The sequence below is a fragment of the Bradyrhizobium brasilense genome (assembly GCF_029714345.1).
Classification (GTDB): Bacteria; Pseudomonadota; Alphaproteobacteria; order Rhizobiales; family Xanthobacteraceae; genus Bradyrhizobium; species Bradyrhizobium australafricanum.
Genome location: NZ_CP121669.1, coordinates 1085256 through 1141719 on the forward strand (window position 1 = coordinate 1085256; position 56464 = coordinate 1141719).

The 56464-nt window shown below is 64.9% G+C and carries 53 protein-coding genes and 1 tRNA gene (2 of these 54 only partly in view); 38 read left to right on the forward strand and 16 right to left on the reverse strand.

Annotated elements, in window-relative coordinates; translation table 11 throughout:
• The 13 genes from QA635_RS04875 to phoB form a co-directional block, all read left to right on the forward strand.
• A protein-coding gene (locus QA635_RS04875; protein ID WP_283067389.1) for an OmpA family protein crosses the window boundary here: on the forward strand, positions 1–1155 show its 3' portion. 240 nt of this gene lie to the left of the window's left edge; only the last 1155 of its 1395 coding nucleotides appear in the window; the start codon falls outside the window, past its left edge; the stop codon is at positions 1153–1155.
• 2 nt (positions 1156–1157) lie between these two features.
• On the forward strand, positions 1158–1454 hold the full coding sequence (locus QA635_RS04880) for a hypothetical protein (RefSeq protein ID WP_028340517.1): 297 nt from the start codon (positions 1158–1160) through the stop codon (positions 1452–1454).
• A 109-nt stretch (positions 1455–1563) separates the two neighbouring features.
• Positions 1564–2154: a TetR/AcrR family transcriptional regulator gene (locus QA635_RS04885; RefSeq protein WP_283067393.1), complete on the forward strand. Its 591-nt coding sequence runs from the start codon at positions 1564–1566 to the stop codon at positions 2152–2154.
• Positions 2151–3059 (forward strand): haloalkane dehalogenase, encoded by a 909-nt coding sequence (locus tag QA635_RS04890; protein WP_283067395.1) that lies wholly within the window; start codon positions 2151–2153, stop codon positions 3057–3059. Before QA635_RS04885 ends, QA635_RS04890 begins: the two co-directional genes overlap by 4 nt.
• A gap of 18 nt (positions 3060–3077) precedes the next feature.
• The gene (locus QA635_RS04895; RefSeq protein ID WP_283067397.1) at positions 3078–3308 is read left to right on the forward strand and encodes an Rdx family protein; all 231 of its coding nucleotides are present in this window, start codon (positions 3078–3080) and stop codon (positions 3306–3308) included.
• A gap of 327 nt (positions 3309–3635) precedes the next feature.
• Positions 3636–4691, forward strand: coding sequence for a putative bifunctional lysylphosphatidylglycerol flippase/synthetase (locus tag QA635_RS04900; RefSeq protein ID WP_026192163.1), 1056 nt, complete (start codon positions 3636–3638; stop codon positions 4689–4691).
• A gap of 84 nt (positions 4692–4775) precedes the next feature.
• Positions 4776–6089, forward strand: a complete 1314-nt coding sequence (locus tag QA635_RS04905) for an ATP-binding protein (protein WP_092079263.1) — start codon at positions 4776–4778, stop codon at positions 6087–6089.
• Between the two features lie 135 nt (positions 6090–6224).
• Positions 6225–7235, forward strand: a complete 1011-nt coding sequence (gene pstS, locus QA635_RS04910; protein WP_092078490.1) for a phosphate ABC transporter substrate-binding protein PstS — start codon at positions 6225–6227, stop codon at positions 7233–7235.
• A gap of 229 nt (positions 7236–7464) precedes the next feature.
• Positions 7465–8454 (forward strand): phosphate ABC transporter permease subunit PstC, encoded by a 990-nt coding sequence (gene pstC / locus QA635_RS04915; RefSeq protein ID WP_283067401.1) that lies wholly within the window; start codon positions 7465–7467, stop codon positions 8452–8454.
• Between the two features lie 4 nt (positions 8455–8458).
• Positions 8459–9304, forward strand: coding sequence for a phosphate ABC transporter permease PstA (pstA, locus tag QA635_RS04920; RefSeq protein WP_050386784.1), 846 nt, complete (start codon positions 8459–8461; stop codon positions 9302–9304).
• Complete coding sequence (gene pstB, locus QA635_RS04925) at positions 9301–10119, forward strand: phosphate ABC transporter ATP-binding protein PstB (RefSeq protein WP_074131128.1); 819 nt, start codon at positions 9301–9303, stop codon at positions 10117–10119. The genes pstA and pstB overlap by 4 nt, the downstream gene beginning before the upstream one ends.
• Before the next feature lie 105 nt (positions 10120–10224).
• A complete protein-coding gene (gene phoU / locus QA635_RS04930; RefSeq protein ID WP_016844066.1) occupies positions 10225–10941 on the forward strand; it encodes a phosphate signaling complex protein PhoU in 717 nt (238 codons plus the stop codon).
• A gap of 145 nt (positions 10942–11086) precedes the next feature.
• A complete protein-coding gene (phoB, locus tag QA635_RS04935) occupies positions 11087–11797 on the forward strand; it encodes a phosphate regulon transcriptional regulator PhoB (protein ID WP_016844067.1) in 711 nt (236 codons plus the stop codon).
• Positions 11798–12038: 241 nt separating this feature from the next.
• Here phoB and QA635_RS04940 read toward each other — a convergent pair whose 3' ends face one another.
• Positions 12039–12551 carry a GcrA family cell cycle regulator gene (locus QA635_RS04940; RefSeq protein WP_283067402.1) on the reverse strand — a complete coding sequence of 171 codons (513 nt, stop codon included), beginning with the start codon at positions 12549–12551 and terminating at the stop codon, positions 12039–12041.
• A 488-nt stretch (positions 12552–13039) separates the two neighbouring features.
• On the opposite strand from QA635_RS04940, the gene QA635_RS04945 reads away from it, so the two are divergent.
• From QA635_RS04945 to QA635_RS04955, 3 genes are all read left to right on the forward strand, one after another.
• Positions 13040–14248, forward strand: a complete 1209-nt coding sequence (locus QA635_RS04945) for an aspartate aminotransferase family protein (protein WP_283067403.1) — start codon at positions 13040–13042, stop codon at positions 14246–14248.
• A complete protein-coding gene (argF, locus tag QA635_RS04950; RefSeq protein ID WP_283067405.1) occupies positions 14248–15174 on the forward strand; it encodes an ornithine carbamoyltransferase in 927 nt (308 codons plus the stop codon). The genes QA635_RS04945 and argF overlap by 1 nt, the downstream gene beginning before the upstream one ends.
• 212 nt (positions 15175–15386) lie before the next feature.
• Complete coding sequence (locus tag QA635_RS04955) at positions 15387–16388, forward strand: Hsp33 family molecular chaperone (RefSeq protein WP_253606424.1); 1002 nt, start codon at positions 15387–15389, stop codon at positions 16386–16388.
• A 111-nt stretch (positions 16389–16499) separates the two neighbouring features.
• Here QA635_RS04955 and apaG read toward each other — a convergent pair whose 3' ends face one another.
• Positions 16500–16898, reverse strand: a complete 399-nt coding sequence (gene apaG, locus QA635_RS04960) for a Co2+/Mg2+ efflux protein ApaG (protein WP_028333747.1) — start codon at positions 16896–16898, stop codon at positions 16500–16502.
• Between the two features lie 273 nt (positions 16899–17171).
• On the opposite strand from apaG, the gene QA635_RS04965 reads away from it, so the two are divergent.
• The 12 genes from QA635_RS04965 to QA635_RS05020 all read left to right on the forward strand — a co-directional run bounded on the left by QA635_RS04965 (position 17172) and on the right by QA635_RS05020 (position 32036).
• Positions 17172–18431: an OpgC domain-containing protein gene (locus tag QA635_RS04965; RefSeq protein WP_229158695.1), complete on the forward strand. Its 1260-nt coding sequence runs from the start codon at positions 17172–17174 to the stop codon at positions 18429–18431.
• Positions 18428–19210, forward strand: coding sequence for an SGNH/GDSL hydrolase family protein (locus QA635_RS04970; protein WP_152977610.1), 783 nt, complete (start codon positions 18428–18430; stop codon positions 19208–19210). The genes QA635_RS04965 and QA635_RS04970 overlap by 4 nt, the downstream gene beginning before the upstream one ends.
• A gap of 13 nt (positions 19211–19223) precedes the next feature.
• Positions 19224–20222 (forward strand): SGNH/GDSL hydrolase family protein, encoded by a 999-nt coding sequence (locus tag QA635_RS04975; protein WP_283067413.1) that lies wholly within the window; start codon positions 19224–19226, stop codon positions 20220–20222.
• Positions 20223–20602: 380 nt separating this feature from the next.
• Positions 20603–22105 (forward strand): glycerol kinase GlpK, encoded by a 1503-nt coding sequence (gene glpK, locus QA635_RS04980; RefSeq protein ID WP_283067415.1) that lies wholly within the window; start codon positions 20603–20605, stop codon positions 22103–22105.
• 178 nt (positions 22106–22283) lie between these two features.
• Positions 22284–24728 (forward strand): penicillin acylase family protein, encoded by a 2445-nt coding sequence (locus tag QA635_RS04985; protein WP_283067417.1) that lies wholly within the window; start codon positions 22284–22286, stop codon positions 24726–24728.
• A gap of 609 nt (positions 24729–25337) precedes the next feature.
• Complete coding sequence (locus tag QA635_RS04990) at positions 25338–25595, forward strand: hypothetical protein (protein WP_143029458.1); 258 nt, start codon at positions 25338–25340, stop codon at positions 25593–25595.
• Between the two features lie 210 nt (positions 25596–25805).
• Positions 25806–26399, forward strand: coding sequence for a GNAT family N-acetyltransferase (locus QA635_RS04995; protein WP_092079261.1), 594 nt, complete (start codon positions 25806–25808; stop codon positions 26397–26399).
• Positions 26400–26553: 154 nt separating this feature from the next.
• The gene (locus tag QA635_RS05000) at positions 26554–27180 is read left to right on the forward strand and encodes a glutathione S-transferase family protein (RefSeq protein ID WP_283067421.1); all 627 of its coding nucleotides are present in this window, start codon (positions 26554–26556) and stop codon (positions 27178–27180) included.
• A gap of 583 nt (positions 27181–27763) precedes the next feature.
• Positions 27764–29179 (forward strand): threonine synthase, encoded by a 1416-nt coding sequence (gene thrC / locus QA635_RS05005; protein WP_283067424.1) that lies wholly within the window; start codon positions 27764–27766, stop codon positions 29177–29179.
• The gene (locus QA635_RS05010) at positions 29179–30468 is read left to right on the forward strand and encodes a M16 family metallopeptidase (RefSeq protein ID WP_225647801.1); all 1290 of its coding nucleotides are present in this window, start codon (positions 29179–29181) and stop codon (positions 30466–30468) included. Before thrC ends, QA635_RS05010 begins: the two co-directional genes overlap by 1 nt.
• A gap of 213 nt (positions 30469–30681) precedes the next feature.
• Complete coding sequence (locus QA635_RS05015) at positions 30682–31269, forward strand: GNAT family N-acetyltransferase (RefSeq protein WP_283067427.1); 588 nt, start codon at positions 30682–30684, stop codon at positions 31267–31269.
• 116 nt (positions 31270–31385) lie between these two features.
• A complete protein-coding gene (locus QA635_RS05020) occupies positions 31386–32036 on the forward strand; it encodes a hypothetical protein (protein WP_057019442.1) in 651 nt (216 codons plus the stop codon).
• 128 nt (positions 32037–32164) lie between these two features.
• On the opposite strand, the gene QA635_RS05025 is transcribed toward QA635_RS05020, so the two are convergent.
• From QA635_RS05025 to QA635_RS05045, 5 genes are all read right to left on the reverse strand, one after another.
• The gene (locus QA635_RS05025) at positions 32165–32650 is read right to left on the reverse strand and encodes a F0F1 ATP synthase subunit B family protein (protein WP_057019441.1); all 486 of its coding nucleotides are present in this window, start codon (positions 32648–32650) and stop codon (positions 32165–32167) included.
• A gap of 3 nt (positions 32651–32653) precedes the next feature.
• Positions 32654–33220: a F0F1 ATP synthase subunit B gene (locus QA635_RS05030; RefSeq protein ID WP_076830944.1), complete on the reverse strand. Its 567-nt coding sequence runs from the start codon at positions 33218–33220 to the stop codon at positions 32654–32656.
• A 112-nt stretch (positions 33221–33332) separates the two neighbouring features.
• Entirely contained in the window at positions 33333–33563 is a 231-nt protein-coding gene (locus QA635_RS05035) for a F0F1 ATP synthase subunit C (RefSeq protein ID WP_016847054.1), read from the reverse strand.
• Positions 33564–33618: 55 nt separating this feature from the next.
• Positions 33619–34368 carry a F0F1 ATP synthase subunit A gene (locus tag QA635_RS05040; RefSeq protein WP_016847053.1) on the reverse strand — a complete coding sequence of 250 codons (750 nt, stop codon included), beginning with the start codon at positions 34366–34368 and terminating at the stop codon, positions 33619–33621.
• 72 nt (positions 34369–34440) lie between these two features.
• Entirely contained in the window at positions 34441–34812 is a 372-nt protein-coding gene (locus QA635_RS05045) for an AtpZ/AtpI family protein (RefSeq protein WP_028338953.1), read from the reverse strand.
• A 274-nt stretch (positions 34813–35086) separates the two neighbouring features.
• Here QA635_RS05045 and QA635_RS05050 point away from each other — a divergent pair, with 274 nt between their 5' ends.
• From QA635_RS05050 to QA635_RS05060, 3 genes are all read left to right on the forward strand, one after another.
• Positions 35087–35710: a 2-hydroxychromene-2-carboxylate isomerase gene (locus QA635_RS05050; protein ID WP_283067445.1), complete on the forward strand. Its 624-nt coding sequence runs from the start codon at positions 35087–35089 to the stop codon at positions 35708–35710.
• A 30-nt stretch (positions 35711–35740) separates the two neighbouring features.
• On the forward strand, positions 35741–36265 hold the full coding sequence (locus QA635_RS05055) for a hypothetical protein (protein ID WP_283067447.1): 525 nt from the start codon (positions 35741–35743) through the stop codon (positions 36263–36265).
• A gap of 162 nt (positions 36266–36427) precedes the next feature.
• Entirely contained in the window at positions 36428–36901 is a 474-nt protein-coding gene (locus tag QA635_RS05060) for a secondary thiamine-phosphate synthase enzyme YjbQ (protein ID WP_283067449.1), read from the forward strand.
• Positions 36902–36993: 92 nt separating this feature from the next.
• Here the strand turns inward: QA635_RS05060 and QA635_RS05065 are convergent, their stop codons facing one another.
• The gene (locus QA635_RS05065; protein ID WP_283067451.1) at positions 36994–38658 is read right to left on the reverse strand and encodes an MFS transporter; all 1665 of its coding nucleotides are present in this window, start codon (positions 38656–38658) and stop codon (positions 36994–36996) included.
• Positions 38659–38972: 314 nt separating this feature from the next.
• Here QA635_RS05065 and QA635_RS05070 point away from each other — a divergent pair, with 314 nt between their 5' ends.
• Both QA635_RS05070 and QA635_RS05075 read left to right on the forward strand, forming a co-directional pair.
• Positions 38973–39647 carry a response regulator gene (locus QA635_RS05070; protein WP_283067453.1) on the forward strand — a complete coding sequence of 225 codons (675 nt, stop codon included), beginning with the start codon at positions 38973–38975 and terminating at the stop codon, positions 39645–39647.
• 77 nt (positions 39648–39724) lie between these two features.
• Entirely contained in the window at positions 39725–41017 is a 1293-nt protein-coding gene (locus QA635_RS05075) for a YncE family protein (protein WP_283067455.1), read from the forward strand.
• Between the two features lie 185 nt (positions 41018–41202).
• Here QA635_RS05075 and QA635_RS05080 read toward each other — a convergent pair whose 3' ends face one another.
• The 6 genes from QA635_RS05080 to QA635_RS05105 form a co-directional block, all read right to left on the reverse strand.
• Positions 41203–44712 carry a PAS domain-containing hybrid sensor histidine kinase/response regulator gene (locus QA635_RS05080; protein WP_283067457.1) on the reverse strand — a complete coding sequence of 1170 codons (3510 nt, stop codon included), beginning with the start codon at positions 44710–44712 and terminating at the stop codon, positions 41203–41205.
• Positions 44713–44828: 116 nt separating this feature from the next.
• Positions 44829–46058, reverse strand: a complete 1230-nt coding sequence (gene hemA, locus QA635_RS05085; RefSeq protein ID WP_283067459.1) for a 5-aminolevulinate synthase — start codon at positions 46056–46058, stop codon at positions 44829–44831.
• Between the two features lie 184 nt (positions 46059–46242).
• On the reverse strand, positions 46243–47307 hold the full coding sequence (locus QA635_RS05090; protein WP_092080191.1) for an MBL fold metallo-hydrolase: 1065 nt from the start codon (positions 47305–47307) through the stop codon (positions 46243–46245).
• Positions 47308–47616: 309 nt separating this feature from the next.
• Entirely contained in the window at positions 47617–49761 is a 2145-nt protein-coding gene (locus QA635_RS05095) for a methyl-accepting chemotaxis protein (RefSeq protein ID WP_283067463.1), read from the reverse strand.
• Positions 49762–50012: 251 nt separating this feature from the next.
• Complete coding sequence (locus tag QA635_RS05100) at positions 50013–50756, reverse strand: outer membrane protein (RefSeq protein WP_283067465.1); 744 nt, start codon at positions 50754–50756, stop codon at positions 50013–50015.
• A gap of 329 nt (positions 50757–51085) precedes the next feature.
• A complete protein-coding gene (locus QA635_RS05105; protein WP_283067467.1) occupies positions 51086–51406 on the reverse strand; it encodes a hypothetical protein in 321 nt (106 codons plus the stop codon).
• 303 nt (positions 51407–51709) lie between these two features.
• On the opposite strand from QA635_RS05105, the gene QA635_RS05110 reads away from it, so the two are divergent.
• Positions 51710–51835: a hypothetical protein gene (locus QA635_RS05110; protein ID WP_256438803.1), complete on the forward strand. Its 126-nt coding sequence runs from the start codon at positions 51710–51712 to the stop codon at positions 51833–51835.
• 157 nt (positions 51836–51992) lie between these two features.
• On the opposite strand, the gene QA635_RS05115 is transcribed toward QA635_RS05110, so the two are convergent.
• Positions 51993–53183, reverse strand: a complete 1191-nt coding sequence (locus QA635_RS05115) for a hypothetical protein (protein WP_283067471.1) — start codon at positions 53181–53183, stop codon at positions 51993–51995.
• A 195-nt stretch (positions 53184–53378) separates the two neighbouring features.
• Positions 53379–53453: transfer RNA gene (locus QA635_RS05120), tRNA-Thr, on the reverse strand.
• A gap of 313 nt (positions 53454–53766) precedes the next feature.
• Here QA635_RS05120 and QA635_RS05125 point away from each other — a divergent pair.
• The 4 genes from QA635_RS05125 to QA635_RS05140 form a co-directional block, all read left to right on the forward strand.
• A complete protein-coding gene (locus tag QA635_RS05125) occupies positions 53767–53979 on the forward strand; it encodes a hypothetical protein (RefSeq protein ID WP_283067473.1) in 213 nt (70 codons plus the stop codon).
• Between the two features lie 41 nt (positions 53980–54020).
• The gene (locus tag QA635_RS05130; RefSeq protein WP_283067475.1) at positions 54021–55718 is read left to right on the forward strand and encodes an FAD-dependent oxidoreductase; all 1698 of its coding nucleotides are present in this window, start codon (positions 54021–54023) and stop codon (positions 55716–55718) included.
• A gap of 169 nt (positions 55719–55887) precedes the next feature.
• Positions 55888–56196, forward strand: coding sequence for a UBP-type zinc finger domain-containing protein (locus QA635_RS05135; RefSeq protein ID WP_283067477.1), 309 nt, complete (start codon positions 55888–55890; stop codon positions 56194–56196).
• A gap of 177 nt (positions 56197–56373) precedes the next feature.
• Positions 56374–56464, forward strand: the 5' portion of a protein-coding gene (locus QA635_RS05140; RefSeq protein ID WP_283067479.1) for a hypothetical protein. It continues 410 nt past the right edge of the window; only the first 91 of its 501 coding nucleotides appear in the window; the start codon lies at positions 56374–56376; the stop codon falls past the right edge of the window.

The window sequence follows — 56464 nt, forward strand, 5'->3', positions numbered from 1 at the left end:
GTCGAAGCCGTGCCCGGCGTGCGGCTGGTCAACGACGAGACCCGCCTTGTTCCCGAAGCCAAGCCCTTTGTCTGGTCCGCCGAACGCGACGTGGTGCGGGTCACGCTCGGCGGCAATGCGCCGCTGCCGTCAAGCAAGGGCAAGTTGACCGAGGCCGCGAAGGCCAGTCTCGGCGGCGTCGAGGTGGTGGATCAGATGGTGCTCGCCCGCGGCGCGCCTCTGCGGTTCGACGCGGCGGCGCTGCTGTTGCTCGACCAGATCGGCAAGCTGAAGGAAGGCAAGATCACGCTCACCGACAGCAAGGTTGCCCTCGCCGGCATGGCGCGCGAGCTCGGCGGACGCGAAGCGGTCGCCGCGGCGCTGAAGAACCTGCCGGAAGGCTATTCGATCGCCGCCAACGACATCAAGGCGCCGCCTTACGTGTTCCAGGCCTACAAGGACCCGGTCGCGGTGACGCTGACGCTGACCGGCTACGTGCCCGACAACAACGTGCACGCCGCGCTGGTCGGCGCCGCCGGCCGCAAGTTCTTCAGCGAGAAGGTGGTCGACAATCTCAAGGCCAGCATCGGCGCGCCGTCGGGTTTCGCGGCCGCGGTGGGGCCCGCGCTCGGCGCACTGTCGCGGCTGTCGACCGGAACGCTGGTGGTATCGGACCGCGAGGTGAAGCTGTCGGGCGATGCGCTCTACGATGCCGCCGCCGGCCAGATCCGCGACGGGCTCGGCAAGGATTTTCCGCAGGGCTGGCAGTACAAGGCCGAGGTCACGGTCAAGCCGGCGGCTGCCCCGGTCGATCCCACGGTGTGCCAGCAGCTGTTTTCCGAAATTCTCTCGAAGGGCAAGATCCGCTTCGAGTCCGGCAAGGCCGACATCGTGCCGGATTCCGCCGGCCTGCTCGACCGCCTGATCGAGACCGCGTTGCGCTGCCCCAATGCGACGATCGAGATCGCCGGCCATACCGACAGCGACGGCGAGGAGGCCGCCAACCAGGCGCTGTCGGAGCGGCGCGCGCAAGCCGTGGTGGATTACCTCGTGCGCGCCGGGCTGCCCGCCAGCCGCTTCACGCCGATCGGCTACGGCAGCACACAGCCGCTGGCCGGCAACGAGAATGAAGACGGCAAGGCGCAGAACCGCCGCATCGAATTCGTGGTGAAGTAGCGATGACCGTGCTCGCGACATTCTTCTGGGGTTGGCTGCTCGGCGCGGCGCTACTCGGCTTCTGCATGGGCTGGATCGCGGTGGTGCATCGGGCGCAGGGCGTCTCGAAGGTCTGGATGCGCTGGCTGGCACTGCTCGCCGCCGCGCTGGTGGCGGCGTCGTTCGCGCGGATCGTGCCCGGCCGGTTCGGCTACTGGCTCGATCTCTTCCTGGTCATGTTCGCGCTCTATCTCGTCGGCTGCGCGATCGGCTCCTGGCTGCGCGACTGGGTGGTTTCGCGCAGCAAGCCCGCGAGCTGACCTCAATCCCCTGATCCGACAGGCCTGAGCGGCGTCGCCAAGCGCAAGGGCGAGCCGCATTCATTTTAGCGCTTGACATTAATACGTACGTACGTATTAAATTGCGGCCATGCCAAAACCCTCACTCCGCGATGCCATCCTCGACGCCGGCCTGAAGGAAATGTTCCGGACCGGCTATCACGGCACCAGCGTGCGCGACGTCACCGCCGCCGCCGGCGCGCCGCAGGGCTCCTTCACCAACCATTTCCGCTCCAAGGAGTTGTTCGCGTCCGAGGTGCTCGACCGCTACTTCCTCTATGTCCGTGGCCTGGTCGCGGAAGCCCTCGGCGACACGACGCTGACCCCGCGCGAAAGGCTGAGAAGCTATCTCGATCTGATCACCGGCAAAGTCGCGCATGACGGTTTCACCCGCGGTTGCCTGATCGGCGATTTCAGCCTCGAGGCGTCGGGCTCGAGCGAGATGCTGCGCGAACAGCTCGACGACATCTTCCGGGAATGGCGCGCCCCGTTTGCGGCCTGCATCGCCGAGGCTCAGGCCACCGGCGAGATCGCCTCCGACTTCGATCCCGATCAACTGGCCGATTTCCTGCTCGCATCCTGGCAGGGCGCGATGCTGCGCATGAAGGTCGAACGCAGCGAAGCGGCGCTGACGCGTTTCAAGACGATCGCATTCCAAACCGTGTTCAAGGAGTTGCCATGACCATATCCGCCGATATCAGCCTGCATCATCGCGCCGTGCTCGGGAGCACGATGGCCTATCGCAAGACCGGCCGCAGCGGCGCGCCGCACGTGCTGTTCCTGCACGGCAATCCGACGTCATCCTACATCTGGCGCAACATCATGCCGCTGGTCGCCCCCGTCGGGCACTGCATCGCGCCCGACCTGATCGGCTACGGCCAGTCCGGCAAACCCGACATCGGCTATCGCTTTTTCGACCAGGCGGACTATCTCGACGCGCTGATCGACGAGCTCGGCATCGCCTCGGCCTATCTCGTCGCCCAGGATTGGGGCACGGCGCTCGCCTTCCACCTCGCGGCACGCCGTCCGCAACTGGTGCGCGGGCTCGCCTTCATGGAGTTCATCCGCCCGATGCGCGATTGGTCGGACTTCCACCAGCACGACGCCGCGCGGGAGACGTTCCGGAAATTCCGCACGCCGGGCGAGGGCGAAGCGATGATCCTCGACAACAATGCGTTCGTCGAACGCGTGCTGCCCGGCTCGATCCTGCGCACGCTCGGCGAGGAGGAGATGGCCGCCTACCGCGCGCCGTTTGCGACGCGAGAGAGCCGCAAGCCGACCTTGATGCTGCCGCGCGAACTGCCGATCGCGGGCGAGCCGGCCGATGTCGCCGAGGCGCTCACGGTGGCGCATGCGGCGCTCGCGGCATCGACCTATCCGAAGCTGCTGTTCGCGGGAACGCCCGGGGCGCTGGTGTCACCAGCCTTTGCCGCCGAATTCGCCAAGACGCTCACGCATTGCGCGGTCATTCAACTCGGTGCGGGCGCGCACTATCTGCAGGAGGATCATCCGGAGGCGATCGGCCGTTCTGTGGCCGGCTGGATTGCCGGCGTCGAGGCCGCCTCCGCGCAGCGCCATGCCGCATGAGGGCACGGAGCGCGTGACATGAGGAATGTCTCCATCACCTATTGCCGGCCGTGCGGCTATGAGAAGCGTGCCAAAGAGGCCGCGGCGCTGTTGCGCGAGCGCCTTGGCGTCGATGCGACGCTGATCCCCGGCAAGGGTGGCATCTTCGAGGTCAAGCTCGGCGACGCGGTTGTCGCCCGGCGCGCCAAGGGACATTTTCCCGATGCCGCCGAGATCGTCGCCGCGGTCACGGCCGCGCGGGATTGCTGATCGGCGGAGCGCCTCCCGGCGGTACGGAAGATCATTCTCTATTCGGCCGTGCCGGTGCTTCACCGTAGTTTTCCGGATGGCCTTGCGGACCGTTCGGCGGGCTAACTGCCGCACGCGCATGTCAAGTCTTGTCGAAGGCGGCGGGAAACGCGCATATTTGTGCACCCGCTGTCATGAATCATCCGTAATATCTTGAAGATGCGCGTTTTATTGTCTTTTGACGAATTCCACTCCGGTTTAAAACGCGCTACACGGGCCAGGGCACAGCGAAGCGCCGGCGGAGTTCGCCCGGGAGCCGTCGTCGCGGGATCGCAATTCGAGGTCTAGATGCTGGAAGCAATACGCAGGGCGATGGCGTTTCTGCGCCAGAAGCAAATCCTGCATCGGCTGGGTGTTGTCATCAGCATCGCCGTCATCGGCATCGCCTGCTACGTCCTGTATCACATGCTGCGCGGCATCGACACCAACGAGGTGCTCGAGGCCATCAAGAGCACCGAGCCGCGGCAGATTGCCCTGGCGGGACTGTTCGTCGCGGCGGGCTACTTCACGTTGACCTTCTACGATCTGTTCGCGGTGCGCGCGATCGGCCACGCCCATGTGCCCTATCGCATCAACGCGCTCGCGGCCTTCACCTCCTATTCGATCGGCCACAATGTCGGCGCCAGCGTCTTCACCGGCGGCGCGGTGCGCTACCGGATCTATTCGGCGTGGGGGCTGAACGCGATCGACGTCGCCAAGATCTGCTTTCTCGCCGGGCTCACCTTCTGGCTCGGCAATGCCGCGGTGCTCGGGCTCGGCATCGCCTACCACCCCGAGGCCGCCGCCAACATCGACCAACTGCCGCCCTGGCTGAACCGGGCGCTGGCATTCGCGATCATCACCGCGCTGGTCGCCTATGTGGTCTGGGTCTGGACCCAGCCGCGGGTGGTCGGCCGCGGCCCCTGGACGGTGACCCTGCCGGGCGGCCCGCTGACGCTGCTGCAGATCGCGATCGGCATCCTCGACCTTGGCTTCTGCGCGCTGGCGATGTACGTGCTGGTGCCGGACGAGCCAAATCTCGGCTTCGTCGTGGTCGCCGTCATCTTCGTGTCGGCGACCCTGCTCGGCTTCGCCAGCCACTCCCCCGGCGGCCTCGGGGTGTTCGACGCCGCCATGCTGGTCGGCCTCTGGCAGATGGACCGCGAGGACCTGCTCGGCGGTATGCTGCTGTTCCGGCTCCTCTACTATATTGCGCCTTTCGTCATATCTGTAATCTTGCTGACGTTTCGGGAGGTTATCGTCGGCGCCCGACTCAAACGGCTGCCGCAGGCTGATTCGGGTCCCCGCGCCGAGCCGCACCATGAGGCGGTTCTGGTTCGCAAGCGCGGTGACTCCGGGGTCTGATGAAGCGGCCCGATGCCTCCCGAGGGAAGGTCGCTATGACCGCGCCTGGGCGAGACATGAACCGACGGGATGAAAGCCGCCGCGATGGCAATTGACGATTCGCATTCCTCCATCTTCTCGCCCTGGCCCGACCGGTTGCGCCATTCCGCGCTGATCCTGCTTGCCGCAGCGCTGGCCTTGAGCGTGGTGGTCGCGCTCGGCGAATTGTCGCTGGTGCGCGCCTGCGCCGTGTTCGTCTGCATCGCGGCCGCGGCGCTGGTGCCGTGGCGGCTGCATGATGCCGGAACCTCGCGCGAGGATGTCCGCGGCGTCAATCCGGTCGAGGCCGCCGCGGTCAGCGCGGTCGTCGCCGGCATGCCGGATCCGGCCGTGCTGCTCGATCGCGCCGGCCGCGTCATCCATCTCAACGCCGCCGCGGCGCAGCTTGCGCCCGCGCTGCGCAAGAACGAACTGGCGCAATTTGCCCTGCGCTCGCCGGAGATCATTACCGCGCTGCGCGAGGCGATCGCGACCACCGAGCCGCGCCGCGCCACCTACACCGACCACGTTCCGGTCGATCGCTGGATGGAATTGGTGATCACGCCGGTGCCGGTGCCGACCCAGTTCGGCGGCACCGAGAAGTGCATGCTGATGACCTTCCACGACCTGACGCCACTGCGCCGGGTCGAGGAGATGCGCGCCGATTTCGTCGCCAATGCCAGCCACGAGCTGCGCACGCCGCTCGCCGCCTTGTCCGGCTTCATCGACACGCTGCAGGGGCCGGCGCGTGAGGACGCGCGGGCGCGCGAGCGCTTCCTCGGCATCATGCACACCCAGGCGACGCGCATGGCGCGGCTGATCGACGATTTGCTGTCGCTGTCGCGGGTCGAGCTGTCGGCCCATGTGCGGCCCGAGGCCTCGATCGACATCGTGCCGATCATCCGCCAGGTGGCCGACGGGCTCGAGGCACTCGCCAGCGAGCGCCAGGTCGAGATCGAGGTCGACCTGCCTCAGGCCCCGGTCATGATCGCCGGCGATCGCGAGGAACTGCTCCGCCTGTTCGAGAACCTGATCGAGAATGCCCTCAAATACGGCGCCTCCGGGGGCCGCGTCATAGTGTCGCTGAATCAGGCCGTTTCGGGCGCATCGGGCGAGGGGACCCCCGAAATCCGTGTCATGGTACGGGATTTCGGCCCCGGCATCGCCCCGGAGCACCTGCCGCGGCTGACCGAGCGCTTCTACCGGGTCGACGTCGGCGACAGCCGCAACCAGGGCGGAACGGGCCTCGGATTATCGTTGGTGAAACATATTCTTAACCGTCATCGCGGGCGTCTTTTGATCGAGAGCGTGCCGAAGAATGGCGCTACTTTTACCGCCTGTTTTCCTCGGCCGAAGACCCCGTTACCAACCCAAAGCTAAGCGTTTTCAAAAGCTTAGCGTTGTCATCCAACTGTCATCCAACCTTCGTAAAAGCAGCACCGACCGCTCCTAGATGGACCGGCGTGAGCGCGATCGGGCGCATTCGGCGCTTCGCTCACAGGATGGAGACCACCCATGAATTTCATCAAAGCAATCGTCGCAGCCGGCATGATCGCCGCTTCGACGTCGGCCTTCGCTGCCGATATTACCGGCGCGGGCGCGACGTTTCCGTTCCCGATCTATTCGAAGTGGGCTGACGCCTACAAGAAGGAGACCGGCAACGGTCTGAACTACCAGTCGATCGGCTCCGGCGCCGGCATCAAGCAGATCCAGGCCAAGACCGTGACCTTCGGCGCCACCGACGCGCCGCTCAAGCACGAGCAGCTCGAGAAGGACGGCCTCGTCCAGTGGCCGATGGTGATGGGCGCGATCGTCCCGGTCGTGAACCTCGAAGGCATCAAGCCGGGCGACCTGATCCTGTCGGGCGAAGTGCTCGGCGACATCTATCTCGGCAAGATCACCAAGTGGAATGACGCGGCGATCGCCAAGCTCAATCCGAAGCTGACCCTGCCGGGCGATGCGATCACCGTCGTGCGCCGTTCGGACGGTTCGGGCACCACCTTCAACTTCACCGACTATCTCTCCAAGTCGAACGCCGACTGGAAGTCCAAGGTCGGTTCCGGCACCGCGGTCGAATGGCCGGTCGGCGTCGGCGCCAAGGGCAACGAAGGCGTTGCCGGCAACATCAGCCAGACCAAGAACGCGATCGGCTATGTCGAGTATGCCTACGCCAAGCAGAACAAGCTGACCTACACCGGGCTGGTCAACAAGGCCGGCAAGACCGTGCAGCCGACCATGGCTGCCTTCCAGGCCGCCGCCTCGAATGCCGACTGGGCCAAGGCTCCCGGCTACTACGTGATCCTGACCGACCAGCCGGGCGAAGCCTCCTGGCCGATCACCGCGGCGACCTTCATCCTGATGCACAAGGACTCGACCGACAAGGCGGCCTCGCAGGAAGCGCTCAAGTTCTTCAAGTACGCCTTCGAGAAGGGTGACAAGGCGGCCGAAGAGCTCGACTACATCCCGATGCCGGACTCGGTCGTCAAGCTGATCGAGAAGACCTGGTCGTCGGACATCAAGAGCTAAGTCCGACGCTGCGACAGGACCTGTGCCGACTCGATCGCGGCACAGGTCGAGCGACCAAGACCCGGTCTCCATTACCGCGGCAACAAGCGCGGGATCGAGGCCGGGGTTCGCGCCTCAAGGGGCGTGGCTGGAACGACGACGCCCGGCCAAATGCGTCAGTGAAGATCGCTTCGGGGCGTAGCGGTTTGCGTGGCTTTTGCATACTAAAGAGGGGATTGGCGTGGCAGACATGGCTGTTCAGAGCGATGTGATGGAAGCCGCGGGACCTTACGATCGCGCCAAGGCCCTCAGCGCCTTCAAGCTCGGTGACCTCACCTTCTATTGGATCACCCGCATCTCGGCGATTTCGGTTCTGTTGATCCTCGGCGGCATCATCCTGTCGCTGATCGTCGGCGCCTGGCCGGCGATGAAGGAATACGGCTTCGCCTTCCTGTGGACGCAGCGCTGGGCGCCCTCGGCCGATCCGCCGGTGCTCGGCGCGCTCGGCCCGATCTACGGCACGCTGATCACCTCGGTCATCGCGATGCTGATCGCCATTCCGGTCGGCATCGGCATCGCCGTGTTCCTCACCGAGCTCTGCCCGCAAGTGCTGCGCCGCCCGATCGGCATCGCGATCGAGCTGCTCGCCGGCATCCCGTCGATCATCTACGGCATGTGGGGCTTCTTCGTGCTCGGCCCGTTCCTGGCCAACACCTTCCAGCCTTTGATGATCCGGATCTTCGAGGGCGTCCCGGTGTTGGGCGCGGTGTTCGCCGGCCCGCCGTCCTATCTCAGCCTGTTCAACGCCGCGCTGATCCTTGCGATCATGGTGCTGCCCTTCATCACCGCGATCTCGGTCGACGTGTTCAAGACCGTGCCGCCGGTGCTGAAAGAGGCCGCCTACGGCATGGGCTGCACCACCTGGGAAGTCGTTCGCAGCGTCGTGATCCCCTACACCCGCGTCGGCGTGATCGGCGGCATCATGCTGGCGCTCGGCCGCGCCCTCGGCGAGACCATGGCGGTGACCTTCATCATCGGCAACTCGTTCCGGATCTCGTCGTCGATCTTCGCGCCGGGCACCACGATCTCGGCGGCGATCGCCAGCGAATTCGCCGAGAGCGACGGCCTGCACCAGTCCGGCCTGATCCTGCTCGGCCTGCTGTTGTTCGTGCTGACCTTCTTCGTGCTCGCCGGCGCGCGGCTGATGCTGATGCGGCTTGAAAAGAAGGCGGGGAAGTAACGCCATGAACCCGATCTACAAATCCCGCCGCCGCAGCGACATCGTCATCCGCGCACTCTGTGTCGGTGCGGCGCTGTTCGGCGTCACCTGGCTGGCGCTGATCCTGATCACGCTGCTCTATAACGGCCTTGCCGGCCTCAGCGTGCAGCTGTTCACCCAGAACACGCCGCCGCCCGGCTCGACCGAAGGCGGGCTGCTCAACGCCATCGTCGGCTCGGTCATCATGACCGTGATCGGCGTCGGCATCGGCGCGCCGCTTGGCCTGTTCGCCGGCACCTACCTCGCCGAATACGGCAAGCACGACAAGCTGACCTCGGTGATCCGCTTCATCAACGACATCCTGCTCAGCGCGCCCTCGATCATCATCGGCCTGTTCATCTATGGTGCGGTGGTGGTGCCGATGCGCGGCTTCTCTGCGATCGCAGGCAGCCTTGCGCTCGCGGTGATCGTGATCCCGGTCGTGCTGCGCACCACCGAGGACATGCTGCTCTTGGTGCCCAATCCGCTGCGCGAGGCCGCCTCCGCGCTCGGCCTGCCGCGTTCGCTGGTGATCAAGCGGATCGCTTATCGTGCTGCGCGATCGGGTCTGATCACCGGTGTGCTGCTGGCGACCGCCCGCGTCGCCGGCGAGACCGCGCCGCTGCTGTTCACCGCGCTGTCGAACCAGTTCTTCAGCCTGGATCTGACCAAGACGATGGCCAACCTGCCGGTGACCATCAATAACTTCGTGCAGAGCCCCTACGCCTACTGGAAAGAGCTGGCGTGGAGCGGTGCGCTGCTCATCACATTCACCGTGCTCGCGTTGAATATCGGCGCGCGTATCCTTGGTGCCGAAAGGGCCGCAAAATGACCGAGCTTTCCGTCTCCACGACTGCCGCAGGCCACATTCCGCAGGTTCCGCTGCCGGAAGCGCCGCCGAAAGTCACGGTGCGCAATCTCAACTTCTATTACGGCGAGCACCACGCGCTGAAGAACATCAACCTGACGCTCGGCACCAACCGCGTCACGGCGTTCATCGGCCCGTCCGGCTGCGGCAAGTCGACCCTGCTGCGCATCTTCAACCGGATGTACGACCTGTATCCGGGCCAACGCGCGGTCGGCCAGCTGATGCTGGACCAGACCAACATTCTCGACCCCAAGCTCGACCTCAACTTGCTGCGCGCGCGGGTCGGCATGGTGTTCCAGAAGCCGACGCCGTTCCCGATGACGATCTACGAGAACATCGCCTTCGGCATCCGCCTCTACGAGAAGATCTCGAAGTCCGAGATGGACGACCGGGTCGAGAAGGCGCTGCGCGGCGGCGCGCTGTGGAACGAGGTCAAGGACAAGCTGAACGCCTCCGGCCTGTCGCTCTCCGGCGGCCAGCAGCAGCGCCTGTGCATCGCGCGCACCGTGGCGGTGCGCCCCGAGGTGATCCTGTTCGACGAGCCGTGCTCGGCGCTCGACCCGATCTCGACCGCCAAGGTCGAGGAACTGATCCAGGAGCTCTCCGAGGACTACACGATCGCGATCGTCACCCACAACATGCAGCAGGCGGCGCGCGTCTCCGACAAGACCGCCTTCATGTATCTCGGCGAGCTGATCGAGTTCGACGACACCAACAAGATCTTCACCTCACCGAGCGATCGGCGCACCCAGGACTACATCACCGGCCGGTTCGGTTGACCGGCGCATGATCCGGAAAAGTGGAAACCGGTTTCCGATCAGGTCATGCTAAAATTCAGGACACGAAACCATGATCCCCGGGATCATGGTTGAGGGAGACAAGCGATGGCTTCTGAACATACCGCCAAGGCATTCGACAGCGACCTGCAGGAGTTGACCCGCCTGGTCGCCGAGATGGGCGGCCTGGTCGAACGGATGATTACCGAGTCGGTCGACGCGCTGATCCGTCGCGACGTCGCGCTCGGCAAGCGCGTGGTCGCCGCCGACATCGAGATCGACAATCTGCAGCGCAACATCGAAGAGCGCGCGGTGCTGACGATCGCGCGCCGCCAGCCAATGGCGATCGACCTGCGTGAGATCGTCAGCGCGATGCGCGTCGCCACCGATCTCGAGCGGATCGGCGACCTCGCCAAGAACATGGGCAAGCGCGTCGCGGCGCTGGAGAGCGATTTCCAGCCGCTGAAGCTGATCCGCGGCCTCGAGCACATGACCGACCTCGTGCTGTCGCAGGTCAAGTCGGTGCTCGACGCCTATGCCGCGCACGACCTGCCGGCGGCGATGAACGTCTGGAAGGGCGACGAGGAGGTCGATGCGATCTGCACCTCGCTGTTCCGCGAACTGCTCACCTACATGATGGAAGATCCGCGCAACATCTCGTTCTGCATCCATCTGATGTTCTGCGCCAAGAACATCGAGCGGATCGGCGATCACGCCACCAATATCGCCGAGACCGTGTTCTACATGATCGAGGGCCAGCAGATCACCGACAAGCGCCCGAAGGGCGACATGACCACTTTTGCCACCACGGTGCCGGGCAACTGAGGCATGATCGGCAAGCACGGAACCGGCAAGAGCGAAACTGGATGATCCTCGCGACAAATCGTTTCCGCGGGGACTATGCTCAAGGAAGTAAGCGTTTCGGTTTGCGTCTGGGCAACGGATCACCACAGAGAAAGAACTTAAACCGATGAGCGCACGCATTCTGGTAGTCGAAGACGAGGAAGCGCTGACGACGCTGTTGCGCTACAATCTCGATGCGGAAGGCTACGATGTCGAGACGGTGGGGCGCGGCGACGATGCGGATACAAGGCTGAAGGAGCGCGTTCCCGACCTCGTGGTGCTGGACTGGATGCTGCCGGGCCTGTCCGGCATCGAACTGTGCCGCCGCCTGCGGGCGCGGCCCGAGACCAAGCAGCTTCCGATCATCATGCTGACCGCGCGCGGCGAGGAAAGCGAGCGCGTGCGCGGGCTTGCCACCGGCGCGGACGATTACATCGTCAAGCCGTTCTCGGTGCCGGAGCTGCTGGCGCGGGTGAAGGGCCTGTTGCGCCGCGCCAGCCCGGAGCGGCTTGCGACCGTGCTGACCTACGGCGACATCGAGCTCGACCGCGAGAAGCGCCGCGTGGCGCGCTCGGGCCGTCCGATCGATCTCGGGCCGACCGAGTATCGCCTGCTCGAATTCTTCCTCGAGCATCCCGGCCGCGTGTTCAGCCGCGAGCAACTGCTCGACAGCGTCTGGGGCCGCGACATCTACATCGATGAGCGTACCGTCGACGTGCATATCGGCCGCCTGCGCAAGCTGCTCAATCCGGGCCGCGAGCAGGATCCGATCCGCACCGTGCGCGGCGCCGGCTACGCGCTCGACGACCGCTTTGCCAAGGCCGAGCCGCAGCCGTAACGGCCATGCGGCATTCATAAACCGCAACACGGCGTCGTCCCGGCGAAAGCCGGGACCCATACGCCGCGGCCAGCGCAATCGGCACGCGGCCAGACGGCTTTCTAACAACACGCATTAGTGGTTATGGGTCCCGGCTTTCGCCGGGACGACGCCGGTGATGTAATGGGCTACGCATCACACAAAAAAATCCCCGCTTTCGCGGGGATTTGTTTTTGAGGTCTTCCGTCGTTTTCCCGAGTGCTCACTTGATCTGCGGTTTCGCCGACGGCCGGCGGCGATCGGCGGCGGGCTGGTAGGCGACGCGCGAGTGATGCGCGCAATAGGGCAGGCCGGCGAGCGCCTTTCCGCCGCAGAAGAAGAATTCCGGGCTCGAGGGATCGCCGACCGGCCAGTGACAGGTGGCCTCGTTGAGCTCGAGCAGCGACAGCCGCTGGCTCATCGGCACCACATTGTCGTAGGAGATCGGATCGGGCTCCATCTCGACCTCGAAGGCGTGCGCCAGCGCGGTGTTGCCCCGCGAAACCGGACGCGTCACCCGCATCATGTGCTGGGCCGGGCGGGCCTTGCGCTGACGCGGCGCGGCCGTGGAGGGTGCCTTGGCGCGGCCGGAGAGGCCGAGCCGATGCACTTTGCCGATCACGGCGTTTCGCGTCACATTGCCAAGTTCCGCCGCGATCTGGCTGGCCGACAGGCCGGACTCCCAGAGCTTCTTCAGCTGCTCGACGCGATCGTCGGACCAGGTCAATACAGTCATCGCATTCTTCCCTTCGCGTAGCGCCGGCCAATCATTGGAGCGGCGCTGCGAGCCAATCTGGACAAATATCCCTGCGGCCAGAATCCCTTAGCCCTCGCCGGGCACGGTGTTGCGCCCGAACGTTTACGCGAGACACAAAGGCTACTTAGAGGGTCCAGTACCGCCGCACGAGATGTCGTACCCGACAGGCCAAACGCTACAATATGGCGTGACTCTGGCGCAAGAGTCCGCGGTCGTGCGTCCACATGTTCCCGCACAGTTAAGCATCGCGATGAGGCTTTTCCACCGCACCGGAATGCTCCGGATTGCGCTCGTTTCGCATTGCAGGAAGGCCACTTCGTGGCGATTGACACCTACCGACCGCAGCATAGAATGCCCGCCACGTGCCGCCCGCAAAGGCGGCCGTTTTGTTTTCCGAAGCTGGCCGTTGCTGCGCTGGCGTCAAGGCGCAGCGGCAATTGTCGGCTTAAAAACCGTCAGTGAACGCCATGACCAACGCTGCCACGTCGCATCTGCTCCCCGTCTTCGCCAGGGTCGATCTCGGCTTCGAGCGCGGCGAGGGCGCCTGGCTGATCGCAACCAACGGCGACCGCTATCTCGATTTCACCTCGGGCGTCGCGGTCAACGCGCTCGGGCATGCGCATCCGCATCTGGTCAAGGCGCTGCAGGAACAGGCGACCAAGCTCTGGCACATGTCGAACCTGTTCAAGAGCCCGGACGGCGAGGCGCTTGCCGCGCGGCTGTGCGAGCAGAGCTTTGCCGACTTCGTGTTCTTCTGCAATTCCGGCGCCGAAGCGATGGAGGGCGTGATCAAGCTGGTCCGCCACTATCACTTCTCCAAGGGCCATGGCGAGCGCTACCGCATCATCACCTTCGAGGGCGCCTTCCACGGCCGCACGCTGGGCACGCTGGCGGCGACCGGCTCGGCGAAATATCTCGAAGGCTTCGGCCCGCCGATGGACGGCTTCGACCAGGTGCCGCATGGCGACATCGAGGCGGTGAAGAAGGCGATCGGCCCGCACACCGCCGGCATCCTGATCGAGCCGGTGCAGGGCGAGGGCGGCGTGCGCTCCGCGCCGCAGGCGTTTTTCAAGGCGCTGCGCGCGCTGTGCGACGAGCACGGCCTGCTGCTCGCCTTCGACGAGGTGCAGACCGGCATGGGCCGCACCGGCGAGCTGTTCGCCTACAAGCGCACCGGCGTCACGCCGGATGTGATGTCGCTGGCCAAGGCGCTCGGCGGCGGTTTCCCGATCGGCGCGGTGCTGGCGACCGCGCAGGCTGCGGCCGGCATGGCGCCCGGCTCGCACGGCTCGACCTTCGGCGGCAATCCGCTCGCGGTCGCCGCCGCCAATGCCGTGCTCGACGTCATGCTGAAACCCGGCTTCTTCGAGCATGTGCAGAAGATGTCGCTGCTGCTCAAGCAGAAGCTCGCTTCCGTCGTCGACCGCTATCCCGGCGTGCTGTCGGAGGTGCGCGGCGAGGGGCTGTTGATCGGCGTCAAGGCGGTGGTGCCGTCGGGCGACCTGATCGCAGCGCTGCGCAACGAGAAGCTGCTCACTGTCGGCGCCGGCGACAATGTGGTGCGGTTCCTGGCGCCGCTGATCGTGACCGAGGCCGAGATCGACCAGTCGATCACCGCGCTCGAGCGCGCCTGCTCTGTGCTGTCGGCGGCGCAGCCGAAGAAGGCGGCTGGATAATGAGCAAGCCGGTCCGTCACTTCCTCGATATCAACGAGCTGCCGCTCGGCGAGCTGCGCAACATGCTGTCCGCCGGAGCCGCCATGAAGGCGAAGCTGAAGGCGCATGAGAAGGGCAGGAAGCCGCTCGAAGGCAAGACGCTGGCGATGATCTTCGAGCGCCCGTCGACCCGCACAAGGGTGTCGTTCGACGTCGGCATGCGCCAGCTCGGCGGTGAATCCATCATGCTGACCGGTGCCGAGATGCAGCTCGGCCGCGGCGAGACCATCGCCGACACCGCGCGCGTGCTGTCGCGCTATGTCGATGCGATCATGATCCGCATCCTCAACCATGACGCGCTGCTCGAGCTCGCGGCGCACGCCACCGTTCCCGTCATCAACGGCCTGACCCGGCGTTCGCATCCCTGCCAGGTGATGGCCGACCTCATGACTTATGAGGAAAATCGCGGCTCGATCGAGGGCAAGATCGTGGCCTGGACCGGCGACGACAACAACGTGCTGGCCTCTTGGGCGCATGCCGCCGAGCGGTTCAAGTTCCAGCTCAATGTCGCGACCCCGCCGGAGCTCTCGCCGAAAAAGCCGATGCGCGACTGGATCAAGGCGACCGGCGCGCGGATCATGCTCGGCACCGATCCGGAAGCCGCCGTGCGCGGCGCCGACTGCGTCGTCACCGACACCTGGGTGTCGATGGGCGACAAGGAGGGCGAGCACCGCCACAACGTGCTGCGGCCCTATCAGGTCAATGCCAAGCTGATGTCGCTCGCCAAGCCGGACGCACTGTTCATGCACTGCCTGCCCGCGCATCGCGGCGAGGAGGTCACCGACGAGGTGATCGACGGGCCGCAATCCGTGGTGTTCGACGAGGCGGAAAACCGCCTGCATGCGCAGAAGGGCATTCTGGCCTGGTGTTTCGACGCGGTCGCGTAACGCCCATTCAATGCCGTCGTCCCGGCCTTGAGCCGGGACCCATACGCCGCGGCCCGTGAAAAAGGCACAAGGGGAGACGCCTTGTGTCATGACAGAGTCTTGTGGTTATGGGTCCCTGCTTTCGCAGGGACGACGGAGATGTCCGCCTCGACGGAGATATCCGCGTTAGTGAACCCCTTTATTTCATGGTCCGAGACCCCAGATAGAGCGCCATGGTTTCACAATCCCCCGACATCAAAATCACGCCCGAGGCGCCGGTTCGCGCGCCCTCAGCGGTTCCGGTCGATGATGCCGTGCTGGCCTTCGAGGTCGGCGCGCTGGACCTGCGCGGCCGGCTGACCCGGCTCGGCCCCGCGCTCGACGAGATCCTGCACAAGCACGATTATCCGCCCGCGGTCGGCAAGCTGCTCGGCGAGGCGATCGTGCTCACCACGCTGCTCGGCTCGTCGGTCAAGTTCGAGGGCCGCTTCATCCTGCAGACCCGGACCGAAGGTCCGGTCTCGCTCCTGATTGTCGATTTCCAGGCGCCCGACCGGCTGCGCGCCTATGCGCGCTACGACGCATCGCGCCTCAAGAATGGCCAGAGTTCGGGCGAGCTGCTCGGCAAGGGCCACCTTGCGATGACCATCGATCAGGGCTCTAACACCAGCCGCTACCAGGGACTGGTCGCGCTCGACGGCGGCGGCCTGGAAGAGGCGGCCCACGAATATTTCCTGCGCTCGGAGCAGATTCCGACGCGGGTGCGGCTTGCGGTCGGCGAGGAGATGCGCGGCGGCGAAGGCGGCAAGCTGCGCTGGCGCGCCGGCGGCATCCTGCTGCAATTCCTGCCCAAGGCGCCCGAGCGCGCCAAGCAGGCCGATCTGCATCCCGGCGATGCGCCGGAAGGCACGGCCACGCATAGCGTGCCGGACGATGACGCCTGGGTCGAGGGCCAGTCGCTGATCTCGACCGTCGAGGACGTCGAGCTGATCGATCCCGACCTGTCCGGCGAGCGGCTGCTCTATCGCCTGTTCCACGAACGCGGCGTACGCGTCTTCAACCCGCAAACGCTGCGCGCGCAGTGCTCCTGCTCGCGCGATGCGGTGTCGTCGATGCTGAAGAGCTTTGCGCCGAACGACCGCGCCGAGATGGTCAAGGACGGCAAGGTCGTCGTGACCTGCGAGTTCTGCTCGTCGGTGTATGAATTCACGCCGCAGGAAGCCGGCGTGGAGTAACAGGCGACCTTCGTCATGGCCGGGCTCGACCCGGCCATCCATCATGGCAAAAGCGTTTTTGAAGCGATGGATCGCCGGGTCAAGCCCGGCGATGACGTGCATTGCTGCGCGTCAGTTCAGCACCCTTTTCCCGCCCGGGCTCGGGCTGTCCAGCGAGAATGTCGGCACGTCGATGTCGAAGCGCTCGCCGGCTTCGGTGACCATCTGATAGCTGCCGGTCATGAATCCGGAGGCGGTCGGCAGCGGCACGCCGCTCGTGTATTCGAAGCGTTCGCCGGGCGCGAGCACCGGCTGCTCGCCGACCACGCCCTCGCCGCGCACCTCCTGGCGGCGGCCGGTGGCGTCGGTGATGATCCAGTGCCGCGTCCGCAGCTGCACCGTTTCCGGGCCCGAATTGACGATCACGATCTTGTACGACCAGAAATATTCGCGCCGGTCGACCGACGAGCGCTCCGGCATGAAGTTCGGCTCGACGGTGACTTCGATCTGGCGGGTAACGGCGCGGTACATGCGGCTCAATCCGATGGTCCTGGCGCATGGTCCGTTTTCGACCGGATCATGCTCAAACAGGGCGCTATCATAGCCAATTGAACCGCCGGAACCAATCGCCTGCCAGGCCGCGAAAAGGCGGTCCACGGGCGGTCCGTTCATCGCGGTTTCAACATAGTTCCGCTCTAAAGCGCGGCCGCATGCCGCCGCACTCCGTGCTTTGTCGGCAACTCGCGGACCGATATTATCTTTTCAGCACGGCGTGCGGGGCGTCCGCGGCCGACACGGTGTTTGATGAGCTCGATTGCCGATCCCATAGCCGGTTCGCCGGTGGCTGACGCCAAGACCGAAGTAAAGGCTGAGGCCGAGGCGAAGGTTGCTGCGCCCGCGATCACGCTGCCGGCGACCGGCGAGCGCGAGCTCCGCCTCGATCTGTTCCGCGGGCTCGCGCTGTGGCTGATCTTCATCGATCATCTGCCGACCAATCTTCTGACCTGGCTGACGATCCGCAATTACGGCTTCTCCGACGCCACCGAGATCTTCATCTTCATCTCCGGCTACACCGCGGCCTTCGTCTATGGCCGCGCGATGCTGGAGGGCGGCTTCGTGATCGCGACCGCGCGCATCCTGCGCCGGGTCTGGCAGATCTATGTCGCGCATGTCTTCCTGTTCACGATCTTCCTCGCCGAGATCTCCTATGTCGCGACCTCGTTCGAGAACCCACTTTACTCCGAAGAAATGGGGATCATGGACTTCCTCAAGCAGCCCGACGTCACCATCGTGCAGGCGCTGCTGCTGCGCTTCCGTCCCGTCAACATGGACGTGCTGCCGCTCTACATCGTGCTGATGCTATTCCTGCCGCTGATCCTGTGGCTGATGAAATGGAAGCCCGATGTCACGCTCGGCCTCTCGGTCGTGCTCTACGCGCTGACCTGGCAGTTCGACCTTTATCTCTCGGCCTATCCGAACGGCTTCTGGGCGTTCAATCCGTTCGCCTGGCAATTGCTGTTCGTGTTCGGCGCCTGGTGCGCGCTCGGCGGGGCGCGGCGGATGTCGCGGATCCTGTCGTCGAACATCACGATGTGGATCTGCATCGTCTATCTGGTCGCGGCGTTCTTCGTGACCCTGACCTGGTACGTGCCGCAGCTCGGCCACATCATGCCGAAGGTGATCGAGCAATGGATGTATCCGATCAACAAGACCGACCTGGACGTGTTGCGGTTCGCGCACTTCCTGGCGCTCGCCGCGCTCACCGTGCGCTTCCTGCCCAAGGACTGGCCGGCGCTGAAATCGCCCTGGCTGCGACCTTTGATCCTGTGTGGCCAGCATTCGCTTGAGATATTCTGCCTCGGGGTCTTCCTCGCCTTCGCCGGTCACTTCGTGCTTGCCGAAGTATCTGGCGGTGCCGCACTGCACGCCTTGATCAGCGTCTGCGGCATCCTCATCATGTGCGGCATGGCGTGGATCATTTCGTGGTACAAACACTCCGCCGACAAAGGCGCCTCGAAAAAAGGCGCCGCCGGCAACGCCGATCTGGCGGGAGGGGGAGCATGAAGTCCGCGCGGACGATGCTGGGCCTGACGCTGCTCGCAGCCTGCCTGACGGCCGGTTTGGCGGCGGCGCCTGCGCGCGCCGGCGACACCGCGGAGCCGCCCCCGCCGCCGCCCTGCGACGTGCCCGCCTATCTGCTTACGAGCGAGAGCTCGCTGCCCAAGGTCACCGACGCCATCAAGTCCAACCGGCCGCTCAACGTGCTGGTGGTCGGCAGCCGCTCCTCGACCATCCAGGGCAACGAGGCGAGCGCCTATCCGGCCACGCTGCAGGCGGCGCTGAAGGAGGCGTTGCCGTCGTCGACGATCGATCTATCCGTAGAATTACAGGGAAAGAGCACCGCCGAGGAGACCGCGGGAACTCTTGTTAAGCTTGTTGAAGCAAAAAAGCCTACTTTGGTTATCTGGCAGACCGGAACCGTCGATGCTATGCGAGCGGTCGATCCCGACGATTTCCGTACCGCCATCAACGAAGGCGTTGTTGCGTTGCGGGACGCCGGGACCGACGTGGTGCTGGTCAATCTGCAATACAGCCCGCGTACGGAGACGATGATCTCTGCACCGCCCTATCTCGACAACATGAAGGTGGTGGCGCAGCAGCACGACGTTCCGCTGTTCGACCGGTTCGCGATTATGAAGCAGTGGAGCGACGCCGGATATTTTGACCTGTTCAGCACCTCGCATGGTGTCGATCTGGCCAAGAAGGTTCATGCCTGTCTCGGCCGCGCACTGGCGAAATTCGTGATCGATGCGGCCCATCTGGGCCCGGTGCAGCAGAATTAAGGAAGCAGAGTAGATGCGTTTTGCCTTCCCTTTTTGTGCTTCCGCAGGGCGGAGTCTGTGCGCCGTTGCGGCGCTGGCACTGCTCGCGCCGCTCGCGGTCGCGCCATTGCGCGCGCAGACCGACCAGCATGCAGCGCTTTCGTCCGACGGCAAGACCGAGGCTGCAAAGCCTGATGCGACGCAGCCCGCTGCGACGGCTGACGCGACCAATCCGCCGCAACCCGGCGTCGCCGCGAAGGCGTTCGACAGGGTGAAGCAGGCCGCGAAATCCGCCAGCGACATCTTCCACCGCGTGCCCTGTCATCAGCCCAAGGGTGTGCCGAACAGCACCGGCTCGCTGCCGCATGTCGCGGCCAAGCTCGCCGCCGGCAAGCCGGTCGTCATCATCGCGTTCGGCTCGTCCTCGACCCAGGGCTATGGTTCGTCGGCGCCGGAATTCACCTATCCGAACCGGCTCGCCGGACAGTTGCGGCGGCAGTATCCGTCCGCCGACATCACCGTGCTCAATCGCGGCAAGGGCGGCGAGGACGCGCCCGAGATGATGGCGCGGCTGCAAACCGAAGTGATCGACGTCCATCCCGACATGGTGATCTGGCAGGTCGGCACCAACGCGGTGCTGCGCAACCTCGATCCCGCCGAGACCGCCAAGCAGGTCGAGGACGGCGTGGCGCGCCTTCAGGCGTCCGGCGCCGACGTCGTGCTGGTCGATCCGCAATATTCGCCGCGCGTCACCGAGCGCCCCGAAAGCGCGCGCGGCATGGTGAAGCTGCTCGGCCGCATCGCCGCGCTGCGTCATGTCGGCATCTTCCCGCGCTTCGAGGTGATGCGCGACTGGCACGAGAAACAGGCGATCCCGATCACCGATTTCGTCATCGCCGACGGCCTGCACATGAACGACTGGGGCTACGCCTGCTTCGCCCAGCTGCTCGGCGACGACATCATCCGCTCGGTCGGTGCGATCAAGATCGGCGTCAACGTCCCCGCCGATGTGCGGACCTACCGACCGATGTGATCGGGCTGCCCGGCCGCTCCAACCGTCATTGCGAGCGAAGCGAAGCAATCCATTCGTCCGCTTGCGCTGATGGATGGATTGCTTCGTCGCTTCGCTCCTCGCAATGACGGTTGAGGCGGTGCGCTCATTTCCATCACCGTCACCCTGAGGTGGCCGCTTCTTCAGCGGCCCTCGAAGGGTCGACGGCCCGACTTGGGGGCCGTGCATCCTTCGAGGCTCGCTCCGCTCGCACCTCAGGATGACGGGACTGATACCCTCGCGGACTCTTGCCTCGACCATCCGGCCACGCCCGCCTCCAATCTTGACCTCGCCGCGGTAATCCGCTCCCTTGACGCCTGCACCGATCCCTCTCGGAATGAAGCTCTTTAAGGGAAACGCTCATGTCTTTCGTGCTGGCCATCGATCAGGGCACCACATCGTCGCGCGCCATGGTGTTTCGCGGCGACATCTCCATCGCCGCCGTCGCGCAGCAGGAGTTTCCGCAGCATTTCCCCGCCTCCGGCTGGGTCGAGCACGAGCCGGAGGACATCTGGACCTCGACCGTGATGGTGTGCCGCGAGGCGCTGGAGAAGGCCGGCCTCAAGGCGAAGGAGATCGCCGCGATCGGCATCACCAACCAGCGCGAGACCACCGTGGTGTGGGACCGCGCCACCGGACAGGCGGTGCACCGCGCCATCGTCTGGCAGGACCGCCGCACCGCCGACATTTGCGCCAGGCTCAAGGCCGCGGGCCATGAGCCGGCGATTTCGGCCAAGACCGGTCTCATTATCGATCCCTATTTCTCCGGCACAAAAGTCGCCTGGATCCTCGATCACGTGCCGGGCGCGCGCGAGCGCGCCGAGCGCGGCGAACTCTTGTTCGGCACCGTCGACTGCTATCTGCTGTGGCGGCTCACCGGCGGGAGAGTCCACGCCACCGACGCCACCAACGCCTCGCGCACGCTGCTGTTCAACATCCACACCGGCGCCTGGGACGACGACCTCATCAACCTCTTGCGCGTGCCGCGCTCGATGCTTCCCGAAGTGAGAGATTCTTCCGCCCGCTTCGGCGAGAGCACCGCCGATCTGTTCGGCGGCCCGATCGCGATCTCCGGCATTGCCGGCGACCAGCAGGCCGCGACCATCGGCCAGGCCTGCTTCGAGCCCGGCATGATGAAGTCGACCTACGGCACCGGCTGCTTCGCGCTGCTCAACACCGGCACCACGCCGGTGGCCTCGAAGAACAAGCTGCTCACCACCATCGCCTACCAGCTCGGCGGCCAGCGCACCTACGCGCTCGAGGGCTCGATCTTCGTCGCCGGCAGCGCGGTGCAGTGGCTGCGCGACGGGCTCGGCATCATCAAGCACGCCGCGGAGACCGGACCGCTTGCCGACAAATCGGACTCCATGCAGAGCGTTTATTTGGTGCCCGCCTTCGTCGGCATGGGCGCGCCGTACTGGAATCCGCGCGTGCGCGGTGCGCTGTTCGGGCTGACCCGCAACACCGGCCCGGCCGAGCTCGCGCATGCGACGCTGGAGAGCGTGTGCTACCAGACCTTCGACCTGTGGGCCGCGATGCGCACCGACTGGCCGGAGGCCAACGCCGCCAACACCGTGCTGCGCGTCGACGGCGGTATGACCGCCTCGGACTGGACCATGCAGCGGCTCGCCGATCTGCTCAACGCCCCGGTCGACCGCCCGATGATCCAGGAGACCACCGCACTCGGCGCTGCCTATCTCGCCGGCCTCGATGCCGGCGTCTATCCGGAGCCCGCCAAGTTCGCCGACAACTGGCGGCTCGAGCACCGCTTCAGGCCGGCGATGAGCCAGGCGACGCGCGAGCGCAAGCTCGCCGGCTGGGCCCGCGCCGTGAAGGGCGTGCTGGCGAGCGACGAGGAGGAATGATGAACTGATGCTGCGGCAAGCTCGCTGCACCTCTCCCGCTAGCGGGGGAGGTCGTAGCGCATCATCAGATGCGCTACGGGTGGGGGCTCTCTCCACACCAAGCAAGCGGCGCCGCTGCGGCTGCCGCTCAATCTCGCCAAGTGTGCGCAACAATCAATAACAACCATCGGAGAACAACATGAACACGGATCTCAACCGCGTCGCCAAGCTACTCACTGCCGCACTCTGCGCCGCAATACTTGCCGCTCCCGCCACCGCGCGCGAGAAGCCGAGCCCGCTCGTCGCGGCGCGCGAGGTCAAGACCGACGTCGCCGGGCTGAAGGCGCCGGGGCAGATCCTGGTCGATGTCTGGGGCATCCCGCACATCTATGCCGGCAACGAGCACGACCTGTTCTTCCTGCAAGGCTTCAACGCCGCGCGCGACCGGCTCTGGCAGGTCGATCTCTGGCGCAAGCGCGGGCTCGGCCTCTTGGCGAAGGATTTTGGCCCTGCCTATGCCGAGCAGGACAAGGCGCTGCGCCTGTTCCTCTATCGCGGCGACATGAATGCGGAATGGGCCGCCTATGGCCCGAAGGCGAAATCCTATGCAGAGGCATTCGTCGCCGGCGTCAACGCCTATGTCGCCGATGTCCAGGCGGGCAAGCGCGCGCTGCCGATCGAGTTCAGGATCGCAGGCACGATGCCGGATTTGTGGTCGGCAGAAGATGTCGTGCGCGTCCGCAGCCATGGCCTGACCCGCAATGTCGCCTCCGAGGTGAAGCGCTCGCGGGTCGCCTGCGCTGCAGGCCTCGATGCCGATCGCTTCCGCGTCAAGCTGGAACCCACCTGGACCACCAGGATCCCCGATGGGCTCGATCCCTGCAGCGTGCCGAAGGCGGTACTCGCCGCCTACGATCTTGCCACGCGGCCGGTGAAGTTCGCCGCGCCGAAGGACCAGAAGGCGGCGCTGGCGCATGATCCCGACACCTACCTCGCCGAGGCCGACCAGCAGCGCGACACCATCGGCTCCAACAACTGGGTGATCGCGGCATCGCGCACCGCGACCGGACGTCCGATCCTCGCCAACGATCCGCATCGCGAGCACTCGGTGCCGTCGCTGCGCTACATCGTCGGCCTCAACGCGCCCGGCATCTCCGTGATCGGCGCCGGCGAGCCGGCGCTGCCGGGCATCTCGATCGGCCACAACGACACCATCGCATTCGGGCTGACCATCTTCAATGTCGACCAGGAAGACCTCTACGTCTACGAGCTCAACCCCGACAATCCGAACCAGTACCGCTACGGCAGCGGCTGGGAGGACATGCGGATCGTGCATGAGAAGGAAGCGGTGAAGGGCGAGGCCGACCGCGACCTCGAGCTGAAGTTCACCCGCCACGGCCCGGTGATCTTCGTCGACGCCGACAACAAGCATGCCTTCGCGGTGCGCTCGATCTGGTTCGAGCCGGGCACCTCGGCCTATTTCGGCTCATCCGACTACATGACGGCGAAGAACTGGAACGCCTTCCTCGGTGCGATGCGGCGCTGGGGTGCGCCGTCGGAGAACCAGGTCTATGCCGACATGTCAGGCAATATCGGCTGGGTCGCCGCCGGCAAGACGCCGCGCCGCGCCAGTTTCGACGGCCTGATGCCGGTGCCCGGCGACGGCCGCTACGAGTGGCAGGGCTTTCTGTCGCTCGACGAATTGCCGAAGCTGTACCAGCCGAAGCAGGGTTTCATCGCCACCGCCAACCAGATGAACCTGCCGGCGGATTATCCGGTGGGGGAGCGCAGGGTCGGATTCGAATGGGCCGACAGCGCGCGCTGGCAGCGCATCACCGAGGTGCTGCAGGCCAACAGCAAGGTAACGCTGGCGGACGCGATGGCGCTGCAGAACGACGACACCGGCATGCTCGCGCGGCGCCTCGTCGCGCTGTTGAAGCCGCTCACGTCGGATGATGCAAACGTCAGGAAGGGCCTCGATCTGCTCAAGGCGTGGGATGCGCGCGACGCGGCCGACAGCGCGGCCGCCGCGGTCTACGAGGTGTGGATCGCAAACCATCTCGGCCCGGTGCTGCTCAAGACCACCGCGCCGAAGGCGGCCGAACTGATCGCGCCGGAGGCCTCCAGCATCTCCGCCATTGTCGGCTATCTCGAAAAGCCGGACGCGGCGCTCGGCAGCGATCCCTCAGGCGAGCGCGACCGCGTGCTGCGCGACAGCCTCGGCGAGGCGGTCGCCGATGTTGCCGACAAGCTCGGCCCCGATGCGTCGACCTGGCGCTGGGGCCGGCTGCATGTCGCGCAATTCAATCACGCGCTAATGCCGCTCGCCGACAAGGCGACCGCGGCGCAGATGCAGGTCGGCCCGCTCGCCTTCGGCGGTGCCGCCAACGTGCCGCGCGCCGCCACCTATCGCCGCTCCGACTATCATCTGATCTCCGGCGCTTCATTCCGCATGGTGCTCGATGTCGGCAATTGGGATGCAAGCCGCGCCGTCAACACGCCGGGCCAATCCGGCGATCCCTTCAGCGGCCACTACCGCGACCTCGCGCCGCTATGGGCGACGGGCCAGTACGTGCCGCTGCTCTACAGCCGCGGCGCCGTGGAAGCTGCAACTGCGGAAGCGATCACGCTGACGCCGAGGTGAGGGGGCGAGTACGTTTCACTGGCTGCGCCACAAACTTTAACGTCGTCCCGGCGAAAGCCGGGACCCATAACCACCAATGCCGATTGCTTTGCGGTGCTGGGGCCACAGCGTGCCTTTACAACCCAACTCTGTGGTAATGGGTCCCGGCCTTCGCCGGGACGACACCGAGTGTTCGGCACTGCTGTAGCTGCAACTGCGGAAGCGATCACGCTGACGCCGAGGTGAGGGAGCGAGTACGTCTCATCGGCTGCGCCACAAACTCTAATGTCGTCCCGGGTCAACACTTGTCTCGCCGAACTCGAAGAGTGAAAGCGAAGCGCGACCCGGGACTCATCGGTGCGAATGCCGACGCGGACTGCGGCGGTCAGCCACTAATCACTTTGTGCCATCAACGCGGCGGCGCATCTCGATCACTACAAGTTGACGTTTGCGATTTGCGCACGGACTTCCCGCGACGCTGTGCGCGGGGGTCCAAGAAGCGTTGGCTTCTGCCTGCTAGTCTGACCGATCGTGATCGCCGCCGGCCTGTGACGGTTCTCACATCCGGCGCGAGCACGCATTTTCTGGAAGCGATTGAAAGCTCAGCTGGTTACTTCACAGGAGCTGACCATGACGAAAACCATTCTTGTTTCGCTCGCAGTTGTTTCTCTGTCCACGGCGGCATTCGCCGATGCACGCACGGCACAACACCGGACCCACCAGCGTCTCGTGATGGGTACCGCACTAAGTCCTGCCGTGCTCAATGCCAACGCCAGTCTCAATGGCGATGTCAGCGATCGCGCGATGCGCATGCGGAGTCTTCGCGAGTCCGGCTACAACCCGAAGAACGATTTCGACGCCAACGGCAACGTGTGGGTCGGCAACTAACCGAGTACGGGAGGGCCTGGGGAGCCCTCCCTCAAAGCGCGCTCAAACTGGTTTATCCCGCTCGTTGGACCTGGCCGCTCGAATGAGGAGCGGCGGATGCGGCGGATTACCTCGTCTGCTTCTCCTGACCAGGCATTGCACGCAGCGTTGCATTGCATCCGCGGCGACGTGCGGTTATGTCCCGCCGACAGCCTGCAAACAGAGGTCGCGATGCTGCTGCCCGACGGTTACTCCGACATCCCCCACGGCAAGATCGCTGCCGTCGTCACCCATCTGGAAATGACCGCGCGTCCGCCGCTGCGCGACGACCCGCCCGGCGCGTGGCGCCTGCGCAAGGTCGATCCGCCCGCGCTCGACTGGTATCGCGATATCTATCGCCGGGTCGGCGAGGAGTGGCTGTGGTTCACCCGCACCGGGCTCGATGATTCCGATCTCGCCTCGAGGATCCACGCCCCCGGCAACGAGCTCTACGGGCTGGCCGTCGACGGCCAGGATGAGGGCCTGCTCGAACTCGATTTCAGCGTGGCCGGCGAATGCCAGCTGCTGTATTTCGGCGTCACCGCAAAATTCATCGGCACCGGCGCCGCGCGCTTCCTGATGAACCGCGCGCTCGAGATCGCCTGGTCACGCGACGTCAGCCGCGTCTGGGTGCACACCTGCACCTTCGACCATCCATCGGCCGTCGCATTCTACCAGCGCTCCGGCTTCCGGCCGTTCCTGCGGCAGATCGAGGTGGCCGATGATCCCAGGCTCGACGGCAAGTTGCCGCGCGATGCGGCGAGGCACGTGCCGGTGATTGCATAGCTCGCCTAACGGACCGGATCAGGATCCGGTTGCAATGCGGCGCGGCCCATCTACGATGGTGCAAAGTGCAACCTTTGTCCCCGGCGTGGCCGCACACTTCGAAAGCTCTGTTTTCGAGGCGCGGCTTGCTGCGGCATGACCGACGAGATGACAGATGTTTTTGATCGGCCAGTACGACTCGCCCTTTGTCCGCCGCACCGCGATCGCGCTGCGGCTCTATGGATTGCCGTTCGAGCACAAGCCGTGGTCGACCTTCGGCGATGCGGAGAAGGTTGCGGCCTACAATCCGGTGCGGCGGGTGCCGACGCTGGTGCTCGATGACGGCGAGGCGCTGATCGAGAGTGGTGCGATCCTGGATTACCTCGACGAGCTGGTCGGGCCGGGCAAGGCGATGATCGCGCGCTCGGGGCCGGAGCGGCGCAAGCATCTGCGAATCACGGCGCTGGCGACCGGGCTTGCCGACAAGGCGGTGAGCCTTGTCTATGAGCGCGTGCTGCGCAAGGAGCAGTTGAAGCTCTGGGTCGAGCGCTGCGAGGCGCAGGTCGCGGGCGTGCTCGCGGTGCTGGAGCAGGAGCGCGCGGCGGTGCAGACGCCGGTCTGGCTGGGCGATCGCATCGGTCATGCCGACGTCGCGGTGGCCTGCGCGCTGCGCTTCACCGGCGAGGCGCATCCGCATCTGTTCGACGCGCGCTATCCGGCGCTCAAGGCCCACGCCGCGCTCTGCGAGGCGCTGCCGCCGTTCCAGGAGATCGTGCAGCCGCTGGCGCCGCCGAGCGGTTAGTGGATGGCGCGACCCAGGCTGATTGACGTGCGCCCCTCGCGCGCGGATGTCGCGAGAGCGCGCGATTATGACTCACAAGCGGCACCACACATTTGCTGTCGTCCCTGCGAAAGACGCGGGGACGACACCGGTAGATGCGGGCGATCCAGTACGCCGCGGCCCATCGGCTCAAGCAACGACAGCCCCTGGAATACTGGATCACCCGCATGCGCGCATGATGACACCGCGGTGTTTGACGTCTTGAATCACGAACCATCCTCATCGTCGTCCTGGCGAAAGCCAGGACCCATTACCCCAAATGAGAACTGTTGTGCGATGCTGGGGCCACGATCCCGTTCATCATCAAGTGCGGTGGCTATGGGTCCTGGCTTTCGCCAGGACGACATTGGTGAATGCGGCGCAGCTGGCGGTCGGTCGCGAGCGATACCCCTTGTCACTCGCCCGCGACCCCGAAGCGCGCGCTTCGGGCTACCCATTGCTGGTCCGATCTTCTATGGTGAACCGTTCGGGTTGCATGGAGCGAACTCGATAATTCCATGATATCAAAGGCTTAAGGCTCGGATCGAAGCCTTTGGAGGGCGGTTTGACGCGGTATATTTCGACCAGGGGTGAGGCCCCGGTGCTTGGCTTCTGCGATGTGATGCTGACCGGGCTTGCCCGTGACGGCGGGCTCTACGTGCCCGAGACCTGGCCGCAGCTGTCGCCCGAGACCATCGCCACCTTCTTCGGCCGTCCCTATTGGGAGGTCGCGGTCGAGATCATCCGTCCGTTTGTCGCCGGCGAGATTTCCGACGCCGAGCTCGGCCGCATGGCCAACGAGGCCTACGCCACCTTCCGCCATCCCGCGGTGGTGCCGCTCGATCAGGCCGGGCCGAACCAGTTCCTGCTCGAGCTGTTCCACGGGCCGACCCTGGCGTTCAAGGACGTCGCGATGCAGCTGATCTCGCGGCTGATGGATCACGTGCTGGCCAAGCGCGCGCAGCGCACCACCATCGTGGTCGCGACCTCGGGCGATACCGGCGGCGCCGCGGTCGAGGCTTTTGCCAATCTCGACAATGTCGACCTCGTCGTGCTGTTCCCGAACGGGCGCATCTCCGAGGTGCAGCGCCGCATGATGACGACGACCGGCGCCGCCAACGTCCACGCGCTCGCGATCGAAGGCACCTTCGACGATTGCCAGGCGCTGGTGAAGGCGATGTTCAACAACCATCGCTTCCGCGACCAGGTGGCGCTGTCGGGCGTCAACTCGATCAACTGGGCGCGCATCGTCGCGCAGGTGGTCTATTACTTCACCTCGGCGGTCGCGCTCGGCTCGCCGCAGCGCACCGTCGACTTCACGGTGCCGACCGGCAATTTCGGCGACATCTTCGCCGGCTATGTCGCCAAGCGGATGGGGCTGCCGATCCGGAACTTGCGCATCGCTGCCAACGTCAACGACATCCTGGCGCGCACGCTGAAGACCGGCATCTACGAGGTGCGCGAGGTGCACGCCACGACGTCGCCGTCGATGGACATCCAGGTGTCGTCGAACTTCGAGCGGCTGCTGTTCGAGGCGAGCGGCCGCGACGCCGATCAGGTCCGCCGCCTGATGGCCTCGCTGAAGCAGTCCGGCCGTTTCGTGCTGCCGGATGCGACGCTGGCCGCCGTGCGCCGTGATTTCGACGCCGGCCGCGCCGACGAGACCGAGACGGCAGCCGCGATCCGCGCCGCCTGGCGCGAGGCCGGCGATCTGGTCGATCCCCACACCGCGGTGGCGCTCGCAGTCGCCGACCGCGACACCTCGGATTCCAAGATCCCGAACATTGTGCTGTCGACCGCGCACGCGGCCAAATTCCCCGACGCGGTGGAAGCCGCCTGCGGGGTGCGTCCGCAGCTGCCGGTCTGGCTCGGAGGCCTGATGAGCAAATCCGAACACATCACGGTCATGAAGAATGATTCCGCCGAGGTCGAGCGCTTCGTGCTGTCGGTCAGCCGTGCTGCCAAGCAGGGAGTCGCCTGATGGGCGTTGAAATCACCAAGCTGCCGAGCGGACTGACAATCGTCACCGACACCATGCCGCATCTGGAAACCGCGGCGCTCGGGGTCTGGGCCGGCGTCGGCGGGCGCGACGAGAAGCCGAACGAGCACGGCATCTCGCATCTGCTCGAACACATGGCGTTCAAGGGCACGGCGCGGCGCTCCTCGCGCGAGATCGTCGAGGAGATCGAGGCGGTCGGCGGCGACCTCAATGCCGGGACCTCGACCGAGACCACGGCCTATTATGCGCGGGTGATGAAGGCGGATGTGCCGCTGGCGCTCGACGTGCTCTCCGACATCCTCGCCAACCCGTCCTTCGTGCCGGACGAGCTGGAGCGCGAGAAGAGCGTCATCGTGCAGGAGATCGGCGCGGCGCAGGATACGCCCGACGACGTCGTGTTCGAGCATCTCAACGAGCTCTGCTATCCGGAGCAGCCGATGGGGCGCTCGCTGCTCGGCACCGCCAAGACGCTGAAGGTCTTCGATCGCGACATGCTGCGCGGCTATCTCTCGACGCATTACCGCGCCCCCGACATGGTGGTCGCGGCCGCCGGCGCGGTCGATCACGCGCGGATCGTCGAGGACGTCACGCAGAAGTTTGCGAGCTTCGACGCCACCCCGGCGCCGAAGCCGCAGGTCGCGATGTTCGGCAAGGGCGGCTCGCGGGTGGTGCATCGCGATCTCGAGCAGGCGCATCTGACGCTGGCGCTCGAAGGCGTGCCGCAGACCGACCCGTCGCTGTTCTCGCTGCAGGTCTTCACCAACACGCTCGGCGGCGGGATGTCGTCGCGGCTGTTCCAGGAGGTGCGCGAGAAGCGCGGGCTGTGCTACTCGATCTACACCTTCCACGCGCCCTACACCGACACCGGCTTCTTCGGCCTCTACACCGGGACCGATCCGGCGGATGCGCCGGAAATGATGGAAGTCATCGTCGACGTCATCAACGACGCGGTGGAAACCCTGACCGAGGCCGAGGTCGCCCGCGCCAAGGCGCAGATGAAGGCCGGCCTATTGATGGCGCTGGAAAGCTGTTCATCGCGGGCCGAACAATTGGCACGCCATGTGCTAGCCTATGGCCGGCCGCAGACGGTGGAAGAACTGGTGGCCCGGATCGACGCGGTCAGCGTCGAATCGAGCCGCAACGCCGCCCGTGCCCTGCTGGCGCGCAGCCGGCCCGCCGTTGTCGCGCTCGGCAGCGGCAGGGGTCTGGACACGGCGGTGGCTTTTGCGGAAGGATTGACGACGTCGAAGGCAAAGACGCTGCTGCACTAAGAATTCTGCTTACCTCGCCCCGCGCTTGCGGGGAGAGCATAGGCCGCCTACCGGCGGCCGTTGACGGACATACGCCGAGGCGGAGCCTCAGCTATGGTCGAAGGCTTCGGGTGAGGGGTAGAGCCGCAAGACCGAATCTGCGGTAAGACCCCTCACCCCGACCCTCTCCCCGCAAGGGCGGGGCGAGGGAGAAGTGGCGGGGAGTGTTGGGCCATGGCCCTGTTTCGTTTGCCGTCCAATGGACCCGCTGCACTGATGCCGCGCGGTCACGGGCTCTTGCTGCGCGCGCCGCAGATGTCGGATTTCCCGCAATGGGCGCAATTGCGCGAATTCAGCCGCGCCTACCTCACGCCATGGGAACCGATCTGGCCCTCCGACGACCTGACCCGCGCCGGCTTCCGCCGCAGGCTGCGCCGCTACACCGAGGATGTCGCCGCCGACCGCTCCTATCCGTTCATCATCTTCCGCGAATCGGACGGGGTGATGATCGGCGGCATCACGCTCGCCAATGTGCGGCGCGGCATCGTGCAGGCCGGCACGATCGGCTATTGGGTCGGGCTGCCGCATGCCCATCGCGGCTACATGACGACGGCGCTGCGGGTGCTGCTGCCCTCGCTGTTCGGCGAGCTCAATCTGCACCGCATCGAGGCGGCCTGCATTCCCTCCAATGCCTCGTCGATCCGCGTGCTGGAGAAGTGCGGCTTCACCCGCGAGGGCCTGGCGCGGCGCTATCTCTGCATCAACGGGATCTGGCAGGACCACCTGCTGTTCGGCCTGCTGCACGAGGATTTCCGCGGCTGATCCGTAAGCCTTTTTGTGGATGGCGGTGCCACCCTCGATGCCTTGGGTTCGCCGCCATTGCCTTGCTATAACGGCCGCGAAACAGGGAACCCCGGTTGGGAAATTTGAGGATATTGATGGGTGAAAGGGTGATCAGGTTCGCGCTCGCAGCGGCGGTATCGATCGGTCTCGGTGCCACTTTGTTGCCTTCGGCAGCTCCTGCGCAGTCACTGAGCGACCGCTTCAAGAGCCTGTTCGGCGGCGGCTCGTCCGACCAGGACAAGCCGGCGACGCCCGCGGCGCCGCAGCAGCTCAACGATGCCGACGCCGAACTGACCTGCCCGCCGGTGCAGATCCGCTCCGGAGCCTCAACCTATTCGGTGGCCGCGAACGGCAAGGAAGCGGTTGGCAACGACGTCAAGTTCCTCGCCTCGATCACGCGCACGGCGCGGCAATGCAATCTGAACAGCGGCCAGATCACGGCCAAGATCGGTATTCAGGGGCGGATTATTGTCGGTCCCCAGGGCGCGCCACCGAGCATTCAGGTGCCGCTGCGCGTCGCCGTGGTGCAGGGCGGCGTCGGCGAGAAGACGATCATGACCAAGGCCTACACCACCACGGTGCAGATGGACGAAAGCGGCAGCGTGCCGTTCAGCCTGGTCGCCGAGGACGTCGTCTATCCGGCGCCGTCTCCGGCCGACAACGACAATTACATCTTCTATATCGGCTTCGACCCGCAGGCCCTGAAGCCGGAGCCCAAGGCCCGCGCGCCGCACAAGAAGAAGTAACAGCGCGTTTTCGGGCGAAGTGGACACCGGTTCGCGTGAAGAAAACGCGTCAAACTGACGAATTTGGACAAAACAAAAGGCCGGCGCGATGAGCTCGCGCCGGCCTTTTTTAAGGAATTCAGATCGCGTCAGTTCAGCTTGGAGCGGACTTCGGCGATGCCCTTGCCGACGAGGTCGTCGGCAACCGAGCCCTTGACCGACTGCGACAGGATGGTCGAGGCGGCCGTCACCGCGGCGTTGGCCGCGGCGGCGCGGACATCGGCCACGGCCTGGGCCTCGGCCTGGGCGATCTTGCTCTCGGCGGTCTTGGTCCGCCGCGCGACAAAATCTTCCATCTTGGTCTTGGCTTCGGCTGCGATCCGCTCGGCTTCGGCCTTGGCGTTGGAGATGATCTCCTCGGCCTCGCGCTCCGCGCTGGCGCGGCGCGCCTTGTACTCGCCGAGCAGCTTATTGGCCTCGTCCTTCAGACGGCGGGCGTCTTCCAGCTCGGCCTTGATGCGCTCGGCGCGGTGGTCGAGCGCCGTCAGCAGGGTGCGATGGACGCCGAGATAGCCGAACACGACCAGCAGAAGGACGAAGGCGATCGCAACCCAGGTTTCCGGTTCGTAAAACATCGTCTATCCCTTCAGCGACGCGTCGACGGCGCTGTTGACCGCATTGGCGTCCGGCGTGACGCCGGCAAGTTGCTGGACGATGGCGCCGGCCGCATCCGCCGCGATGCCGCGGACGTTGCTCATGGCGTTGGTCCTCGTCGTTGCAATCTGCTTCTCGGCGTCGGCGAGCTTTGCCGCCAGCTTCTCTTCCAGCGCCTTGCGCTCGGCTTCCGAGGCCGCGTTCAGCTTCTCGCGGGTCTCGTTGCCGATCGCCTGCGCGTTGGCGCGCGCATTCGCCAGCTCGGTCTCGTAGGCCTTCAGCGCCGCGTCGGACTCGTCCTTCAGCTTCTGCGCCTCGGCCAGATCGCCCTCGATCTTGTTCTGACGTGCATCGATCGTCCCGCCGACGCGCGGCAGGGCGATACGCGACACGATCAGGTAGAGCGCGACAAATGCAATCGCCAGCGACACCAGCTGCGAGGCGAAGTTGGACGAATCGAACGGCGGAAAGGCTCCGCCGTGATGTCCGCCGTCGGTCTCGGTGTGGGCGCCGGCTTTCTGGCCTTTTGCCTCGCCATGACTCTCAGCCATGGTGTTCTCCTGTTGCTGTCATGCGCGCCGCCCTTGGAACGATCCTTGGGCGACGCGAAGGGGTTACCGCAAAGCGGAACCGGGTTACCGCAGAGCGGAACCGGGGTGCCGCTCAGAGCGGAACGAACAGCAGGAGCAGCGCGATCAGCAGCGAGAAGATGCCGAGCGCTTCGGTCACGGCGAAGCCGAAGATCAGGTTGCCGAACTGGCCCTGAGCGGCCGACGGGTTACGCACCGCAGCGGCGAGGTAGTTGCCGAAGATGATGCCCACGCCGACGCCCGCGCCGCCCATGCCGATGCACGCGATGCCCGCGCCGATAAGTTTTGCTGCTGCCGGTTCCATATGTAGCTCCTTGAGAAAGATAGACAGATTGGTGGGTGGAGATTCCCCGGACCGCTTAGTGTCCCGGATGAATGGCGTCGTTGAGGTAGATGCAGGTCAGGATCGCGAACACGTAGGCCTGCAGGAACGCGACCAGCAGTTCGAGGGCATACAGCGCAATCGTGAGCGCCAGCGGCAGCACGCCGCCGACCCAGCCGAGCGCGCCCAGCGAGAAGCCGAGCATCGCGACGAAGCCCGCGAACACCTTCAATGCGATGTGGCCGGCCAGCATGTTGGCGAACAGACGAACGCTGTGCGAGACCGGCCGCAGGAAGAACGACAGGATCTCGATGAACATGACCAGCGGCAGGATGTAGATCGGAACGCCGTGGGGGACGAAGATGCTGAAGAATTTCAGGCCGTTCTTGTAGACGCCGTAGATCAGGACGGTGAAGAACACCAAAAGCGCGAGCGCCGCGGTGACGATCAGGTGGCTCGCGATCGTGAAGGTGTAGGGGATGACGCCGACCAGGTTCGAGACGCAGAGGAACATGAACAGCGAGAAGATCAGCGGGAAGAACTTCATGCCTTCCGCGCCGGCCGTGCTGCGAATCGTGGTGGCGACGAACTCGTAGGAGATTTCGGCGACCGACTGCAGCCGTCCAGGAACCAGTTCCCGGCCGCTCGCCAGCATCAGCAGCGCAATCAGCAGCACCGCGATGAGCATGAAGAGCGAGGAATTGGTGAAGGCGATCGTGTGATTGCCGATGTGGCCGAGCGTGAAGAGGGGCTCGATATTGAACTGGTGGATCGGGTCGATTTTCATCCGCGCGGCTCTTGGTCCACCGGCCATTGTGCCGGTAATCGAATTTCAAATGTCGTGACTTCCCGCCAGCGCTCAGCGCTTGCCCGAGGCCACGCCCGCGGACCTCACCACGTTGACCACCCCGGCGACGAAGCCGAGCAGCGTTAACACGATGAAGCCGAATGGCGACGTCGACAGCAAACGGTCGAACCCCCAGCCAATCGCCGCTCCGACGGCAACGCCCGCGATCAGCTCCGAGGAAAGACGAAAACCGAGCGCCATAGCCGAAGCTCTGGCCGCACTGTCCCCGCTTTCATTACCGGATTGATCAGTCTTGCTCCTGCGGCTGTCGCGAATTTCTGACAACCGATGATCGAGACTTCCGAGCCTTGCGGAAAGCGCAGCTTCGTCAGGAGGCGATTGATCGCGACTTCCATTTGCGCCGTCGTTGGTGTTCTCAGCCATGCTGCGAACACTAACCGATGCCGCGGATGATGGAAATTGCGCCCGTCCCCGTCAAAAGCCGCGCGGACCATACTTACCGCGTCTAATCAAGTCAAGATTGCGTCGTAACCAGTTATTGCTTTGATTCTGCTGGTTTTATTTGGAGATATTCAAGGTCAGAGTGACGCAGTGATCGCAGTGCAACAGCTTGCGTGGCATTGAGCGATATTGCGTGGCTGTTCCCGCTCTGCTGGGATCGCCGAAAGTCCCGTCCTCTCACGCAGTCAGGTTCCGCATGCCGCGCCAGATCGATTACTACTTCTCGCTGCAATCCCCCTGGGCCTATATCGGCCACAAGCCCTTCGTTCGACTCGTAAGCACTTACGATCTCAGGGTAAATTACCGACCCGTGCTGCTGGTTGATCTGTTCTCGGAGACCGGCGGACTGCCGCTCGCCAAGCGCCATCCGGTGCGGCAGCGTTATCGGATGATCGAGTTGCAGCGCTGGCGCGACAAGCGCGGGCTGAATTTTCATCTGCAGCCGGCCAACTGGCCGTTCAACGGGCGCCTTGCCGATGGCGTGGTGATCGCGATGCTCGAGTCCGGCCTCGACCCCGAGCCGTTCCTGCAACGGGCCTATCCCGCGGTGTGGGAGCAGCAACTCAACCTTGCCGATCCTGAGACGCTGGTGAAGCTCGCCGATGATGCCGGTTTGCCCGGCCGGCAGCTGGTGGAGCGCTCCGGCACTGAAGCGATCAGCGCGGCCTATGAGCAGAATCGCCAGAATGCATTGGACGCCGACGTGTTCGGCTCGCCCGGATATGTGCTCGATGGCGAGGTGTTCTGGGGCCAGGACCGGATCGAATTGCTTGAAGACGCATTGAAGTCGGGCCGCAAGCCCTATAGCTCTGTGGTCTAGGGCAGGAATCAGGTTGAGGCGGAGCAAGCCATGCCCATCGCGATGTCGCCGTCGAAATTGTCCATCGCAATTGCTGCCATCCTGATCGCAAGCGGCGGCGCGGCGATCGCGCAAACCGCGCCGGACACCGAAAACGGCCGCTACGCATTATCACCCGCCGGCGATGGTTTCCTGCGGCTCGACACGCGCACCGGCGCGGTGTCGACCTGCACCAATTCCAGCGCCGGCTGGGCCTGTTACATGGTGCCGGACGAACGGGCGGCGCTGGACGCCGAGGTCGGGCGCCTGCAAGCCGACAATGACAAGCTCAAGGGTGAGCTCGCCGCGCGCGCACCGTCGGCCAAGACCGACGAAGCGTTGCCGAAATCCGATCAGCTGAAGAAGCCGGAGCCCAAGACCGAGCCGAAGGTCGCCGAGGGCGAGCGCAAGATCGAGATCCCGCTGCCGAGCGACCGCGACATGGATCGCATGATGTCGTTCGTGGAGCGGGCCTGGCGGCGGCTGATCGAGATGGCCAACCGCGTGCAGCGCGACGTCAATGGCGGCAAGATTTGATGTTGTGCTGGCGCCGTCTCTCCAGCGTCGTCCCGGCGAAAGCCGGGACCCATACGCCGTAGCCTCTCGATTTCGACGACTCGGAGTTGATATCGCGCGTAACCAATGAACATCGGTGGTTATGGGTCCCGGCCTTCGCCGGGACGACGGTCTAGAGGTAAGATGAGTTCATCGAAGCAAATGTCGCACTCGGCGCCATCCTCCGTCGCGGCAACCAGCATCGTGTCGTCGCGCCTGGCGGTCGAAACGTCGGGCGCCGGCTTTACCGACATCACGCGCGAGGTCGCCAAATTCCTGCGCGAGGTGCGTGCCGGCGAGGGTGCGGTCACGCTGTTCATCCGCCACACCTCGGCCTCGCTGACGATCCAGGAGAATGCCGATCCGACCGTGCTGGTCGATCTGAAGACGGCGCTCGACCGTGCGGCGCCCGAAGACGGCGGCTGGCGTCACGACACCGAAGGCCCTGACGACATGCCGGCGCACATCAAGACCATGCTGACGGCGACCTCGCTGCAGGTCCCTGTGCTCGACGGCGAGATGGCGCTCGGCACCTGGCAGGGCATCTATCTGATCGAGCATCGCGCCCGTCCGCACCGGCGCGAGATCGTGCTGCAATTCATCGGCGCCACGCGCTGACGCGCGCGACCTATCTTTCAAGACCTCGCCTCCAAATGACATCGGCCGCGGATCGCTCCGCGGCCGATGCATTCTGATCGCGATGTCGACGGTCAGGTCTTGGTGATGTCGACGTCCTTGGTTTCCGGAATGAACAGCGCGCCGACCACGACGGTGATTGCGGCGAAGATGACCGGATACCAGAGACCGGAGTAGATATCGCCGGTCGAGGCGGTGATCGCGAACGCGGTCGCCGGGAGCAGGCCGCCGAACCAGCCGTTGCCGATATGATAGGGCAGCGACATCGAGGTGTAGCGGATGCGGGTCGGGAACAGTTCGACCAGCATGGCGGCGATCGGGCCGTAGACCATGGTGACGTAGAGCACCAGGATGAACAGCAGGCCGATGACCGCGGCCACCTGCGGACGGAAGACATCGAACGGGTGCGACATCTTCACGATGCCGGCGTCACCCGGCTTCGGATAGCCCGCCGCCTGTACCGCCGCGAGGATTGCGGGGTTCGACGTCTTGGCGTCCGTATACGGCACTTCCTTGTCGTTGATCAGGATCTTCACCGGCGAGCCGGCCGGGCCCGGCACCGTCGAATATTTCACCGACGATTGGGCAAGGAAGGCGCGGGCGGTGTCGCAAGGCGCGCTGAAGACGCGGGTGCCGACCGGGTTGAACAGATCGCCGCAGCTGGCCGGATCCGCAACCACCTGCACCTTGACCGTCTCATAGGCCTTCTCCAGCGCCGGATTGGCGTTGGTCGTGATCATCTTGAAGATCGGGAACAGCGTGAGTGCGCCGATCAGGCAGCCGGCCAGGATGATCGGCTTGCGGCCGATCTTGTCCGACAGCGCGCCGAACACCAGGAAGAACCCGGTGCCGAGCAACAGAGACCAGGCGATCAGCAGGTTGGCGGTGTAGCCGTCGACCTTCAGAATCGATTGCAGGAAGAACAGCGCGTAGAACTGGCCCGTGTACCAGATCACCGCCTGGCCCATGGTCAGGCCGAGCAGCGCGAGGATCACGATCTTGGCGTTGCTCCAGGTCGCGAAGGCCTCGGTCAGCGGCGCCTTGGAGGTCTTGCCCTCCTCCTTCATCCGCTGGAACACCGGCGATTCGTTCAGCCGCAGCCGGATCCAGACCGAGATGCCGAGCAGCAGCACCGACACCAGGAACGGAATGCGCCAGCCCCAGTCGGCGAAGTCCTTTTCGCCGGTGAGGGTTCGCGTGAACAGGATCACCAGCAGCGACAGGAACAGTCCAAGCGTTGCCGTGGTCTGGATGAACGAGGTGTAGTAGCCGCGCTTGCCGGGCGGGGCATGCTCGGCGACATAGGTCGCGGCACCGCCATATTCGCCGCCGAGGGCGAGGCCCTGCAGCAGGCGCAGCGAGATCAGGATGATCGGCGCCGCGATGCCGATGGTCTTGGCGTTGGGCAACAGGCCGACGATGAAGGTCGACAGACCCATGATCAGGATGGTGACGAGGAAGGTGTATTTGCGGCCGACGATGTCGCCGACGCGGCCGAACACGATCGCGCCGAACGGGCGCACCAGGAAGCCCGCGGCGAAGGCCAGCAGGGCGAAGATGTCGCGGGTCGCCGGGGGATAGTCGGAAAAGAACTGCGCGCCGATGATGCCGGCCAGTGAACCGTAGAGATAGAAGTCGTACCACTCGAACACGGTACCGAGCGACGACGCCAGGATGACGAACCGTTCATCCTTCGTCATGCCGGCGGGCCGCGCCGAAGTTGCAGTCATTGTAGACATCTGGATAGCTCCCCCCGAATTATTGCTGCCATGCTCGTCCCGCCTGCCGGGTCAGGCTCGAATGAGCCTCAAGCTTGATTCAAGGTAACATCGCAGTGAAACCCGCCCCAATAAGACTTTTGGCTTTTGCAGGGTTGAACTTATCTTCAGGGAGAGAGCGCAAATGGAGTGCCCCCACATGCGTCTATTGCAGCGCACAAGCTCGGCGGGTTAACTGCGTTGGCATCTGGTATTATCAAGCGCTTGCGTGATACTGCCGCGCGGGCGAAAACCGAGCGACGCGGGTTTGCCTAAGCCCCGCTTGTGGGACTGAGATGACTGCTTCTGCCAATACTCATCTTGTCATCGCCGACGACCATCCGTTGTTCCGCGATGCGTTGCGTCAGGCGGTGTCGAGCGTTGTGAGTTCGGCCACGATCAGCGAGGCCGGATCGTTCGAGGACCTGACCGCGCTGTTGGAACGGGACTCCGAGGTCGACCTGATCCTGCTCGATCTGAGCATGCCAGGGATCAGCGGCTTCTCCGGCCTGATTTATCTGCGGGCGCAATACCCGGCGATACCGGTGGTCATCGTATCTGCCAGTGACGATGCCGGAACCATCCGCCGCTCGCTCGACTTCGGCGCCTCCGGTTTCATCCCCAAGCGCTTCGGCGTCGAGACGCTGCGGGATGCCATCATGAAGGTGATGGAGGGCGACGTGTGGGTGCCGCCGGACACCGATCTGTCGGCGGCCGGCGATCCCGACATGACGCGGCTGCGCGACCGGCTGGTGACGCTGACCCCGCAGCAGGTGCGGGTGCTGATGATGCTGTCCGAGGGGCTGCTCAACAAGCAGATCGCCTACGAACTCGGCGTCTCCGAAGCCACCATCAAGGCCCATGTCTCGGCGATCCTGCAGAAGCTCGGCGTCGAAAGCCGCACCCAAGCCGTGATCGCCGCCGCCAAGATCGCCGGCGGCCAATGGCGCCAGGGCACGCCGCCGACGTAGTCCTGAGCAACTCCGGCTGGATTGTCGGGCTCGGGCCACGGCATTGCGAGCCGGCGGGTGGCGCGAAAGCGCGCCCGATGGCACGCTTTCGCGAAGCATCCAGATCCCATTCAAACTGCGCATCGGTCGAAAACCGAGTATCCTGTCCGGCATCGGCCCGTGAGAGGCCGCGTGCTTTTGGGGAGAACGCCATGATTTCCGTCACTCGCGTCGCCGGACTATCTCTGGCTGCGGCAATCCTTCTCGGTACCAACTCTTTCAATTGCGCTCAGGCCAAGCCCCTGATGATCGTCGGCCTGGACGAGAAGCTGTTGTGGGACGACGACGGCAAGCCGGTGCTGTCAACGCCCGGCAAGGATCAAGTGCTGATCATCGATCTCGCCGATCCCGAGAACCCGAAGATTGCGGCTTCTCTCCCATTGAAGAACTCGGTAGTCGGCCCCCCGGTCAACGTCGCTATCGATCCGACCGGAACGGTGGCGCTGGTCGCGGATTCGGTCGACGTGGTGAAGGAAGGCGACGCTCTGAAGCAGGTGCCGGATAACAAGATCTATGTGATCGATCTCAAGGCGACCCCGCCCAAGCTGGCAGCGACCATTGCCGGCGGAAAGCAGCCATCAGGGTTGAGCTTCAGTCCCGATGGCAAGATGGCGTTGGTTGCCAACCGCGGGGACAATTCGATCAGCGTGCTTTCGGTCAACGGCACTGACGTCAAGATCACCGACACGATATCGATGCCTGACAGTGTCGCACATGTCGCGTTCGCGCCAGACGGCAAGCACGCGCTGGTCGCGCGTTTTCCCGGGCACAAGATATCGGTGCTCGATATCGCCGGCGACAAAGTCACCTACTCCAAGATAGACCTGCCGACCGGCCAATGGCCTTACAACGTCGCAGTGACCCCGAACAGCAAGATTGCGTTGACGTCGGACAATGGCAACTCAGGCGCGTCGGACGGCAGCGTCGACACGGCCAGCGTTATCGATCTCGAAGCGAAGCCGCCGCGCATCATCGATCGCGTGGTGGTCGGCGATGGACCGGAGGGGCTTGGCGTCAGTCCGAAGGGGGATCTCGCAGTCTCGGTGATCCTGCGCGGCTCGAACATGAAGAATGCGTTCTTCCATGAGAAGAACGGCAGCGTCTCGGTCCTGAAGATCGACGGCAAGAAAGTGACCAAGACCGGAGATATAGAAGTCGGCGGACTGCCTGAGGCCGCGGTCTTCACGCCTGACGGAAAATACATCCTGGTCGGGAACTACCTCAGCCAGGATTTCTCGATCCTCAAGGTCGACGGAACCAACGTCACCGACACAGGCAAGCGCTTTCAGGTGCCAGGGCACCCGGCGTCGGCCGGAATGGGGCCGAACTAAACCGACACCTGGAGATCTTGCTGGAGCATGTGATTTTCGGTTGAGCCGGCCACTGCGCAGGCTCGCTTCACCTCTCGCGCTTGCGGGAGGGAGCGCCGTGTCCTTGCGGCGCCTTCATGATGCGATTCGATCCAATTGCATCATGATCCAACGCGAGATGCGCGCCCGGATTGCGCCGCCGCGCGCTACTCCGCCGCCACCATCTGCTGGGTGCGCCATTGTCCGAGCAGGGCGCGCAGCGAGGCGGGTTTCACCGGCTTGTTCAGCACCGCGATGTTTTCCTCGCGCGCGGCGGCGCGCACCGCGGGGCTGCGGTCGGCGGTGATCAGGATCGCCGGAATGCCGTCGCCGAAGCGGCGGCGGATCTCGCGGATCGCGGCGACGCCGTTGCCGCGGTCGAGATGGTAGTCGACGAGGACGCCGGTGACGCGGCCGCCGGCAGCCTCGATCGCGCTGATCGCGCCGTCGGCGTCGAGCACCGCGATCACCTCGGCGTCCCACGCCGTCAGCAGCGTCTTCATGCCGTCGAGGATGGCGGGATCGTTCTCGATGCAGACAATCAGCGAGCCGCTCATCGGCGTCTTCGACAGGGGCGTGGCGGTGGTGACGGCCGCAGTATGGTTGACCGCGGTCGCGACCGGCACGGTGACCGAGAACGCCGAGCCGCCGCTGACATTGGCCGAGATTGCGATGCGGTGGTTGAGCACCCGCGCCAGCCGTTCGACGATCGACAGGCCGAGGCCGAGGCCGCGGGCGATCCGGGCGCCCTGCTCGAGGCGGTGGAACTCCTTGAAGATCTCGCCGCGCTTCTGCACGGGAATGCCGACGCCGGTGTCGAAGACGCTGATCTGGAGCGTGGTGCCGCGGCGGCGGCAGCCGATCAAGACGCGGCCACGCGGGGTATATTTGATCGCGTTGGAGATGAAGTTCTGCAGCAGCCGGCGCAGCAGCGAGCGGTCGGATTCGACCGGCAGCGAGCAGGGCACGAAGCGCAGGTCGAGGCCCTTGTCACGGGCGATCGGCATGAACTCTATCTCCAGCGAGCGCATCAAGTCGGCCATCCGGAAGCTCGTGATCGCCGGCGTCATGGCGCCGGCATCGAGCCTGGAAATGTCGAGCAGCGCGCCCAGGATGTCCTCGATCGCCTCGAGCGAGTCGTCGATGTTCTCGACCAGGCGCGAATCCTCGCCGCCGTTCTGGCGCTCGACCAGGCTCGTGACATAGAGGCGCGCCGCATTGAGCGGCTGCAGGATGTCGTGGCTGGCGGCCGCCAGGAAGCGCGTCTTGGAGGCGTTGGCGTCTTCCGCGATGCCCTTGGCGAGCGCGAGCTCCGAGTTCAGCCGCGTCAGTTCCTCGGTGCGATCGCGCACCCGCTTTTCCAGCGTCGCGTTGGCGCGCTCCAGCGCCTCCGCCGCCTCGAAGCTCGGCGTGACGTCGGAGAAGGTGATGACGAGCCCGCCGCCCGGCATCCGGTTGGCACGTACCTCGATCACCAGATGGCGGTCGGTGAAGCGTTCCAGATAGGGCTCGCCCTCGGTGGTGTAGGCGCGCAGGCGGGCCTGCAGCAGGCTGTCGCCGTCGCCGGCCGCGGGCGGACTGATTGCACCCATGAATTCGAGGATCTCGGGCAGCGGGATGCCGAGTTGCACCAGATGCGGCGGCAGCCCCAGCAATTCGGAGAACTGGCGGTTGGAACAGATCAGCTGCAGATCGGCGTCGAACACCGCGATGCCCTGGCGCACGTGATTGAGCGCGGTCTGCAGGATCTCGCGGTTGAAGTGCAGGGCGGCGTGGGAGTCGTCGAGCAGTTTCAGCGCGGCCTTGGCCGACACCGTGCGCCGTTGCAGCAGCAGCGACATCACGAGGCGCGAGGACGCGGCCCCGATCGAGGAGGCGATCAACCGCTCGGCATGCTGCAGCAACTCGAAATCGGCCGGAGCCGACGCCAGCAGCACGATGTTGCGGTCGACGGCGAAGGAGGCGAAGGCCTCGCGGGTGCGGTCGGGGCCGAGATATTGCGTCACCGTGCTCTGGATATCCTCCACCGTCACCGTGGTGCGCCAGCGCCGGAAGCTGGGCGCGATCGGGGCCAGCGCGTTGGGCACGAACACGTCGGCCTGCAACAACTCGATCGAGGACGGCGCGCGCGCCAGCGAGAACAGCACATAGGTGAGGATGTTGAGCGCAAGGCTCCACAGCACGCCGTGCAGCAGCGGCGGCAGGTCGGCGCCGAACAGCGCCTGCGGCCGCAACGCCTCGATCCCGAACGGCCCGTGCTGCAGCAGCATCAGGCCGGTGGTCGAGGTTTCCAGGAAGCTCGGGATGAACAGCGTGTAGAGCCACGTCGCGAAGCCGACCAGCATGCCCGCCATGGCGCCGCGTGCGGTGGCTCTGCGCCAGAACAGGCCGCCGAAGAACGCCGGCGCCAGCTGGGTGATCGCGGCAAACGACAGCAGGCCGATCGCGACCAGCTGGGTGTTGCCGAGCGCGCGATAGTAGAAATACGCCAACACCATGATGGCGAAGATCGAGAAGCGGCGCGCCTTCAGCAGGAAATCGCCAAAGTCCTTCTGGCCGGCGCTGGCGTCGTCGCTGCGCGGCAAGACCAGCGGCAGCACGATGTCGTTGGAGACCATGATCGACAGCGCGACGCATTCGACGATCACCATCGCGGTCGCCGCCGACAGCCCGCCGACGAACACGGCGAGGCTGAGCAATTGCGAATTGCCCTCGATCGGCAGCGCCAGCACGAACATGTCGGCATCGACCGCGCCGAACGGGAAGATGACGAGGCCGGCGATCGCGATCGGAATCACGAACAGGTTGATGGCGATGAGGTAGAGCGGGAACAGCCAGCGTGCCCGGGTGACTTCGGCGGGCGTCGAATTCTCCACCACGCTGACATGGAACTGGCGTGGCAGCAGCATGACCGCGCAGAACGACAGCAGCGTCATGATCAGGAAATTGCCGATCGACGGCACATATTCGATCGCGCGCACCGCCTCCGGCGTCTTCAGGGCGCGCTCGTAGAGCTCGACCGGCGAGAACATCCAGAAGGTAACGAAGGCGCCGGCGGCGATGAAGGCCACCAGCTTGACGATGGACTCGGCCGCGATCGCCAGGATCAGGCCGTGCTGGTGCTCGGTCGCGTCGGTGTGGCGGGTACCGAACAGCACCGCGAACACCGCCATCGCCAGCGTCACCATCAGCGCGATGTCGCCGATCACGGGAATTTTCGAGAACGCCTGGTCCTCGCTCAGGATGGTCTCAAGTGACGAGGCTACTGCTTTCAGCTGCAGCGCGATGTAGGGCACCGAGCCGATGATCGCGATCAGTGCCACGGTCGCCGCCACCGCCTGGCTCTTGCCGTAGCGCGCGGCGATGAAGTCGGCGATCGAGGTGATGTTCTGCGACTTGGCGAGCGCGATCACCCGGCGCAGCAGCGGCGTGCACAGTCCGACCATCACGATCGGGCCGACATAGATCGCCAGGAAGTCGATGCTGGTGCGGGTGGCAAAGCCGACCGAGCCGAAGAAGGTCCAGGAGGTGCAGTAGATTGCCATCGACAGCGGGTAGATCCACTGGCTGGCGCGGCCGCGCTCGCCCGGCGAGCTGCGGTCGCCGCGGCTGGCAATGAAGAACAACAATCCGATGTAGGCGAACGCCGTGGCGATTACGCCCCAGTCGTGCAGCATCGCTGCTCATCTCCTGTCCCGGCCGCTGGGGAAGGGCCGGTTGTCAGGATTATAACGCAAAGGGCCGGCCGCGCGATGCACGGCCGGCCCAAATTCGGGGTCGGAAACGAATAGGGTTACTCGGCGGCCAGCGACTTCTGGTGCAGGGGCAGGCCGAGCCGGTCCCAGACCTGGAGCAGCGCCTCGGCCAGCGCGTCGATCAGGCCGTCGTCATGGTAGGGCGAGGGCGTGATGCGCAGCCGCTCGGTGCCCTTGGCGACCGTCGGATAGTTGATCGGCTGGATGTAGATGCCGTGGTCCTCGAGCAGCAGGTCGGAGGCGCGCTTGCACTTCTCGGGATCGCCGACGAATAGCGGCACGATATGGGTGTCGCTCGACATGACCGGCAGGCCGGCGGCGGTCAGGATCGCCTTGGTGCGGGCGGCACGGTCCTGGTGGCGCTCGCGCTCCCAGTTCGAGGTCTTCAGGTGCCGGATCGCAGCCGTCGCCGCCGAGCAGATTGCCGGCGGCAGCGCGGTGGTGAAGATGAAGCCCGGCGCATAGGAGCGCACCGCGTCGATGACCTCGGCGCGGCCTGCGATGTAGCCGCCGAGGCAGCCGAAGGCTTTCGCCAGCGTGCCCTCGACGATATCGATCCGGTGCATCACGCCGTCGCGCTCGGCGATGCCGCCGCCGCGCGGGCCGTACATGCCGACCGCATGCACCTCGTCGAGATAGGTCATGGCGCCGTATTGCTCGGCGAGATCGCAGATCTTGCCGAGCGGCGCGACGTCGCCGTCCATCGAATAGAGGCTCTCGCAGACGATCAGCTTCGGCCGGTCGGGACCGGCGGCGATCAAGAGCTCCTCGAGATGCGCGACGTCGTTGTGGCGGAAGATCTGGCGTTCGCAGCCGGCCTGGCGCACACCCTCGATCATCGAATTGTGGTTCAGCGCGTCCGACAGGATCAGGCAGTTCGGGATCAGCTTGGCGAGCGTCGAGATGCCGGTCTGGTTCGAGACATAGCCCGAGGTGAACAGCAGCGAGGCTTCCTTGCCGTGGAGGTCGGCGAGTTCCGCCTCGAGCTGCACCAGCGGGTGATGGGTGCCCGCGATGTTGCGAGTGCCGCCCGCGCCGGTGCCGACCCGGGTCGCGGTCTCGACCATGGCACCGACCACCTTGGGGTGCTGGCCCATGCCGAGATAGTCGTTGGAGCACCAGATCACGACGTTGCGGCTGCCCCTCGGCGAATGCCAGGTGGCGTGCGGGAAGCGTCCCGCGATCCGTTCGAGGTCGGCGAACACCCGGTAGCGCCGCTCGTCGTGGAGGCGGTTGAGGGCGGTATTGAAGAACTGGCTGTAATCCATCGGCAAACCCAGAAAGCGGAACCTGACCGGAATGACTGCTTCTTCTTAGAGCTTTTCCAGCTCTAATGTCCATGCATTGACCCACATCCGGGCATGCGCCGCAGTTGGGCAAATTGCCCTAGCCGGGACTGTTCGGCTTGATTTCGGTCAAGTCGCCGGGCGATGCCTTGCCGCCCGGCCGGGTTCAGGTGGTCTTGAAGCGCAGCATGCCGTCGGCGTGCATCTCGGCCGTCAGGCGGCCCTCGACCAGCATGTAGTTGACATGGGCGACCAGCTCGCCGGCGGCAAAGCCCATCTGGTGCTCGTCCAGCACATGCTTGTGGAACACCACGGGCACCAGCTCCTTGGAGGTCTGCGGCACCTCGCGGCAGGCTTCGGCGATCAGCCGGCAGCGCTCCTCATGGTGATCGGCGAGCTGCTTGATCCGGGTCTTCAGCCCGTAGAACGGCACGCCGTGCCCGGGCAGCACGATCACGTCGTAGGGCAGGGTGGTGGTCAGGCTTGCGAGCGAGGCCAGATATTCGCCGAGCGAGTTCTGCTCGGGCTCGACCGCCCAGACGCTGACATTGGGCGAGATCTTGCTCAGCACCTGATCGGCGGACAGGAACAGCTTGTCGGCGGCGCAATACAGCATCACCTGGTCAAGCGCGTGGCCGCCGCCGGTGATCACCTTGAAGCGCCGCGTGCCGATCACGACCTCGTCGCCATGGGTGAGGCGGTGATAGGACGGCGGCAGCACCGACACGCGCTTCAAATAGTCCTGGCCGCGGCCGAGCAGCTTCTCGGTGAGGTCCTCGTCCATGCCGTGGCGGCGGAAGAACAGCCGCTGCGCGTTGCGCCGCTCCTCGGTGCCGCGGTTCTGGTGATAGACCGACTGCAGATATTCCACCTGCGACATGAACAGCGGACAGCCGAAGCGCTCGGTGATCCAGCCGGCGAGACCGACATGGTCGGGATGCGAATGCGTCACGATCAGGCGGGTGACCTTGACGTGCTTCAGCGGCCCCTCGAACAGCGTGGTCCAGGCCGCGATCGATTCCTCGTTGCCGAAGCCGGCATCCACCATGGTCCAGCCGTCGCCATCGGCGAGCAGATAGATGTTCACATGGTTGAGGCGGAACGGCAGCTTCAGCCGCGCCCACAGCACGCCGGGAGCCACCTCCACGACCTGGTCGTGGCCGGGATGATTCTCCCAAGGGTATCGCAGTGCCTCCGCCGAGGAGTGCACGGGGTCGGTCTTCGTATGCATGCTACCGGCTTAGCGGCACACGGGCCGCCGCGCCAGCCGAAAAATCAGATAGTCGTCCGGAGAATGGGACGGAGCAGCGCCCGAATTCCGTAGCCCGGATGAAGCGAAGCGCAATCCGGACAAACCTCCCCTTGAAAAGGGGAGGTCGCTTTGCTCGCAGAGCAAAGCGGGTGGGGATTCTGCTCTCTCCACATGGAGCGTCGCCTGCGGCTGAACCCCCATCCCGACCTTCCCCCTTTCAGGGGGAAGGGGAAGACAAATCGTGGTCCCGGACTTCGCTGCGCTTCATCCGGGCTACGGGATATCGTGTTACGCCGCACGGATGTTCGACAGGAAGCCGTCGATCTCCGAGCGCAGCACGTCGGCCTCGCGGCGTAGTGCGTCGGAGGCGCTCAGCACCTCGCCGGCGGCGGTGCCCGCCTCGGCCGAGGCGGTGGAGACGCCGACGATGTTGCTCGACACCTCGCTGGTGCCGCCCGCCGCATGCTGGATGTTGCGGGCGATCTCGCGGGTCGCCGCGCCCTGCTGTTCGACCGCGGCGGCGATCGCGGTGGTGACGTCGTTGATCTCGCCGATCGTGCTCGAGATGTTGCGGATGGCGGAGACGGCCGTGGTCGTCACCTCCTGCATGCTGACGATCTGCTGGCGGATTTCCTCGGTCGCCTTCGCGGTCTGGCTCGCGAGGTTCTTTACCTCGGAGGCGACCACGGCAAAGCCGCGGCCGGCCTCGCCGGCGCGCGCCGCCTCGATGGTGGCGTTGAGCGCGAGCAGATTGGTTTGCGAGGCGATGGTCTGGATCAGGTCGACCACGACGCTGATGCGTGCGGCATTGTCGGCGAGCCCCTGCATCGTGCTGTCGGTGGCGCTGGCTTCCTCCACCGCCTTGCGGGCGATCTCCGCCGAGGTGACGACCTGGCGGCCGATCTCCTGGATCGAGGACGAGAGCTCCTCGGTGCCGGCCGACACCGTCTGCACGTTGACCGAGGTTTCCTCGGCGGCCGACGCGACGGCGTTGACCAGCGCGCTGGACTGGTCCGCGGTCGCCGACATGCTCTGCGCGGTCGACTGCATCGAGTTCGCCGCGGTCTGCAGGCTGCCGAGCGCGCTGCGGACGTTGGATTCGAACGTGACGATCTGCGCTTCCATGCGCGAGGCGCGCTCCGCCTTGGCGCTGCGGTCCTTGTTCTGGTTTTCCGTGAGCTCGCGGCTCTCGACCATGCTCTCGCGGAACACCTGCAGCGCGTCGGCCATGACGGCGATCTCGTCGTGCTGGCGGCTCTGCGGGATCTCGGTGTCGAGGTCGCCGTCGGACAACAGCTGCATCGAGCGTTGCAGGCCGCGGATGCGGCGCAGGATGTTGCGTCCGACATAGAGCCAGACGAACAGGAACGAGCCGACCAGCGTCAGGGCGCCGAGGCCGATCATCACCATGGTGGCGAGCGAGATCTGCTGCCGTGCCTGGAAGGTCGAGCTGTCGGTCTCCTTCTGCACCGCGTCGACCAGCTGCTGGACGCTGATGCCGAGCCCGACATTGAGCTTGCGCGTCTCTTCCAGGATGGTCTGGCCGTAGTCGATCGCGTCGAGCTCTTTCTGGCGGATCTTGAACACGCCGGTCTTGCCTTCGCCGAGCACGAGCAGCCTCGAGGCGGTGTCGCGCACCGCCACGATCGCCGGATTGTTCGGCAGGTCCTCGAGGTTGGACTTGACGCGTTCGCGCCCGGCCTTGAACTCGGCCTCGATCGCATCGAGGGTTTCGCTGGAATTGGCCGACAGCGCCGCGGTCATGTCGGCGGCCATCAAATTGCCGGCGGCGAGCACGTTGCTGATCTGGCCGACGGTGCGGGCCGCTTCAGTGGCGTCGTCAGCGGAGACTTCGGCCGCGGCGAGGATGGCGTTGAGCCGGGTCTGCGCGTCGAGCATCGCCGGACTTGCCGCGGAGACGAACGCCGCCTGCGCCTTGCGCAGTGCGTTGTACTGCTTGTCGCGCAGCGCGCCGACCTCGAGCCGCTCGCGCGCCGCCGAGATCAGGCTCTTGGTCGCCTCGTCGGTGTTCTTGACGTTCTCCTGCAATGCGCTGACCACGGATTTGTCGGCGCCGAGCTCGATGATCTCGCCGAGCTTGGCGTTGGTGAGCCGCGCGACGTCCTGCACCTTCTTGGTGCGATCGTTCAGCGCGTCGTCGCTCTGCACGGCGAGCAGGCCGGGACCTTGCGCCGCGAGCGAAGCGCTTTGCGCGGCAAGTTGCAGGCTCGCGGCAAGCCGCGGAATGTCGCGGCCAGAGAGGTCGGTCATGGTGCCGCCGAGCCGATGCAGCACGATGCCGGCGCCTGCGCTGATCACCAGCGCCATGCCTGCGATAACCGCGAATGCCGCGAACAGGCTGCCCCTGACGCCCATCTGCGGCAGATGGATACGCTTGAGATTTGGTTTGCCGAGCTTGAACCGAAACGCCATTGCCCCTGTGCCCCCTGGCCCACTACGCTTGGCCACTATCCTTGGCCACTACTCTTGGATGTTTCCCCGGCGCGGGAGTATCGGTGCGGCCGGTTAACAAAATCGGGAAAATTGCGACGATCTGCGGGATTTTTCAGGGCTGCCGCGCAGTGGCGACGTCTCGGTTCGCTGTGCGGAATCGATGCACGCGATCGGATGTAAAAAGGCCGGCATGAGCCGGCCTTTTCCACTGTTGGTTGTGGGGCGTGCTCTCAGTAGCGGCCGTAAGCGGGGCCGCCGAGGTTGCCGAGATTGAAGCGGTAGTTGAGGCCCGCCTTCACCGTGTGCTCGTCATTGTGGAAGCTGCCGACCGGCACCAGCGCGCCCGGCGCGGTGAAGCGGCTGTCGCCGAAGTCGTAGTACTGGTACTCGACCTTGGCCGACCAGTTCGGCGCGAACATGTATTCGGCGCCGCCGCCGATGGTCCAGCCGTTGCTGTGGTTGTCGCTGAGCCTGAAGCCGACCGGCGCGCCGCCGAGCGTCACCGTTTCGTTGTTGTCGGAATAAGCGTAACCGCCCTTCACATAGATCAGACCCGGACCCCAGGTGTAGCCGACGCGGCCGGTGATCGAGCCGATGCCGCGCTGGTTGTTGTTGTAGACGTAGCCGCCCGGGAAGATCGCGTTGAGCTGATGGCCGCCGACCCAGGAATACTGGCCTTCGAGGCCGATCACCCACATCGGCGACAGCTGCCAGTCGTAGCCGGCCTGCACGCCGCCCATGAAGCGGGCGTCGGAGTCCGACAGAGCGAGGCCGTTGAAATTGTTGTTCTGGGAGAACACGCCGCCGAGATGGCCGCCGAGATAGAAGCCGGTCCAGTTGTAGAGCGGAGCGGCGTAAACAGGCGCGGGCGCCTTCTGATAATAGCCGCGGGAGCCGAGGTCGGCAGCCTCAGCGGTCGCGCCAAAGGCAGCGACGGCCGCGACGGCGGCGGTTGCGAGCAGGAACTTCTTCATGGGGGCAGTCTCCGGACAAGTCATGAGGCGCAGCGTGAATGGCGCCATCCACGGCGACGGGTTAGACCGCATTTGAATAAAATGCAGTCACCGGAACGCTGCGCGGAGCGTTAAGTCGCAGCCTTTGCGGCGAAACGTTTTGTTGTGCCTAACGAACGCTTAAGGTGGAATGAAGCAAGGCTTAACGCGGTGCGCGCGGCGCGCGTTTCCTGTTAACCAAGCCGTCGGCTAGAGCATGATCCGGAAAAGTGCGAAGCGGTTTTCCGAGAAGATCATGCTCAAACAAGGAGCTAAAGCGCGATGATGATTCAACCTAATCTCATCGCGCTTTAGGCCAGTCGCTTGCGCACATCGTCGCGCATCTGCTCGCGGAACGCCTGGCGGCGGGCGGCGCGATCCTTGACCGGGACGTCGTGGCGATCGAACACGTCGAACTTCTCCAGGATCGGATAGTGCTCGCTCGCCATCGCCAGCACGCGCAGCAGGGCGGCGACCTTCGGGGTCGGGCCGGTGACTTCCCATCTGCGCAGCTTTTCGGCGCCGCCGGCGGCCGATAGCCCGCACAGCTTCGCCATATCCGCCGCCGTCAGCTTGCGGCCGAGCGCCTCGCCGAGATGTTCGCGCAGTTTCTTCAGTTCTGGGCCGGTCAAGATTGGTCCGCTCCGCGATGGCAAAATGTGAAGTGAGTCACATGACGTCCTCGAGGCGCGGGTTATACCCCACGCAGGCGACTTCTAAAGCATGATCCGGAAAAGTGCGAAGCGGTTTTCCGAAAAGATCATGCTCAAACAAAGAGCTAAAGCGCGATGACGATTCAACCTAATCTCATCGCGCTTTAGAGCCTTTTCCGTTCCGATTGAATCGGAACGGGGCTCTGGATTCTTGTTTTGACGCGTTTTCATCACGCGAACCGGTACCCGCTTCGCTCGAAAACGCTTCTGAAGGAAACCATCATGCACGGCATCATCGAAAGCCTCAGCCCCGAACATGATCAGATCGATTGGAAATGGGTCGGCAGTGTGTTCGCGTTCTACGTCGTGCTGACGATCGGCGGGATGGGCGCACTGCTGGCGCGTTGATCCGCGGAAGCGCGGATAGCGATCTCAATAGAGCGGTCACGTGACGGCTCAGGCCCGGCGGTAGCCGCCGGAACCGGATCGCATAATCCTCCCTGAGAGGCGGTAGCCACGTCCTGCCGGCGCCTCCGTTCGGCGCCGGCAGGGTGAGTTCAGATCATCAGCGCGAGGCGAGAGCGTTGGCCATCCGGGCGGATTTGCCGGACGGCTTGGGCGCAGACCGTGCTGCCACCACAGGTTCGGATGACGTCGCATTTGTCGGCCAGGCACCAGGGAACGGCGGAGCGAAATGGTGCGCCTTCAGCGCGGCGATTTCCCATGAGTTCAGACAGGTTTTCCCGCCATACTCCGTCGAGTTGTAGAAGGCGTGAAATCCGATACCGAGAGCCGAGGCGAAGCGGTCTCCCCTGGTCGCGCCATCCACATAGCTTCTGAGCTTGGCGCAGAACTTGGGCAGATTTGCCGACCAGGGAGAATCAACCGCATTCTGGGCATTGTTGAATTGGCTTTGCAGCTCGCCGTAGCGATCGGAAAAGGCCCTGTCCACTCCGAGCCAGCCGTTTCCGCCGTCAAGATCCGGCCCGGTGTCACGCACGATCTTGTCGATCGAGATGACGGTCTTTCGGCCGCTTCTGTAACTGATGTTGCTGGCGGTTGACCTGATCTCATACTGCCTGGGGTCGGGCGATCTGGTTTCCGCAAACGACGCCATGATCGAGTTCACCCCGCTGTTGAGCGTGGTGATGGCGTTGCTGTTCTTCTCCAGATAGGAGACGACAGGAACGATCGCCGATCCAATACCGGTACCCGTGGCCAAGGAGCCCAACGCGACGGCACTGGTGCCGACCGTCGCAATCCCGCTCACAAACTTGGTCGGGTCATTGAATCGAATGGTGTCCGACTGCTTGTACTCAAAGTGCAGCCTCACTTTCGCGTTCGCCGGAACGTCGGTGATGATGGTGCCTTCGCAGTTCTGGATTTGAACGTCGCCAAAGTTGGCCTTCGCTATGATCGGTACCTTGACCTGCTTGATCTGGTCACTCTTGGCGTTCGGGAACGTGACGACGGCCGCAAGGGCGACAGACCGGTCGTGAATATTGAACCCGTCCTGGAATATGTTGCCGGTTCGCTTCGCTCCGACCCAGCCCGACGCCACGTTGTTCAGGCTCTGCGCATTGTCGCAGAGATTGCGGACCTTGAGATCGTACTCGAAGACGTCCCTGGGACCGTCGAAGGCTCTTATGACCGGCGGCGAGCCCGAAGCACGCTCAATATCGACCAACTCAAAGCCAAATGCGGACGAGGATGCCAACAGCGCAAGAGCCGTCGGCAGCAAGGTTTTGATGCGCACGTGAAATCCCCCAATTCCCTATCGTATTGCGGAGTTTTGAAATTCGCCATGTAACTACAGTTACATAGAAGTATAGCTCCGGCCGAAAATCAACCAAAAGTAGATTTTCGTACGAAAGAACGGAGGGCTGTCTTTGGCGAGGGGATAGTGGGAGGCGGGGAGGTCTTCGGTTCAGTCGCAGCGCGATGAAGATCCTGGTGCTGCCAGACAGGATTGAACTGTCGACCTCTCCATTACCAATGGAGTGCTCTACCACTGAGCTACGGCAGCATGCCCGGGAAAAATTGAATCGGCCCCGAGGGCCCGTCCAAGCGGGCGGTTCTTGCCACAGGCCTCCCTTTGGCGCAAGCGAAACAGCGCCCCTGTCGCCCTTGAAATCGGCAGAAATCGACCGCCTCGCCGTTGATTCCGGCCAATCTGGCCGATTTCGGCCGGATTGGGTTCCCGATCGCGCCGAAACCATCCCGATCCGCGCTTGCCGCCGAATCATATCGCCGCAACTGGCCGCCGGGCAGGGTGCGCGGGCATCCGCCATTGGCTATGCTCGCCTCGCGCAGGGCGGCGGCGGTTCGAGAGTTTTGCAATGACAGGCGACCAGGACAGAGGCGGCGGGCAGGCCGGAGCCCGCGTGAAGGATTCACGACAGGATCGTCTCAAGCTGGCGCTGCGCGAAAACCTGAAGCGGCGGAAATCGCAGGCGCGCGGTCGTGATGATGCGGCCTCTTCCGAAGCCGCCCATGGTTCGCTAGATGGCGGCTCGCTAGATGACGCCGGCGGAAACGAGCCGCGCCGTTAACCCGGTTCGTGCGCATTGTCATAAGGAAGCGGGTCGCCGAGATGGCTGTAGATGAGACGACGATCGATCGGCTGAGCGCAACCGCCTACGCCTTCCCGCGCCATGAGCAGACCTTTCCGACCCTGACCGCGCACGAGATCGAGCGGATGCGCCGCTTCGGCGAGCCGCGCGCATACCAGGACGGCGAGGCGCTGTTCGAGACCGGCAAACCCGGGCCCGGCATGTTCGTGGTGCTATCGGGCAACGTCTCGATCACCCAGCGCGACGGCCTCGGCCATGTCGCGCCGATCATCGACCAGGGACCGGGCCAGTTCCTCGCCGAGATCGGCCAGCTCTCCGGCCGCCCGGCGCTGGTCGACGGCCATGCCGATGGGGTGGTCGAGACGCTGCTGCTGCCGCCCGACCGGCTGCGCGCGCTTTTGGTTGCCGAGGCAGATCTCGGCGAACGCATCATGCGCGCGCTGATCCTGCGCCGCGTTAGCCTGATCCAGGGCGGCGCCGGCGGGCCGGTGCTGATCGGCCCCGCCTCGGTCGGCAACATGGCCTCGCTGCAGAATTTTTTGGCGCGCAACGGCCAGCCGCACCACTTCCTCGACCCCGAGACCGACAAGGATGCCGGCGACCTCGTCGCGCGCTATTCGCCGACGCGCGCCGAGCTGCCACTGGTGGTCTGTCCCAACGGTACGGTGCTGCGCAATCCGTCCGAGACCGCGCTTGCGATGGCGCTCGGCATGATCGGCAACAGTGCGCATGAAAAACTCTACGATGTCGCCGTGGTCGGCAGCGGCCCGGCCGGGCTTGCCACCGCGGTCTATGCGGCGTCGGAAGGCCTGTCGGTTGCGGTGTTCGATTCCCGCGCCTTCGGCGGCCAGGCCGGCGCCAGCATGCGCATCGAAAACTATCTGGGCTTTCCGACCGGCATCTCCGGCCAGGCGCTGGCCGGGCGCGCCTTTAACCAGGCGCAGAAATTCGGCGCCGAGATGCTGATCCCGGTCTCGATCAAATCGCTCGACTGCACGAAAGCGTCCGGCGCATTCGTGCTCGACACCGCCTGCGGGCATACGCTGCGCGCGAAATCGGTAGTGGTCGCCAGCGGGGCGCGCTATCGCCGGCCAGAGATCGACAATCTCGATGCGTTTGAAGGCCGCGGCGTCTGGTACTGGGCCTCGCCGATCGAGGCGCGGCTCTGCGCCAACCAGGACGTCGTGCTGGTCGGCGGCGGCAACTCCGCGGGGCAGGCGGCGGTGTTCCTGTCGGCGCATGCCCGCAAGGTCAACATGATGATCCGCGGCGGCGGGCTCGGAGCCAGCATGTCGCGCTATTTGATCGAGCGCATCGAGGCGACGCCGAATATCGAACTGATGTTCAACACCGAGGTGATCGGGCTCGATGGCGCGGAGACGCTGCAGCGGGTGCGCTGGCGCAGCCGGCTCGCGCCCGACGAGTTCACCATGGATATCCGCAATCTCTTTTTGTTTGTCGGCGCCGATCCGGCGACCGGCTGGCTCGAGGGCTGCGGCGTGCAGGTCGACCGCGGCGGCTTCGTGATGACCGGCGTGCAGACCGGTGAAGGCGCGCGCGCCGTGCCGCTGCTCGAGACCACAGTGCCCGGCGTGTTCGCGGTCGGCGACGTCCGCTCCGGATCGGTCAAGCGCGTCGGCGGCGCGATCGGCGAGGGCGCGCAGGTCGTCGCCGCGCTGCACGGCTATCTCGCTGACGCGGGCAGTCCGACGCTGTAGCAATGTCGATGCGACGCACGCAAACGTTTTCCCGTCATCCTGAGGAGCCGCGAAGCGGCGTCTCGAAGGATGAATCGGCCACAGTGTGGCCGTGCATCCTTCGAGGCTCGCAAGAGCTCGCACCTCAGGATGACGGATCAGATAGCTGCGACAGGTAAGGGCCCAAAAAATGACGAAAGGCTGCACCCATATCGCCGGCATCCAGGATGTCACGCCGAGCGCGCTTGGCTGCGAGGAATGCCTGAAGAGCGGCAGCCGCTGGCTGCATTTGCGCATCTGCCGGACCTGCGGTCATGTCGGCTGCTGCGACGATTCGCCGAACCGGCACGCGACGGCGCATTTCCACGCCACCGGCCATGCCGTGATCGAGGGCTACGATCCGCCGGAAGGCTGGGGCTGGTGCTATGTCGACGAGGTGCTGTTCGACCTGTCGAAGCGCAAGACACCGCATAACGGACCGATCCCGCGCTATGATTGATTCAGCTTCTTACACGGCGCACGTGCCGCATCGTGTGACATGCGTGCGAAAATTTTCAGCAGTCGCCGGCGCCTGCAATTTTTGATGAGATGTCGGCCGTCCTGCCATCGAAGCATGTAGCAATTTTCCGTCACGCATCGTAACCTCGCACGCGGGTCTCAACGGGGAGTGCGCCACATGACGACATTGGTGCTTGTGCACGTCATTATCAGCCTGATTGCAATCGTCGCCGGCGTGCTCGTGATGTTCGGGCTGCTCGGCTCGCGCG

What these genes read in the sequence shown, in the direction of transcription:
- QA635_RS04880 (WP_028340517.1), top strand. Translation starts at nt 1,158, where the DNA reads ATGACCGTGCTCGCGACATTCTTCTGGGGTTGGCTGCTCGGCGCGGCG.
- QA635_RS04885 (WP_283067393.1), top strand. Translation starts at nt 1,564, where the DNA reads ATGCCAAAACCCTCACTCCGCGATGCCATCCTCGACGCCGGCCTGAAG.
- QA635_RS04890 (WP_283067395.1), top strand. Translation starts at nt 2,151, where the DNA reads ATGACCATATCCGCCGATATCAGCCTGCATCATCGCGCCGTGCTCGGG.
- QA635_RS04895 (WP_283067397.1), top strand. Translation starts at nt 3,078, where the DNA reads ATGAGGAATGTCTCCATCACCTATTGCCGGCCGTGCGGCTATGAGAAG.
- QA635_RS04900 (WP_026192163.1), top strand. Translation starts at nt 3,636, where the DNA reads ATGCTGGAAGCAATACGCAGGGCGATGGCGTTTCTGCGCCAGAAGCAA.
- QA635_RS04905 (WP_092079263.1), top strand. Translation starts at nt 4,776, where the DNA reads ATGGCAATTGACGATTCGCATTCCTCCATCTTCTCGCCCTGGCCCGAC.
- pstS (WP_092078490.1), top strand. Translation starts at nt 6,225, where the DNA reads ATGAATTTCATCAAAGCAATCGTCGCAGCCGGCATGATCGCCGCTTCG.
- pstC (WP_283067401.1), top strand. Translation starts at nt 7,465, where the DNA reads ATGGCTGTTCAGAGCGATGTGATGGAAGCCGCGGGACCTTACGATCGC.
- pstA (WP_050386784.1), top strand. Translation starts at nt 8,459, where the DNA reads ATGAACCCGATCTACAAATCCCGCCGCCGCAGCGACATCGTCATCCGC.
- pstB (WP_074131128.1), top strand. Translation starts at nt 9,301, where the DNA reads ATGACCGAGCTTTCCGTCTCCACGACTGCCGCAGGCCACATTCCGCAG.
- phoU (WP_016844066.1), top strand. Translation starts at nt 10,225, where the DNA reads ATGGCTTCTGAACATACCGCCAAGGCATTCGACAGCGACCTGCAGGAG.
- phoB (WP_016844067.1), top strand. Translation starts at nt 11,087, where the DNA reads ATGAGCGCACGCATTCTGGTAGTCGAAGACGAGGAAGCGCTGACGACG.
- QA635_RS04940 (WP_283067402.1), bottom strand. Translation starts at nt 12,551, where the DNA reads ATGACTGTATTGACCTGGTCCGACGATCGCGTCGAGCAGCTGAAGAAG.
- QA635_RS04945 (WP_283067403.1), top strand. Translation starts at nt 13,040, where the DNA reads ATGACCAACGCTGCCACGTCGCATCTGCTCCCCGTCTTCGCCAGGGTC.
- argF (WP_283067405.1), top strand. Translation starts at nt 14,248, where the DNA reads ATGAGCAAGCCGGTCCGTCACTTCCTCGATATCAACGAGCTGCCGCTC.
- QA635_RS04955 (WP_253606424.1), top strand. Translation starts at nt 15,387, where the DNA reads ATGGTTTCACAATCCCCCGACATCAAAATCACGCCCGAGGCGCCGGTT.
- apaG (WP_028333747.1), bottom strand. Translation starts at nt 16,898, where the DNA reads ATGTACCGCGCCGTTACCCGCCAGATCGAAGTCACCGTCGAGCCGAAC.
- QA635_RS04965 (WP_229158695.1), top strand. Translation starts at nt 17,172, where the DNA reads ATGAGCTCGATTGCCGATCCCATAGCCGGTTCGCCGGTGGCTGACGCC.
- QA635_RS04970 (WP_152977610.1), top strand. Translation starts at nt 18,428, where the DNA reads ATGAAGTCCGCGCGGACGATGCTGGGCCTGACGCTGCTCGCAGCCTGC.
- QA635_RS04975 (WP_283067413.1), top strand. Translation starts at nt 19,224, where the DNA reads ATGCGTTTTGCCTTCCCTTTTTGTGCTTCCGCAGGGCGGAGTCTGTGC.
- glpK (WP_283067415.1), top strand. Translation starts at nt 20,603, where the DNA reads ATGTCTTTCGTGCTGGCCATCGATCAGGGCACCACATCGTCGCGCGCC.
- QA635_RS04985 (WP_283067417.1), top strand. Translation starts at nt 22,284, where the DNA reads ATGAACACGGATCTCAACCGCGTCGCCAAGCTACTCACTGCCGCACTC.
- QA635_RS04990 (WP_143029458.1), top strand. Translation starts at nt 25,338, where the DNA reads ATGACGAAAACCATTCTTGTTTCGCTCGCAGTTGTTTCTCTGTCCACG.
- QA635_RS04995 (WP_092079261.1), top strand. Translation starts at nt 25,806, where the DNA reads ATGCTGCTGCCCGACGGTTACTCCGACATCCCCCACGGCAAGATCGCT.
- QA635_RS05000 (WP_283067421.1), top strand. Translation starts at nt 26,554, where the DNA reads ATGTTTTTGATCGGCCAGTACGACTCGCCCTTTGTCCGCCGCACCGCG.
- QA635_RS05010 (WP_225647801.1), top strand. Translation starts at nt 29,179, where the DNA reads ATGGGCGTTGAAATCACCAAGCTGCCGAGCGGACTGACAATCGTCACC.
- QA635_RS05015 (WP_283067427.1), top strand. Translation starts at nt 30,682, where the DNA reads ATGGCCCTGTTTCGTTTGCCGTCCAATGGACCCGCTGCACTGATGCCG.
- QA635_RS05020 (WP_057019442.1), top strand. Translation starts at nt 31,386, where the DNA reads ATGGGTGAAAGGGTGATCAGGTTCGCGCTCGCAGCGGCGGTATCGATC.
- QA635_RS05025 (WP_057019441.1), bottom strand. Translation starts at nt 32,650, where the DNA reads ATGTTTTACGAACCGGAAACCTGGGTTGCGATCGCCTTCGTCCTTCTG.
- QA635_RS05030 (WP_076830944.1), bottom strand. Translation starts at nt 33,220, where the DNA reads ATGGCTGAGAGTCATGGCGAGGCAAAAGGCCAGAAAGCCGGCGCCCAC.
- QA635_RS05035 (WP_016847054.1), bottom strand. Translation starts at nt 33,563, where the DNA reads ATGGAACCGGCAGCAGCAAAACTTATCGGCGCGGGCATCGCGTGCATC.
- QA635_RS05040 (WP_016847053.1), bottom strand. Translation starts at nt 34,368, where the DNA reads ATGAAAATCGACCCGATCCACCAGTTCAATATCGAGCCCCTCTTCACG.
- QA635_RS05045 (WP_028338953.1), bottom strand. Translation starts at nt 34,812, where the DNA reads ATGGCTGAGAACACCAACGACGGCGCAAATGGAAGTCGCGATCAATCG.
- QA635_RS05050 (WP_283067445.1), top strand. Translation starts at nt 35,087, where the DNA reads ATGCCGCGCCAGATCGATTACTACTTCTCGCTGCAATCCCCCTGGGCC.
- QA635_RS05055 (WP_283067447.1), top strand. Translation starts at nt 35,741, where the DNA reads ATGCCCATCGCGATGTCGCCGTCGAAATTGTCCATCGCAATTGCTGCC.
- QA635_RS05060 (WP_283067449.1), top strand. Translation starts at nt 36,428, where the DNA reads ATGAGTTCATCGAAGCAAATGTCGCACTCGGCGCCATCCTCCGTCGCG.
- QA635_RS05065 (WP_283067451.1), bottom strand. Translation starts at nt 38,658, where the DNA reads ATGTCTACAATGACTGCAACTTCGGCGCGGCCCGCCGGCATGACGAAG.
- QA635_RS05070 (WP_283067453.1), top strand. Translation starts at nt 38,973, where the DNA reads ATGACTGCTTCTGCCAATACTCATCTTGTCATCGCCGACGACCATCCG.
- QA635_RS05075 (WP_283067455.1), top strand. Translation starts at nt 39,725, where the DNA reads ATGGCACGCTTTCGCGAAGCATCCAGATCCCATTCAAACTGCGCATCG.
- QA635_RS05080 (WP_283067457.1), bottom strand. Translation starts at nt 44,712, where the DNA reads ATGCTGCACGACTGGGGCGTAATCGCCACGGCGTTCGCCTACATCGGA.
- hemA (WP_283067459.1), bottom strand. Translation starts at nt 46,058, where the DNA reads ATGGATTACAGCCAGTTCTTCAATACCGCCCTCAACCGCCTCCACGAC.
- QA635_RS05090 (WP_092080191.1), bottom strand. Translation starts at nt 47,307, where the DNA reads ATGCATACGAAGACCGACCCCGTGCACTCCTCGGCGGAGGCACTGCGA.
- QA635_RS05095 (WP_283067463.1), bottom strand. Translation starts at nt 49,761, where the DNA reads ATGGCGTTTCGGTTCAAGCTCGGCAAACCAAATCTCAAGCGTATCCAT.
- QA635_RS05100 (WP_283067465.1), bottom strand. Translation starts at nt 50,756, where the DNA reads ATGAAGAAGTTCCTGCTCGCAACCGCCGCCGTCGCGGCCGTCGCTGCC.
- QA635_RS05110 (WP_256438803.1), top strand. Translation starts at nt 51,710, where the DNA reads ATGCACGGCATCATCGAAAGCCTCAGCCCCGAACATGATCAGATCGAT.
- QA635_RS05125 (WP_283067473.1), top strand. Translation starts at nt 53,767, where the DNA reads ATGACAGGCGACCAGGACAGAGGCGGCGGGCAGGCCGGAGCCCGCGTG.
- QA635_RS05130 (WP_283067475.1), top strand. Translation starts at nt 54,021, where the DNA reads ATGGCTGTAGATGAGACGACGATCGATCGGCTGAGCGCAACCGCCTAC.
- QA635_RS05135 (WP_283067477.1), top strand. Translation starts at nt 55,888, where the DNA reads ATGACGAAAGGCTGCACCCATATCGCCGGCATCCAGGATGTCACGCCG.